Below are 57,671 nucleotides of genomic sequence, written 5' to 3' on the forward strand. Positions count from 1 at the left end.
GTGTGGGGTTTCCCCATGTGAGAGTAGGTCATCGTCAAGATTAAATTCCGAAACCCCTATCTGCGTATGCAGGTAGGGGTTTTGTTTTGCCCGCAGGAAAGTTCGTACAGCATTATCGGACCGCTCCCGGCTGTCACAGTCTGATGACAGTGCTAAGGTTCGGCCCTAGCTTTTGTATTTTCCCAAGGAAGCCTTTATGCCGGACGCTACGTCCCTCAGTGCTGGTTTTATGGTGGTTCACGGCAACCGTCTGGACGAGTTGCGCAGCCTGGTGGTCAGCTGGATGCGGCGCTACCCGCTGGCTCCCTTGGAAAATGAAATCGCCCTGGTACAGAGCAACGGCATCGCCCAATGGCTGAAGCTGGCATTGGCCGAAGATCCTGAAGATGACGACACGGGCGGCTGCGGAATTGCGGCAGCCATCGATGTGCAACTACCGGGCAGCTTCATGTGGCAGCTCTATCGCATGGTGCTGGGACGTGACGAAATCCCGGTCAAATCCCTGCTCGATAAAGCCCCGCTGACCTGGCGTCTGATGCGTCTGTTGCCACAGTTGATCAACCAACCGCACTTCGAACCTCTGCAGCGCTTTCTTACCCATGACACCGACTTACGTAAACGCTATCAATTGGCGGAGCGACTGGCGGATCTGTTCGACCAATATCAGGTCTACCGTGCCGATTGGCTCGAAGACTGGGCAGAAGGTCGTCATCAGTTACGAAATGGTAGAGGCGAAGCCAAAGCCCTGACCCCGGCCAACTGTTGGCAGGCGGAGCTGTGGCGTGCGTTGTTGCTGGATGTCGGTGAACAAGGCATGGCGCAAAGCCGCGCAGGCGTCCACCAACGTTTTATCGAGCGCATCAATAGCCTCGACATAGCGCCGAGTGGATTGCCTTCGCGGGTGATCGTTTTCGGGATTTCTTCACTGCCTGCTCAGGCCCTGGAAGCGCTTGCCGGGCTTGCTCGATTCAGCCAGGTCTTACTGTGCGTACACAACCCATGTCGTCACCATTGGGCAGACATCGTCGCTGATAAAGATCTGTTGCGACATCAGTACAAGCGCCAGGCTCGCAAGAGCGGCATGCCGGTCGTGCTCGACGCGCAAACGCTCCATCAGCATGCCCATCCGCTACTGGCCGCGTGGGGCAAGCAGGGGCGGGACTACATTAATCTGCTCGACAGCTACGACGATCCCAATAGCTATCGCTCGGCGTTTCGCGACGGGCGCATCGATCTTTTCAGCGAAAGCCAGCCACAGAGCATGCTCAATCAGTTGCAGGACGATATCCTGGAATTGCGTCCCTTGAACGAGACTCGCGAGCGTTGGGCTGCTGTCGATCTGAAAAAGGACGATTCGATCCGTTTTCACATCGCCCATAGCGCTCAACGCGAAGTGGAAATACTCCACGATCAGTTGCTCGCACGATTCAGTGCTGACACAGACCTCAGGCCTCGCGACGTAATCGTGATGGTCCCGGACATCGACAGTTATGCCCCGCATATCCGTGCTGTTTTTGGTCAGATCGATCGCTTTGATCCGCGCTTCATTCCTTTCACACTTGCGGATCAAGGCCAGCGAGGCCGGGATCCGCTACTGATTGCTGTCGAACACCTGCTCAAACTTCCCGACAGTCGTTTCCCTGTCAGCGAGATCCTGGATCTGCTCGACGTTCCCGCATTACGCGCCCGGTTTGGCGTAGAGGAACGAGATCTGCCGACCTTGCATCGCTGGATCGAAGGCGCAGGCATTCGCTGGGGGATGAACGCCGAGCAGCGCGCGGGCCTGGGTCTGCCTGAGGAACTGGAGCAAAACAGCTGGCGTTTCGGTTTGCGACGGATGTTGCTGGGTTATGCCGTGGGCAGCGCCAGTGCCTGCGAGGGGATCGAACCCTACGACGAAATTGGTGGTCTGGATGCCGCGCTCATAGGCCCTTTGGTGGCGTTGTTGGATACATTGGAAGTTGCTCACCAGGAGCTCACTCAACCTGCAGCGCCCAAACAATGGGGCTCGCGGTTGCAAGCTTTGGTGCAGTTATTCTTTCTGGCCAGCAACGAGCATGACGACTATTTGTTGGCCCAACTCGAAGAGCTGCGTGAGACCTGGCTTGAGACGTGCGAGTCCGTAGGTTTGCACGACGAATTACCGTTGACCGTAGTCCGTGAAGCCTGGCTGGCGGGTCTCGACCAAGGTCGCCTGTCTCAGCGCTTCCTTGCCGGGGCCGTTAACTTCTGTACCTTGATGCCCATGCGAGCGATCCCCTTCAAACTGGTCTGCCTGCTTGGCATGAATGACGGCGATTACCCTCGCGCGCAGCCGCCGCTGGATTTCGACCTGATGGGCAGTGACTACCGCCCCGGTGATCGCTCCCGACGTGAAGATGATCGCTATCTGTTGCTGGAAGCATTGTTGTCGGCACGCGACCAACTCTATATCAGTTGGGTCGGCCGCAGTATTCGGGACAACAGCGAGCGCCCTGCTTCGGTGTTGATAGGGCAGTTGCGTGATCATCTCGGCAGCGGCTGGCGACTGCACGATGATAATGATGACCTGCTTGAGTCCATGACTCAGGAACACCCGCTGCAACCTTTCAGCGCTCGCTACTTTCATGAAGGCGATGATCTATTCAGCTACGCCAGCGAGTGGCAGGTTCTACATCAAGCCAGTGATCTGGCGACTGATATCGAAGTGCTTGAACCCTACGTCCAGGACGAACCGCTGAGCCTGGGTCAGCTGCAGGATTTTCTGCGCAACCCTGTACGACATTTCTTCAGCCACCGGCTCAAAGTGTTCTTCGAGGCTGCAGAAGTGCCTTTGGCTGATGAAGAGCCATTTGTACTCGACGCGCTGCAACGCTATAGCCTCAGCGACAGCTTGCTTGAAGCGGCACTGGGGCAACTGGACCAAACCGATCAGGTACTGGAGGCGCAGGCAAAACGCCTGCAAAACAGCGGGCTCTTGCCCATGGCCGGTTTTGGTGAATGTCTTCAGCGAGAGTTGATCGAGCCGCTGCCGGATCTGCTGCTGCGCTATCAGCAGCTTCTGGCGTTATGGCCGACCCCGCTCACCAGCGCGTTGCCGGTGAGTCTGGAACTACAAGGATTGCGTCTGGAAGGCTGGCTCAGTGGCCTGCATCAACGCGCAGATGGCGGGTTGTTGTCGGTGACTACGATTCCCAACAGCATCGGTTCGATCAAGGCCCGCAAATGGCATCGCCTGACGCGACCTTGGGTCAATCACCTGGTTGCCTGTGCCAGCGGCATGCCGATGACCACTGCGTTGGTGGCCAGCGACGACAGCTTGTTGCTCGGTCCGATGGAGGAGGCCGCAGCATCCAGGGTGCTGGGCGACCTGTTGTTGGCTTGGCAAACGGGCATGCGCCAGCCGCTGCCGATTGCAGTAAAAACAGCGTTCGCCTGGCTCGCTCAAACCGACCCGGCCAAAGCTGACGCCGCTGCCCGCAAGACTTATGAAGGCGACGGCCAGACCACTGACGGTGAGCGCCGCGAAAGCCCGGCGCTCACTCGGCAATACGCAGATTACGATGCACTGATTGCCGACGAGACCTTCCCCGATTGGTGCAACGCTTTGTATCGGCCGCTGTTTGAGGCCTCCTGGCGTTCATCGACCAGCGAGGAGGCGCGCTCATGACCACGAAAACACCGCTGGCCCTGGCATTCCCCCTGCGTGGCAGCCAACTGATCGAAGCCAGCGCAGGGACCGGCAAGACCTTCACCATTTCTGCGCTGTACTTGCGTCTGGTCCTTGGCCACGGCGGCGAATCAAGTGGTTTTGGCCGTGAGTTGCTGCCGCCGCAAATCCTCGTGGTGACCTTCACCGATGCCGCGACCAAAGAGTTGCGCGAACGTATTCGCACACGGCTGGCCGAAGCCGCACGGTTTTTCCGCGATGAGACACCGGCTCCGGATGGCCTCATTGCCGAGTTGCGCGAGCAGTACCTCCCCGAACAGTGGTCCGGCTGTGCAAACCGCCTGGACATCGCCGCCCAGTGGATGGATGAAGCGGCGGTATCGACCATCCACAGTTGGTGCCAGCGCATGTTGCGCGAACATGCGTTCGACAGTGGAAGCCTGTTCACCCAGACCCTGGAAACCGATCATAGTGATTTGCTCGGCGAAGTCCTGCGCGACTACTGGCGACTGTTCTGTTATCCAATGCAAGGCGATGCACTGAACTGGGTTCGCGGCAATTGGGGTGGTCCGGCGGCGTTGCTGCCGCGAGTGCGTGGCTTGTTCGCCAGCGAACGTGACAGTGTTGAAGGTAAAGAGCCTGCCGAGTTGATTGCCGAGTGCCTGCAGGAGCGACGGGCCGCTTTGCTTGAACTCAAGATGCCTTGGCGCCAATGGGCGGATGAGTTGCTTGCCATCTGTCATCAGGGCGTCGCAAGCAAGAGCGTCGATGGCCGCAAGATGCAGCCGCGCTACTTCGAACCCTGGTTCGAAAAGCTCCGGGCCTGGGCCGAAGATGAGTCTCTCGAGCAACTGGACATTGGCACCGGCTTCACTCGCCTGACCCCCGATGGCATGGCTGAAGCCTGGAAGGGTGAAGCTCCCCGTCATCCCGGTCTCGATGCAATGCCCGGTCTCAAGACCAGTCTCGATAGTTTGCCGACCCCCGATGCCGCCGTGCTGCAACACGCTGCTCACTGGGTGGGTGCACGGTTCGAGGAGGAAAAGCGTCGCCGCGCGGAAATGGGCTTCGATGACATGCTGCTGCGCCTCGATGCGGCGTTGCAGTCCGACGGCGGTGAGCGCCTGGCCACACTGATCCGCGAGCAGTTCCCGGTCGCGTTGATCGACGAATTCCAGGACACCGACCCGGTGCAGTATCGAATCTTCGAGAGCATTTATCGCATCGAAGATAACAATCCTGAAACCGGTCTGTTTCTGATCGGTGACCCGAAGCAGGCGATCTATGCCTTCCGCGGGGCCGACATCTATACCTACCTGCGCGCTCGCCAGGCCACCACTGGCCGCCTGCATACCCTGGGCACTAACTTCCGTTCCAGTCATGGCATGGTCAGTGCGGTAAACCATGTGTTCGAGCGCGCCGAATCTCGCGGGCAGGGACGCGGAGCATTCCTGTTCCGTGAGAAAAGTGGCGAGAACCCGGTACCGTTCCTGCCCGTCGAATCCCAGGGGCGCAAAGAAGTCCTGCAGATTGATGGTCAGGTTGTACCGGCCCTGAACATCTGGCACCTGTCCGCCGATCAGCCACTGTCTGGCGCGGTGTATCGGCAACAATTGGCCGCCGCCTGCGCCAGTGAAATCACCGCGCTGCTCAATGGCGGTCAGCAAGGCTGTGCTGGCTTCATCCAGGACGGTAAGGACTTCAAAGGTCTACTGCCATCGGATATCGCAATTCTGGTGCGCGACGGCAAAGAGGCCCAGGCCGTGCGTGGCGAACTTTCGGCTCGCGGCGTGCGCAGTGTTTACCTGTCAGACAAGGACTCCGTGTTCGCCGCGCAGGAGGCCCATGACCTGCTGACCTGGCTCAAGGCGTGTGCCGAGCCGGATGTCGAGCGTCCCCTCCGCGCCGCGCTGGCCTGCATCACACTGAACCTTTCGCTGGCTGAACTGGAACGGCTGAATCAGGACGAACTGGCGTGGGAAGCGCGGGTCATGCAGTTCCGCGGTTATCGCGAGCTCTGGCGCAAACAGGGTGTGCTACCAATGCTGCGACGTTTGCTGCACGACTTCCAACTGCCCCAGGCGTTGATCGCGCGCAACGATGGCGAGCGGGTGCTGACCAACTTGCTGCACCTGTCCGAGCTGCTACAGCAGGCCGCCGCCGAGCTTGATGGCGAGCAAGCGCTGATCCGTCACTTGTCCGAGCATCTGGCATTGTCCGGTCAGGCTGGCGAAGAACAGATCCTGCGCCTGGAAAGCGACGAGCAACTGGTCAAGGTCGTGACCATTCACAAATCCAAAGGGCTTGAATATCCGTTGGTGTTTCTGCCATTCATCTGCTCGGCAAAACCGGTGGATGGCAGCCGTTTGCCGTTGTATTACCACGACGCGATGGGCAACGCTCAAGTGAGCTTGAAGCCGACACCGGAGTTGATTGTGCAAGCCGATGATGAGCGCTTGGCCGAGGATCTTCGCCTGCTCTATGTCGCCCTGACCCGGGCACAACATGCCTGCTGGCTCGGTGTAACTGACCTCAAGCGCGGCAATAACAATGGCTCGACGCTGCACCTTTCAGCGTTGGGTTACTTGCTGGGCGGTGGTGCGCCATTGGCCGAGTCGACAGGGTTGCGGCGTTGGCTGGAAGATTTGCAGCAGAACTGCCCGGCGCTGAATTACGGTGAAATGCCTGAAGCGAGCGCCGAGCATTACCATCCGCCGCGCAATGAAGCGACCTTGCTTGCGCCGCTGATACCCAAACGCAAGGCCAGCGAAAACTGGTGGATCGCCTCCTACAGCGCCCTGCGCATTGGTGACAGTCTTAGCGTGGGCAGTGACGAAGCCCCGGAGAGCCCGCAAGCACAAAAGCTTTTTGACGACGAACGTCTCGATCCGCAAGCGCCGCGAGAAGTGATTGCCGGCGGCGCTGATATCCATCGATTCCCTCGCGGGCCAAACCCCGGCACTTTTCTCCATGGATTGCTCGAGTGGGCCGGTGACGAAGGTTTTGCCGCTGCACCACAAACTGTGGAAGACGCCATCGCCCGCCGCTGCAATCGCCGTGGCTGGGAAGGCTGGATCACGACGTTGAGTGACTGGCTACAGCACTTGCTCAAATCCCCACTGCACATTGGCGGCGGGCAGGCACCGGTGGTGTTCGAGCAACTGACCCAGTATCGGGTCGAAATGGAGTTCTGGTTCGCCAGCCACAAAGTCGATGTGCTCAAGCTCGATGAACTGGTGCGCCAATACACCCACAACGGCGTGGCCAGGGTGGCCGCCGAACCGGTGCTGCTCAATGGCATGTTCAAAGGCTTCATCGACCTGACGTTCGAGCACGACGGTCGTTATTACGTCGCCGACTACAAATCCAACTGGCTGGGCGTCGATGACGCGGCCTATACCGAGCAGGCCATGGAGCAGTCGATTCTGGACAACCGTTACGACCTGCAATATGTGTTGTACCTGCTCGCCTTGCATCGCCAGCTCAAGGCGCGGCTGGTCGATTACGATTACGATCGGCATGTCGGTGGGGCGTTGTATCTGTTCCTTCGCGGTACTCGCGCGACCAGCCAGGGCGTGTATTTCGCCCGTCCGCCACGGGAACTGATCGAGCGTCTGGACCGGTTGTTCCAGGGTAAGCCAGAGCCCAAGGCCGAACCCGCCTGGGAACAGGGAGTACTGCTATGAGTCGCACCTTCGCCGATTTGCTGCCCACGCCGTTGGCGGCCGAAAGTCTGGCGGACCTGGCCCCGCTGAGTCGCGCAGATGACGTGTTGCTGCTGCTCACGCGCTGGGTCGAACGCGGTTGGCTACGGGCGCTGGACAAGGCCTTCGTGGCCTTTCTCCACGAGCTCGCCCCCGACGATGATCCGCTGGTGCTGCTGGCCGCCGCGTTGACCAGTCACCAGTTGGGCCACGGCCATGTTTGCCTGGATCTGTTCGAAACGCTGAAAGAGCCGGACTTCGCTCTGTCGCTGCCGCCGGAAGGTGATCTGCAAAGTGGCGCGATGTTGCTGCCGTCGCAATTGCTTGAGGCGCTGGAGGGGGCTCATTGGTGCAAGGTGCTGGCGTCCAGCCGCTTGGTGGCTCTGGCCGTCGACGGGCGCGAGGCCGCGCAGCATCGGCCGTTGGTGCTGTCGGGAAAACGCCTGTACCTGCGCCGCTACTGGGCTTACGAACGGCGCATCGATAACGCCCTGCGTCAGCGGCTGGCTGCACACGAAACAACACCGAGTGATTTGCCCCAACGCCTGACCGGCCTGTTCGGCCCTGCCAGGCCTGATGAAGTGATCGACTGGCAGAAGCTCGCTTGCGCCCTGGCTACCCGTAGCGCATTCAGCATCGTCACCGGCGGCCCGGGGACCGGCAAGACCACTACGGTCGTACGCTTGCTCGCATTGCTACAAGCGCCCGCGGTGGAAGCCGGCAAACCGCTGCGCATTCGTCTCGCGGCACCCACTGGCAAAGCTGCCGCACGATTGACCGAATCCATCAGCCAACAGGTTCAAACCCTGGAAGTTGCTGAAACGGTGCGGGAGAAGATCCCGTCGGATGTGACCACCGTGCACCGTTTGCTCGGCAGTCGTCCCGGCACCCGGCATTTTCGGCACCACGCCGGCAATCGTTTGCCGCTGGATGTATTAGTGGTGGACGAAGCCTCGATGATCGACCTGGAAATGATGGCCAGTTTGCTCGACGCATTGCCGGCCCATGCCCGTCTGGTGCTGCTCGGTGACAAGGATCAACTGGCGTCGGTGGAGGCCGGTGCCGTCCTGGGCGATCTGTGCCGCGATGCCGAAGCCGGTTGGTACAGTCCGCAGACATGCCAGTGGCTGGAGTCAGTCAGCGGGGAAAACCTTGGTGCCAGCGACTTGCACGAAGACATCAACGGAGCGCATCCCCTGGCTCAGCAAGTGGTGATGCTGCGTCACTCACGGCGCTTCGGCGAGGGCAGCGGCATTGGCCAGTTGGCCCGTTGGGTCAACCGGCAGCAACCCGAGGAAGCCCGCAAGTTACTGGCGGCTGGAAGCCATGGCGACGTATTTTCCCTGCCTCTCAAGGGTGAGCAGGACCGGGCGCTGGAGCGTCTACTGCTCGAAGGCCATGGCGAGGGACCGCAAGGTTATCGGCATTACCTGAATCTTTTGCGTAGCCAGCGGCCGCCGCTCGACAGCCCGCTGGACGATCCACGCTGGACCCATTGGGCTCGTGTGGTCCTGCAAGCTTTCGACGCCTTCCAGCTATTGTGCGCGGTACGCAAAGGGCCTTGGGGGGTGGAAGGCTTGAATCAGCGAGTGACCGACGCGTTGCTCAAGGCTCGGCTGATCGACAGCGACCACCAATGGTACGAAGGTCGGCCCGTGCTGATGACCCGCAACGACTATGGCCTGGGTTTGATGAACGGCGACATTGGCATTGCCCTCAAGCTGCCGGAACGTGAAGGCCCCGATGCTGGACGGCAAGTGCTGCGTGTGGCCTTCCCGCGCAACGATGGTCAAGGCGGTGTGCGCTTTGTCCTGCCAAGTCGGCTCAACGATGTCGACACCGTGTACGCCATGACCGTACACAAATCCCAGGGCTCGGAATTTGCCCATACGGCGCTGATTCTGCCGGATGCCCTGAACCCTGTGCTCACCAAGGAACTGATCTATACCGGCATAACCCGGGCCAAACACTGGTTCACCCTGATTGAGCCTCGTGCCGGCGTATTCGAAGAGGCCGTGCGGCGTAAGGTCAAGCGCTTGAGCGGGCTGATGCTGGAGCTGGAAGAGGGGATCGAGCCGGGTCACTGAAAAGGGGGAGCAGACGACGGAATCTGTCCGAGGTGCCGTGGTGCGTGGCCTCGCTGGTGTTTCGGTGCTGTGCTATCGTTGCGGCATCATTTCGTTGCGATCGAAGAGAATCCCTGCATGAAGGTGGCTGTCTGGGCGACAGAGCGCGTTGTTGGCTGCAAGCAAGTGCTGCTTGCCGGCCTTCTCTGTTTGTTGACGGGCGTTGCCTTCGCTCAGCCTGAAACCGTCGAGAGCAAGGCAGACCAGCGTGCCAGATCAGTCACTCAGGTGGTGCTCGGGATCCTCAGTTATGCCCGGTGGCCTGTTGAGCCTCAACAATTGCGTCTGTGCGTAGTCGGCCCTACCGAGTACACCGACGATCTGGTCAAGGGCACTACCCAGGCCACTGGTCGGCCTGTCACCGTGCAACGGCTTTTGGCCGACAACCCGGCCATTGCCGGTGAATGCGACGCGGTGTACATCGGCAAGCTGACCAGCGACGAACGCAGTCGATTATTCGCCTCGCTGACAGGGCGCCCGGTGGTGAGCATCAGCGAAGGCGGCGATCAATGCACCGTCGGCAGTCTGTTCTGCCTGCGGGTCGGCGATGAACAAGTATCCTTCGAGGTCAACCTAGACTCAGTCGCCCGCAGCGGTGTGCGCATCCATCCCAGTGTGCTGCAACTGTCGCGTCGCAAGCCGGCGGCACCATGAGTCTATTCAAATCCCGTATACGTCCGACCCTGGGGTCGGTTATAGGTCGTGGACATTTGATCGTCGCCCTGGTGGGCGTGGCCATGGCCAGTGTTTCGTTGACCCTGCTGGGGGTGCTGGCCTTGCGGGTTTATGCCGATCACAACCTGCATCTGATCGCCCGTTCGATCAATTACACCGTGGAAGCCGCGGTGGTGTTCAACGATAAGGTCGCCGCCACTGAGGCGCTGGCGTTGATCGCGTCCACCGAAGAAGTGGCCGACGCACAGGTCCTGGACGAGCAAGGCGAGTTACTTGCACGTTGGCAACGACCGGAAACGGGGTTGCTCTCCGATCTTGAAATGCAGATCGCCCGGGTGATTCTGGAAAAGCCCATCAGCATGCCGATCGTCCATCAAGGTCAGGAAATTGGCAGTATCCTGCTGGTCGGGCACGGTGGCAGCCTGATGCGCTTTTTGCTCAGCGGTCTGATGGGAATCGTCTTGTGTACCGCCATCAGCGCCTGGGTTGCGCTCTATCTGGCGCGGCGGCAATTGAGTGGGATCACCGGCCCTTTGCGCAGCCTGGCTACTGTGGCTCACGCCGCCCGCAGCGAGCGAGCCTTTGACCTGCGCGTACCGCCCGCCGACATTGCCGAACTCGACAACCTGGGTAATGACTTCAATGCCTTGCTCGATGAGCTCGAGTCCTGGCAGACCCACCTGCAAAGCGAAAACGAAACCCTGGCCCACCAAGCCAGCCATGACAGCCTGACCGGACTGCCGAATCGAGCATTTTTCGAAGGCCGCCTGATGCGTGCCTTGCGCAATGCCGGCAAGCTCGATGAACGAGTGGCCGTGCTGTTCCTGGACAGCGACCGGTTCAAGGAGATCAATGATAACTTCGGACACGCTGCCGGCGATGCGGTGCTGGTCGCCGTGGCAACCCGGGTTCGTGCGCAACTGCGTGAAGAGGACCTGGTTGCGCGTCTGGGTGGCGACGAGTTTGCAATCCTGCTCACACCGCTGCACAAGGCCGAAGACGCCGAACGGATTGCTGACAAAATCATCGCCAGCATGGAAATACCCATCCAGTTGCCGGGCAGTACCCAGGTGTTGACTTCACTCAGTATTGGCATCGCCGTGTACCCCGATCATGGGGTCACACCGGGCGAGTTGCTCGATGCTGCCGACGCCGCGATGTACCAGGCCAAACGCCTTTCCCGAGGCGCGCAGCAAACGGCAGGAGCGGAGCTCCCTGTCGCCCATGTTCAAACCAGGAGCTAATTTCTGTGTTCACCTTCAATCAGCGTTCTCTGCGACTTTTCACGATCTCCCTGTTCCTGGCCTTGCTGGCATTGACCGGTTGCCAGACGGCACCGCAAAAGGGCCTGACCCCGGCGCAGATCGCTGTGCTCAAGCAGCAAGGTTTCGAAATGACGGATGATGGCTGGGCCTATGGCCTGTCAGGCAAAGTTTTGTTCGGCAGCGATGTCGAAAGCCTCAATCCTGCCAGTACCGAGATCGTGGAGCGCATTGGAAAGGCGTTGTTGAGTGTGGAAATCGAACGGGTGAGGATCGACGGCCACACCGATGCGTCAGGCAAAGAATCCTATAACGAACAGCTTTCTCTGCGTCGCGCAAAAAGCGTCGGCAAGGTGTTGGCCACCGTCGGCATAAAAGAAGAAAACATCCAGCTGCGCGGCCTGGGCAGCAGTAAGCCCGTCGCTTCCAACGACACCGCGGTCGGACGCACCGAGAACCGTCGGGTGTCGATCGTAGTGAGCGCGGATTAATCGGCGAATAACATCTCCCGACTTTCCCCCATCAACAGCGCTTGATTCTGCTCGGTAACGGCACGGATGTAATCCCACAACAGGGTGATCCGCTTGAGCTTGCGCAGGTCCTCGCGGCAGTACATCCAGAACTGCCGGGTAATGGTGATCTCTTGCGGCAACACCGGCAGCAATCGCGGATCCTGAGCCGCCAGGAAGCACGGCAGAATCGCCATTGACCGTCCTTGCTGAGCGGCTACGAACTGCGCAATCACGCTGGTGCTGCGCAGATTGGCACTGGCACCAGGCAACACATTTGCCAGATACAGCAGTTCCGAGCTGAACGCCAGATCGTCCACATAACTGATGAATTGATGCTTGCTCAAGTCTGCCGGACGGCGGATTGGTGGGTGCTTGTTCAGATAATCCTGAGTCGCATACAGCTGCAATTTGTAATCGCAGAGTTTGCAGCAGACATACGGGCCATGCTCCGGTCGCTCCAGTGCGATGACGATGTCTGCTTCGCGCTTGGACAGGCTGATGAAGTGCGGCAGCGGCAGGATGTCCACCGAGATCGCCGGGTAGGCGTCGACGAAATGGCTAAGCTGCGGAGTGATGAAAAAGCTGCCGAACCCTTCGGTGCAACCCATGCGCACATGCCCGGACAACGCCACGCCGGAGCCCGAAACCTGCTCGCAGGCCATGTGCAGAGTGCTTTCGATCGACTCGGCGTAACCCAGCAGCCGCTGGCCTTCGGCAGTCAGGACGAAACCGCTGGTCCGGGACTTTTCGAACAGCAACGTGCCCAGCGAGGTTTCCAGCGAACTGATGCGTCGCGACACGGTGGTGTAGTCCACCGCCAGGCGCTTGGCTGCGGTACTGGCCTTGCGAGTGCGGGCAACCTCGAGGAAAAACTTGAGGTCATCCCAGTTCAACGAGCCTAAAGACGTGATGTTTTTTTGCATGATGGACCGGCTTTTATGTGCGTTCTTATTAGAAGTTTGCACATCTATACTCCAAAAACAGTCCGATAACCAATTCGTGACACACGCCTCATCTCAAGGCGACTTTCTCGCCTTGGCTCCAAAGATCGCTCTCTAAATAAGAACAACGTCCGGAGACCAATATGAACGCATCGCTAGAAACCACCGTGCAAAAGGTCAAGCTGTTGATCGATGGCGAGTGGGTCGAATCCCAGACCACCGAATGGCACGACATCGTCAACCCGGCGACCCAACAAGTGCTGGCCAAAGTCCCCTTCGCCACAGCCGCCGAAGTCGATGCCGCCATCAGCGCCGCCCATCGCGCCTTCCAGACCTGGAGGCTGACGCCGATCGGCGCGCGGATGCGCATCATGCTCAAGCTTCAGGCGTTGATTCGCGAACACTCCAAGCGTATTGCCGTGGTACTCAGCAACGAGCAGGGCAAAACCATTGCCGACGCTGAAGGCGATATTTTCCGCGGCCTGGAAGTGGTGGAGCACGCCTGCTCCATTGGCAGCCTGCAGATGGGCGAGTTCGCCGAGAACGTCGCTGGCGGTGTCGACACCTACACCCTGCGTCAGCCGATCGGCGTGTGTGCCGGCATTACCCCATTCAACTTCCCGGCGATGATTCCGCTGTGGATGTTCCCGATGGCCATCGCCTGCGGCAACACCTTCGTGCTCAAGCCGTCCGAACAGGACCCGATGTCGACCATGCTGTTGGTGGAACTGGCCATCGAGGCCGGCATTCCGCCGGGTGTGCTCAACGTCGTTCATGGCGGCAAGGATGTGGTGGATGCGCTTTGCACCCACAAGGACATCAAGGCTGTTTCGTTCGTCGGTTCGACTGCGGTCGGCACCCATGTCTACGACCTGGCCGGCAAACACGGTAAACGCGTGCAATCGATGATGGGCGCGAAAAACCACGCCGTTGTGCTGCCCGATGCCAATCGCGAGCAGGCCCTCAATGCGCTGGTCGGCGCCGGTTTCGGTGCGGCGGGGCAACGCTGCATGGCCACCTCGGTGGTGGTGTTGGTGGGCGCGGCCAGACAATGGCTGCCAGACCTGAAAGCGCTGGCGCAGAAACTCAAGGTCAATGCCGGCAGCGAGCCGGGCACTGATGTTGGCCCAGTGATTTCCAAGCGGGCCAAGGCGCGGATTCTTGAGCTGATCGAAAGCGGCATCAAGGAAGGCGCCAAGCTCGAACTGGACGGTCGCGACATCAGCGTTCCGGGCTACGAGCAGGGTAACTTTGTCGGCCCGACCCTGTTCTCTGGTGTCACTCCCGAGATGCAGATCTACACCCAGGAAATCTTCGGCCCGGTGCTGGTGGTATTGGAAGTCGATACCCTCGATCAAGCCATCGCACTGGTCAACGCCAACCCGTTCGGCAACGGCACGGGTCTGTTCACCCAGAGCGGTGCGGCGGCGCGTAAATTCCAGACGGAAATCGACGTCGGCCAGGTCGGCATCAACATCCCGATTCCGGTGCCGGTGCCGTTCTTCAGCTTCACCGGTTCTCGTGGTTCGAAGCTCGGTGACCTCGGTCCTTATGGCAAGCAAGTGGTGCAGTTCTACACTCAAACCAAGACCGTCACTGCGCGCTGGTTCGACGACAACAGCGTCAACGACGGTGTGAACACCACCATCCACTTGCGTTAAGGAGCCGGACATGAAAATCGCTTTTATCGGTCTCGGCAACATGGGCGCGCCGATGGCGCGCAACCTGATCAAGGCCGGCCATTCACTGCGCCTGGTCGATCTGAACAAAGCTGTGCTGGCAGAGCTGGAGCAACTGGGCGGCAGCATCAGCGCTTCGGCGCGTGAAGCCGCTCAAGATGCAGAGCTGGTGATCACCATGCTGCCCGCCGCTGTGCATGTGCGCAGCGTCTGGCTGGGCGAAGATGGCGTGCTGGCGGGGATTGCCCAGGGTGTGCCCGCGGTGGATTGCAGCACCATCGATCCGCAGACGGCGCGCGACGTTGCCGCCGCAGCTGCCAAACAAGGCGTGGTCATGGCCGATGCACCGGTCTCCGGCGGTACTGGCGGTGCTGCGGCCGGGACGCTGACCTTCATGGTCGGCGCCACGCCTGAGCTGTTCGCGACCCTGCAACCGGTGCTGGCGCAGATGGGCCGCAACATCGTCCATTGCGGCGAAGTCGGCACCGGGCAAATTGCCAAGATCTGCAACAACTTGCTGCTGGGGATTTCCATGGTTGGCGTCAGCGAAGCCATGGCCTTGGGTGACGCGCTGGGGATCGACACGACGGTGCTCGCGGGGATCATCAACAGTTCCACCGGGCGGTGCTGGAGTTCGGAGATGTACAACCCGTGGCCGGGCATCGTCGAAACGGCGCCGGCCTCGCGCGGTTACACCGGCGGTTTCGGTGCCGAACTGATGCTCAAGGATCTGGGGCTGGCCACTGAGGCGGCACGTCAGGCGCACCAACCGGTGGTGCTCGGCGCGGTGGCGCAGCAGTTGTATCAGGCGATGAGTCAGCGTGGGGAAGGGGGGAAGGACTTCTCGGCGATCATCAATAGCTATCGCAAGCCCCAATAAGGATTTTGCGGGATGGTGATGGGAGGCTTGCCTGTGGGCTTTTGTGGCGAGGGAGCTTGCTCCCGTCCGGCTGCGGAGCAGTCGTAAGTCCTGAGCATGCGGTTTATCTGAAACACCGCATCAGCTTGTTGGGTTCGCTTCGCGAACCAGCGGGAGCAAGCTCCCTCGCCACAGGTTTTGTGCATGCCAATAGTTTTTTTGCCGAGAGACCACGTCGGGTGGTCTCTCGGTTTTTTGCATCAGGCAAACACGAAATACTTGCGCACGGTCTCAACCACTTCCCATGTGCCCTTCATCCCTGGCTCGATGACGAAAATATCACCGGCACGCAGGTGGATCGGCGTCATGCCTTCCGGAGTGATGACGCAGTAGCCTTCCTGGAAATGGCAGTATTCCCACTTCACGTATTCCACGTACCACTTGCCTGGCGTGCAAATCCAGGTGCCCATGATCTTGCTACCGTCTTCGCTGGTGTAGGCGTTGAGGTTGACGGTGTGCGGGTCGCCTTCGAGTTTTTCCCATTTGCAGGCGTCGAGCACGGGCAGTGGATGAGTATCGCGAAGGACGGTAATCGGTGCGGTCATGATGACTCCGGGCAGTGGGTTCAAGAACTGAAGTCGCACCCTATAGCGCCCATACACCGTTCAGTTGTCTGTATTCGACATTGAGCTGTCCAGAAACGCGCAGACTCTCAAAGACTTTCCAGCGGGCAATCGGCTCTGGCCTGTGTGAGGCTGGCTTCAAACTCGACCAATTGCTCGTGTTGATGCCTGAGTGCGGTAATCCTGTCGCTGATTTCGCACTTCTTGGCATCGATGGCTTGCTGCGCCAATGACCAGGGCATCGCCAGGCCTTGATGCCCGGTAAAGATCGCCTGCAACTCCTTGAGCCTGAAACCTAAGTGTTGAGCGCACTTGATGAAGATCAGCAGGTCGACGCTGTGCTGATCATAGACACGGTATTTTCCTTGCCGCCGAGCGGCAGGCAGCAAGCCGATCGACTCGTAATGGCGAATACTCTTGATCGTCGTGCCCGAGCGATGCGCGGCTTGGCCGATGTACATGAAAAGTCCTTTTTTGCCGAGGGTAAGTCAGCCCCATTATCGGCAGACTCATCGGCTGGCGATAGCCTGGGCTTGCAGCAGCCAGGTTTCGCGCTGACCGGCGCTGGACCCTAGAACCGGTCCGAAGGTGAGCGTGCGCTGAGGCTCGATGCCGCAAAACGCCAAGGTGGTTTTGCGCATCTGATGCAGCCCGGGCATGCGGTAGATCCAGCGGTAATACCAGGGTGGCGTGTCCATGGTCACGAGCAGATGCGCGCTGCGGCCATGCAGCAATTTGTCGGGAAAGGCTTTGCCTTCGCGATACTTGAAGGCGAAGCCCGGAAGCAACACCCGATCAAGAAAACCCTTGAGCAAGGCCGGTACGCCGCCCCACCAGATCGGATAGACCAGGGCCAGGTGTTCGGCCCACAGAATGTCCGCCTGAGCACGGCGCAAGTCGGCTTCCAGCGGTTGCACGTGTTGGTAGCCTTCGCGCAGCACCGGGTCGAAGTCCATTTTGCCCAGCCACAGTTGGCGCACCTCATGACCGGCACGCAACGCTGATTGTGCGTAGCGTTCGGCAAGTGCGCCGCAGAAACTGTTGCTCGAAGGATGACCGAGGATCACCAGAATTCGCTTGCTCATCGTAACGGTCCCTGAAGATGAAACCTCAAGGGTAAAGTCTGCCCCTCAGGGGAGAGTCAAGACGTTCAGCAAAGCCTGGGCATAACCGGGCAGCACGGCGAAGTCCCGGGCGCACAGCAACAGTTTGCGTCGTGCCCATGGCTCTTTCAGTTCGATGCTTTTGAACGGTGTTTCAGTCGGCCAGCGTTCGACTGCCGCCAAAGGCACGATCGCCAGCCCGGCACCTCGGGCGACCATGCGCATCACGCCATCGAAGCCATCGGCACGGATGCGGATCTGCATCCGTAAACCACTGTGCAGGGCTTGTTCTTCCAGGTACACGGCCAAGGCGCTGTTGGCGTTCAGGCCGACGTAATCGTGGTGCAGGGTGGCGCTGAAACTTAATGGTTCGCTGTCGGCCAAGGGATGATCGCAGGGCAGGATCAGCACCAGTGGGTCGTCACGGAAATAGCGGGTCTGAAGGCCGTCGGCATCCACGGCGTCGGACACGATGCCCAGGTCCGCCGCACCTTGGCGCAAGGCGTGGGTAATGCGCGCGCTGGGCAGCTCTTGCAGGTCGATGTCGAGGTTCGGATGATCGCGCAGAAAGTTTGCCAGCAACTCCGGCAGGTACTCGGTGATTGCAGTGGTGTTGCACAACAATCGCACCTGGCCTTTGACCCCTTTGGCGTATTCGGCCAGGTCCTGCTGCATGCGCTCGGCCTGTTGCAAAAGAACTCGGGCGTGCTGCGCCAGGGCCTTGCCGGCCGGAGTCGGGCTGACACCGCGGCGACCTCGCTCAAGAAACTCGATGCCGAGTGAAGATTCCATGGCGCGGATTCGCGCACTCGCCGCCGCAAGAGACAGATGACTGCGGGCGGCACCGGCGGTGATGTTGCCGGTGTCGAGGATGTTCAGGTAGAGGCGCAGGTCGGTGAGGTCGAAGTGCATCGTTGCAGCCTCGGGAGGTTGGTTGTCTGGACGGGCCCCTTCGCGGGCAAGCCTCGCTCCTACAAGGATGTGTCGATCACACAGTCCCTGTAGGAGCGAGGCTTGCCCGCGAAGACGTCATCAGCCGTAACAAAAACTTTAGCCTCTACCAAATCAAGAGGCAGCCTCAGTATATGGCAGATTTTCAAGGCAACCTTCAGGGCTCAGGATAGCCCCATGAATACACTCGCCGCGTTCTACCAAAATCTGGGATTTGCCTTGTCCTTGCTGGTCATCGCGACCTTCCTGCTGGCCGGGATGATCAAAGGTGTGATCGGCCTCGGCCTGCCGACCATTGCCATGGGCTTGCTCGGTCTGGCTATGGCACCGTCGCAGGCTGCGGCGTTGCTGATTATTCCCGCTACCCTGACCAATGTCTGGCAACTGGCATTCGGCGGTCATTTGCGCGGGCTGCTGAACCGGATGTGGCCGATGCTGCTGACAATTTTCATCGGCACGGGTGCCGGTACTCTGTGGATCGGCATGGCCGGCGGGCATTGGGTCGTGCGGGGACTGGGGGCGGCGTTGTTGATATACGCCTTGAGCGGGTTGTTCCTGCCGACCTTGCGGGTCGCAGGTCGCACCGAGCGTTGGCTCGGTCCGCTGTGCGGTGTGCTGACGGGCGTCATCACTTCGGCCACCGGGGTTTTCGTGATTCCGGCGGTGCCTTATCTGCAAGCACTGGGCTTGAGCAAGGATGAACTGGTGCAGGCGCTGGGCCTGTCGTTCACCGTCTCGACCCTTGCGTTGGCCGCCGGCCTGTTATGGCGTGGCGCCCTCGGCGGAGGCGAGTTGAGTGCATCGCTGCTGGCGCTGATTCCGGCGGTGCTCGGCATGCTGTTGGGGCAATGGCTGCGCCAGCGGATCAGCGCCGTGTTGTTCAAGCGCGTGTTCTTCATCGGCCTCGGTATGCTCGGCGGCCACTTGCTGATCAGCGGCTAGCGGACGAAGTGCTGAGCATCTCGATCGGCCGGATATCGAAATCCCGTTCCAGATACTCCATGCGCTGGTCGAGGAATTGCTTCATGTGTGGCAGGTTCGAGTGCGTATCCAGATGAGCCTGGGATTGCCAGATCTCGTAGAAGATAAACAGTGTCGGGTCCTGTTTGTCGCGCAGCATGTGGTACTCGATGCAACCGGGTTCGGCGCGACTCGGTTCGACATAAGCACGGAACAACGCTTCGAAGGCCTCGGCTTTTTCCGGGCGGGTCTTGGCGTGCAGAATGAAGCCTTGCAGTTCGCTCATCAGGTTTTCCTTGAAAGTCAGAATCGGCACAAGCTTATGGCAACAATCGCCTGTTGATTCGTGCGTATTGGTCAAATGAATTTTGCTGAATGAGGGCTTATTCCGCGCGAGGTCGATCGCTACTCTGCCGCCATCGAATTTCAACCTTGCGAGACTTCTCATGAAAAAAGTCCTGTTGCTCAATGGCGGCAAAAAATTCGCTCACTCCGATGGTCGCTACAACACGACGCTGCACGAAGCGGCGCTGAGCGTGCTGGATCGCGGCGGTGTGGATGTAAAAGCCACGTTCATTGACGAGGGGTACGACGTCGCGGAGGAAGTCGCCAAATTCCTCTGGGCCGATGTGATCATTTATCAGATGCCCGGTTGGTGGATGGGCGCCCCCTGGACCGTCAAGAAGTACGTCGATGAAGTCTTTACCGAAGGCCACGGTAGCCTCTACGCCAGCGATGGTCGCACGCGTTCCGACGCGTCGCAGAAGTACGGCAGCGGCGGTTTGTTGCACGGTAAAAAATACATGCTGTCGCTGACCTGGAACGCGCCGCAGCAGGCCTTCGACGACCCGACCGACTTCTTCGAAGCCAAAGGCGTGGACGCGGTGTACTTCCCGTTCCACAAGGCCAACACCTTCCTCGGCATGACCGGTTTGCCGACCTTCCTGTGCGTTGATGTAATGAAGCGCCCGAATATCGAAGCCGATGTGGCACGTTATGAGCAGCATTTGGCCGAGGTGTTTGGCCTTAAGGCATAACGCTCAGCTACTATCAGAAAGTCTGAACCTGTGGCGAGTTGGCTTGCCCCAATGCCAGTTAGTCATGCGCAATCCAGGTGGGAGCGGGCTTGCTCGCGAAGGCGATTTATCATTCAACATTAATGTCGACTGACACACCGCTTTCGCGAGCAAGCCCGCTCCCACAGGTTCTGCACTTTGGCTGGCATTAGGGTACGCCCCCTCGCCACAGTAGAGCCGCGCCGGACTATCGATAAGGGACACACGTGAAAGCCAGATCCGATGAGTTGCAGATTTTCGTCTGCGTGATTGAGTGCGGGTCGATCTCAGCAGCTGCCGAACAGGTCGGGCAAACGCCGTCGGCGGTCAGCCGCACGCTGTCGCGACTGGAGGCCAAGCTCGACACCACGCTGATCAACCGCACCACGCGGCGCATGGACCTGACCGAGGAGGGCAAGTACTTCTTCGAGCACGCCAAGCTGATTCTCGATCAGATGGACGAACTCGAAGAGCGCCTGTCCTCACGCCAGCAAACCCCCTCCGGGCGTCTGCGAATCAATGCTGCCTCGCCATTCATGCTGCACGCCATCGTGCCGTACATCGATGAGTTCCGCCGTCTCTACCCGGACATCCAGCTCGAACTCAACAGCAATGACCTGATCATCGACCTGCTCGAACAAAGCACCGACATCGCCATCCGCATCGGCACGCTGGCCGACTCGACCCTGCACGCCCGCTCACTGGGTTGCAGCCCGCTGCACATCGTCGCCAGCCCGGCGTATCTGGAACAACACGGCACACCGAGCGCTGTCGCGGATTTGACCGAGCACAAGTTGCTGGGCTTTACCCACAATGAAGGCCTCAACCAATGGCCGTTGCGCTATGTCCACGGTGATCGCTGGCCGATCCAGGCGTCGATCAATGCGTCCAGCGGCGAGACGATCCGGCACCTGGCGCTGGCAGGGCAGGGCATCGCCTGCCTGTCGCACTTCATGACCATCGACGACATCCGCGCCGGTCGCTTGCAGGTGCTGCTGGCGGAATTCAACAGTGGATATCGCCAACCGATCAACGCGGTGTATTACCGCAACTCGCAACTTGCCCTACGGATTCAGTGCTTCCTGGACTTCATCCAGGGCAAATTGGCGGCTTATGCGATTGCGGATTTCAAGGGCTGATTCGTAGACCGCGTCATCGTTCTTCGCGAGCAAGCCCGCTCCCACAGTGGACTTGCGTCAATTCACGATAATGGGAGCGACACAGGGCCCATGTGGGAGCGGGCTTGCTCGCGAAAGCGTTTTCGGCGGCCCATTCACTGGTCGGCCCGCCCTCAATTCCGTAACATCCGCCCTCTCCTCTCCCGCCTGTATTTTTTAGGTAAGCCATGAAACCCAAACGTCTGCGCGCCGATGTCCTGGCCGGACTCACGACCTCTTTCGCACTGATGCCCGAATGCATCGCCTTCGCGCTGGTGGCCCATCTCAATCCATTGATGGGGCTGTACGGCGCTTTCATCATCTGCACCCTGACTGCGCTGTTTGGCGGGCGGCCGGGGATGGTGTCCGGTGCCGCCGGATCGATGGCTGTGGTGATCGTCGCGCTGGTGGTGCAGCACGGTGTGCAGTACTTGCTGGCGACAGTGCTGCTGGGCGGCTTGATCATGCTGGCGTTCGGTTTGTTGAGGCTGGGCAAACTGGTGCGCATGGTGCCGCACCCGGTAATGCTCGGCTTCGTCAACGGCCTGGCGATTGTCATTGCCCTGGCCCAGTTGGAACACTTCAAGAGCGGTGACGGCTGGTTGAGTGGTGCGCCGCTGTACATGATGGTCGGGCTGGTGGCGCTGACGATGGCCATCGTTTATTTGATGCCGCGCCTGACGCGTGCCGTGCCACCGGCGCTGGTGGCGATTCTGGGTGTCGGGCTGGCGGTTTACCTGCTCGGCCTGCCGACTCGTACATTGGGTGACATGGCGCACATTGCCGGTGGCTTGCCGAGCTTCGCGCTACCAGACCTGCCGTGGAACCTGGAAACCCTGCGCATCATCGCCCCTTACGCGATATTGATGGCGTTGGTCGGTCTGCTGGAAACCCTGCTGACCCTGAACCTGACCGACGAGATCACCGAGAGCCGTGGCTACCCGGATCGCGAGTGCGTGGCATTGGGCGCTGCCAACATGATTTCTGGTGCGTTCGGAGGCATGGGCGGCTGCGCCATGATCGGGCAAACCGTGATCAACCTCAGCTCCGGCGGTCGTGGTCGGCTGTCCGGTGCAGTGGCCGGGGTGATGGTTCTGTTGTTCGTGCTGTTCCTTTCGCCACTGATCGAACGCATCCCGCTGGCCGCACTGGTCGGGGTGATGTTCGTGGTGTCGCAGCAGACCTTCGCCTGGGCGTCGTTGCGGGTGCTGAACAAGGTGCCGCTCAATGATGTCCTGGTGATCATCGCGGTGACGGTGATTACGGTGTTCACCGATCTGGCCATCGCCGTGTTGTGCGGGATCATCATTGCGGCGCTCAACTTTGCCTGGCAACAGGCTCGCGAACTGTATGCCGACAGCTATCAGGAAAGCGACGGCAGCAAACTCTACCGCCTGCATGGCACACTGTTTTTCGCCTCTACCACGCCATTCCTCAATCAGTTCGACCCCGCCAATGACCCAGCGCAGGTGACCCTTGATTGTCGCCACCTGAGCTTCGTCGACTATTCGGCCATCGCTGCGCTGAAGACATTGCGCGAGCGCTACGCCAAGGCTGGCAAGCAGCTACGCGTGCTGCATTTGTCCGAACGCTGCAAGAAACTGCTCAAACGCGCCAGCGAGCATCACGACTGAAATCGATCAGTGATCGTTCCCACGCCGAGCGTGGGACGGTCAGCGTCGGGGGATGAAAGTCCCCTGGCCAATTTTCATAACTCACGACCTGCCATACCTCTGCACGACGTCCCATAGCCCTCCACGAAAATTACTTTCATTGATCCATGCCTTGTGGTGGCACATTGCGATTAAAGAAAGCCGCTCCCAAGCCGAAGCGCTGACATCCAGCCCAGCTACACACTGGGCCTTCTCAATCTGGGAGCAACTCCATGAGCTTGGGCAAAACCACCCCGATCCTGCGGATTTTCGATGAAACCAAGGCATTGGAGTTTTACGTCGACTTCCTGGGGTTCAAGATCGACTGGCAGCATCGCTTCGAAAAAAACTTCCCGCTGTACCTGCAAATCTCCCGTGGCGAATGTGTGCTGCACCTGTCCGAACATCACGGTGACAGCACACCGGGCTCGGCGTTGCGCATTGAGACCGATGAACTGGAGGCGTTCCAGCGGCAATTGCTGGCCAAGGAGTATGCTTTCGCTCGCCCACAGATTCAGGCCATGCCCTGGGGGAGCCAGGACATGACCATCAGTGATCCGTTTGGCAATCGGTTGGTGTTTACCAATGCGATCAGTGTTTGATTGAGCGAGGTTAAGCGAGACCTGCCGATTTTCCGAGAGGCCTCGCCTGGCCAGTTTCAAACAAAAAACTTGCCTTGCGATTTGTTGTGTTCATTATGCCTGAACAGTAACTCCCGTCCTCTTTGTATCGTTGCGCGCGAGATGGCAATCTCACTTTGTATTGAGCTGCGGCTTATGAGGCTTGAGCTTTTTACGCCTATACGATCGGCCATTCGATCGATAACTCGACCCAGCCTGCCTTTCACACCCGCGGCATAAAATTCATCCACACCCAGTTCGTCAAATGCTGCGTTGATGGCGTGAGCATCGTGCTCCAGAAAGTTGTCGAGTTCTATCAGCTCATTGTTCAAACGTTCGATTTTCTGTCCCGGCAGACCGTCGAGGGCTTTGGTCGCTTGGGTCGACGATTCAAAGTTTGGAATCCACGCTCCTTTTACCTCAAGCATCTTTGTCAGAACGAAGCTGGTTGCCATCACTGACAGATTTTTCTGTCCGATTGTGTTCCGCGGATTCAGGTCCTTCTCTTTTGCGTGCTGTAACTTTGCGTTCGCGTCATAGAACGCCGTCCGTGCTGTGTATTCTATATCGTCAGGCTCTAGTCGCCTGGTCTGGGGATACATGGCGACGGGTAGATGCCGTGTTGCATTGAATTTCCCGGCAAGCGAGTCAGTCGTTAAAGAAGTGGCGACAGCCGCCCCCACAATGCCCATCGGTCCGGTTGGTGCGGCCAGCAGTCCCGCCCCCAATGCCATCACATGCCTTACTGCGTTATAGCCGTAACTTTGAAACAGTCTTTTTACGATGTCTCTTTTTCTCATGCTGTTGTAGAGCTGGTGGTTCAGCGTGCCAACTCTTTTGTTCACTTCGCTCAAAATGCCGGAATAGGTCCCTAATTCTTCCTTGATGGCGGCTTCGTCTTTTTGAGTGCCGTGATAATCGATGTAACGCAGCGGATTATTCCCGACCATGCAATACAGGTTCAGCCCGTCAACCGCCCCGGTCGGATCTGGGCTGATCCAGCGTTGCAACCATGGCGCGTAATATCGTGCTCCATAGTAATAGAGGCCGCTGGCATCGCGTTCCTTGCCCGAGTACCGGATGGTGCGGTAATCGGCTTCCACCTTCGAGCGAGACGCTGTCCATGCCGTTCCGCCAAATGGGAAGTAGCTCTCCTGACTGATCAAGTCGGCATTGCCATCAAGTTCCAGTGAACTGGAACCCAAATGGTCATCAAGGCTATAGCGCAGTTGATCTGCGGGAATACCGGAGGGCTGGCCTTCGGTCCAGTGCAGGCAACGAACGCTGCCACGACCGGCCTGCACCGTTATGACTTCCAGCCGCTCTTTCCCTCGAGTACGGATTTCGATGCCCGGTAAATAGCGGACCTCTCGGGTGTGAGTGATCGATGCACCCTGGGTGGTGGTCGTTTTGCGAAGACGCTGACCACTGCCGTCATAGTCGTAACGTTCATGGTCGTCAGGGCCATCCTCACGCTTGACCAGCACCACGCGGGTAAGTTGATTGTGTGCATTCCATTGCAGCGACTGGCCCGATTGCAAGTCTTGCAGATTGCCGTTGTCGTCAAAGGTTGTAGCAGTGCCGGGCAATTCAGAGCCCTGACGCCAGGACACCAGACGATTACTGAGATTTGCCACGTTAAAAGTTCGGGTGTAATTGTTGCGATCCCGCACATGGCGCAGTTCGGTCAGGTTACCGCCAGCGTCGTATGTGTAGTGTTGGGTGAAATTGAACAGTTGCCGGGTATCGATGGGTGTAATGCCGAGCGCAGGAATATGGGGGGCAGTGGTTGTTCCTGCCGCCTCTCTTCCGGTTGCACTGGTCAATTGGTAGAGGCTGTCATAGTTGAATGTGCTGACGGCTTCGACTCTCTGGTTACTGCCAAACTGCACGGGCTGAGCTTTGTCCTCGATTTGCGTCACATTACCCACCGCGTCATAGCTGTAGTGCAGCGACTGCAAGGTGCGGTTCGATACGGAGGCAGTCATCGAGGTCAATCGACCGCTGGCGGGATCGAACACCGCGCGGCTCATGACGTTGTTGCCTGCGGTCTGTGATTCAACCTGGCCGAAGGCGTTGTAAACGAGATCCTTCACCAGGGTATTTTCGATTTCGGTATCTTTGAGTTTCAGGCTCACGGTTTTGAGTCGGCCTGCAACATCAAAGGAAAAACGCTGCTGGTGTTGACCGGCATCCACCAGCCGGATGAGCTCGCCCGTTGCGTCGTAGTGCCATTGCGTTTTGTAGCCATCACCCGTTTCTCGTAAGAGGTTTCGGCTGTGTTCCTCTGCCGGCCAGTCCAAGGCTTCGTCATTCAACAGAAAGTGGCGTGTCTGACGCGAGGGTTTACCACCAAGGGCGTATTCGTCGATGAGCAGGCTGCCTGCTTCGTCGTCGTGGCGAATCAACAAGCCACATCGATTGAGTGCGGCCGAATCTATCGAGTTGTCGCCATAACTGAAGCGTTCGATGATGCGTGCCGACTGCCCCGGCGATTCTTCCTGGATCGTGATTGGCCGTAGTTGATTATCGAAGGTCGTTCGCCAATGATTGCCTCGCTGGTCCCAGTTGCGAAGTGTCTGCCCGGCGTCCCCCGGCAAGTTCAGTCGCCACCCGGCGTCAACGCTGTCTACCCGCAGCGGTCTGCCGGACAGGCTGTAGAGGGTCGTCAGATTGGCCTTCGCAAATTTTCCAAACAGGCGCGGATCCCGCTGCGCTATTACGCGTCCGGCAAGGTCATGGTCCTGGCTGGTAATGCGTGCCTGGGCGCTGTCATCTGCGTTGGCTCGCCAGTAAGTGACTTGCCGTACAGGTAGCCCGCGGCTGTCGAGGGCGTTGATCGTCGGTGTCTTGTTGTGCAGACGTGCGTTCATGCTTCACCTCCGGTAGTGGAGGTGGGTTTCGGCAAGATCTCTTCCAGCGTGTCGTTTTCGTCTTCGTACACGTTGTACCACGGGTGGCGGGTATACCGTCGCATGCAGGAAACACCGTTTTGTTCAGTTTGACGCGTATAAGCAAGGCGGCCTAACGGATCGTAAAACTGTTTGTCGTGGGGGCTGGAATTGCGCAGGAGCGCATCTTCGATATAACGGTGTTTGTCGCAGAACCAGGGGCGGTAAATGCGGATCGGCAATCCCTTGTTGTTGTATTCGACCCGTTCGCTGACACGCCAGCTCTGTTCGGTGACCTTTTGTTTGTGTTGGAGCGTGCGACCGAAACCGTCGAGGTCAGTGACGGTGATGCGAATTTGTTTTTGATCGTCACCTGGAAAACGATCGGCAATCAGGACGGCCATGTGCACTGGTTCACGTATCGAGGCGGTCAGTTCGCTTTTCAGTTTCACGTCATCGACAGAAAGGGGGGCAAGGTCCGACAACCTGGTTCGAGCAGACGCACGGATATGTCCGCTCGGCAGCAAGTCATGATGGGTCACGCAACGTTTCAGCCAGTGTTTGTCCGCCAACGCTACGTCCGATATGCGTCCCATCCAGCTCAATGGCGCGTAAAAGATAGTGCTGGCAGTGTCCTGTAGCGCGTCTTTTTCCCGTTTGATTGCGTCTGTCGGATTATCGAATGCTGGCCGTTTGTATTCGGCGACAGGTTTGAAACCGACGAGTTCGTTGCCGGAGTTGCGGTGGAAGCTGCTGGCCAACATTTGTCCGAACCCGTTGTAGAGGCACTCTTGTACATTGCCGTTGGGATCACTGATGCTCAGGGGCTGGAATGATCGGTAATCATGGGTGGCCTTGGTGATGCAGCCATCGGGTTGTTCGAACTCGGTGATGAGGCAGTAATAGTTGTCGTAGCGGACCTTGGTCACACCAAAACTCTGGCTCGCCTGGAAGTTCAGTGGCCGGTAGAAACCTTCCAGCCTGGCATAAGTCACGAAGCCGTGTTTGACGGACCAGAGTTTTGCGGCAGCGGTAGAAAGCGGGAGAAATTCGGTCATGCGCTGATAGCCGCTGCGTTCGAGCAGTTTTCCTTTTGGCCGAGAGGCTTTTGGTACAACATCGAAGGCCTTTAAGGCCGTTTCGTCCAGTTCGGCGGTTTCCACATGATCGGACAGCGCCTCGAAGTGAGCGACGCCGTCTGGCAGGGTTTGGGCATCTGTAGAGTGCCTGTAGCGTTGCACGCTCAATGCGGTCAGAAGGCTTTGGGTCGCCCACACGGTTCCCTTGACGAACTCGACGAACTTTTCGTAAGTAATATCCTTTATGGTCAAGCCCCCGGCTTCGGGGGCTTTGGGTAGTCTCAAGGCATTGACGCGCTGACGGTAGGGCAGCCCCAATCGCCATTCCTGATCGCGGTCAAGATGGATGAACTCGGCACGGGTTTCGTTCAGGTAGTAGAACTGTTGCGCCGGATCATGAGCGTCGCGCCACCATTGTTGTTGGTCGGTATCACTGAACGGTGCTGCGTCACTGACGGTTTTGCGTCGGGCGTAATGGACGTTCACGCTATGAGTAAGGGTGCCATAGGCATCGTGCTGCAAATTCAGTGTGTGCTGGCATTGAGGATCATCAGTGATGTTTTCGTACTGGTAACTGATGGACTCCAATGGCAGTGGCAACATCCTTGCGTAGCGCTGATTTTTCCCGGGGGGCTGTAATTGCCGAACCAGGAAGCGGTTTTCCTGAATCGAATACAGCATTCTGGTTTTCTGGTGCTTATCGACTCCGAAGAGCTCGGTACGTAGTAGGCGTCCGCAAAGGGCGCGGGCCATTTCACGGCTAGTCAGTTCATCCGGTGGCAGGATGAGCGTGTCATTGCCTGTGTCAGGGGAGTACTGACACAGCAATGTCTTACCCGGTTTTACTGCTTGCTTGTCTGCGCGGTGATAACGGCCACGTGACGCGTCAACGGCTTGCCCGGTATGGAACCAGCGCTTTTGCAGGCATGGCAGGGTGAAACCTTGGGACTCGGTATCGCCTCCGGTGGTTTGCTGGAGCAGACCGAAGCCGCGAAATTCGCGTTCGCTGCCATCGTAATAGCCTCTGCTATAGGAAAAACTCTGGCTCTGCCGGTTGCCGGTAATCTCATCAAGCCGGGTCAGCTTCGAGACCAGATGCAGGACAAATGGCACGTGGCAGATGGGGGCGCGGTCGGCGTTCACCTCGTTCTTTTTTTCATCCAGCCACTCCTGCGCTGAGCTGCGGTAGTTGATGCTGCCGGCAGCCCCCATATTGTTGTTGGTGCCGGTGAGCAAATAGGGTTTTGCACTGACGAAGTCGTAGCGCCAATGCCGGGGTGTCCTGTGCGGCACGGTCAGAATCAGGCTGGAACAGCCGAGCCCCTGTAGATCGGCGATACTGACCTGACATAAACGGTCATAGCTCACACCCTCCGGCCAGGGGAGGGTAACGGGCGCGTCGAAGCTATTGCCGCTACGGTTCATGAAGATCAGTGCATGGTCCGCGTTCAGATAGATCAGATCGGTTGCCCCGGAACCATCCAGATCTGCCAGGCGAACACATGAAGCGTCGAATGCCTCGTAGGCAATATTCGGCGAGCCCAACACGACTCCTTTGCCGAAGCGTCCACGGCCCAGGTTTGGCCAGCACTTCACTTCGTTGTGACGAATGCGCACCAGATGGTGTTGGCCACTGCCCAAAACATCACTGAAAGCTACCAGCTCGGTGGATGACGGCCTGAGCACTGGAAGGGAGTCGTCATGCATGTCACGGGGCACTTCGCGAGCCGCCGTAAAACCTTGTTCTCGTTGATTGGCGTACAGGCGCACGCTGCGAGGGCCTATTAGCGTCAGATCGCTGAGCCCTTGGCCCATCAGATCGGCCAGTTGCCCTTCAGGGTTGAAAAACTCCAGGGGGAATTGGCTGAACGTGGCGAAATCCGACCAGTTGCGATCAGGCTTGAGGGAAAAGAAACCGTACAATCCGGGTCGGGCAATCACCCAGTCCAGACGTCCATTGCCGGTAAGATCGCTCAGTGACTGATGCATCGGTTTTACAGCATTGGCAACGGGGATAGCGGGCAATGCGCTCCACTGGTCATAAGCCACACTATCTTTTTTGCCCTCGGCTCGCATGGGCTCGCGGTAGTACCAGGCATTTTCATTGGAATAAAGCACCCCCGGCAGTCCTTCGCCGTACAGGTCAACGAGCTGGTAATGCTGCCCGTCATTGAGGCCCGGCATGTTTTCAAACCGCTTCCATTGGCTGACGGAAGGTAGATTGAACTCGCTGTAGTCGAATTCGAGCGGGGGACGGTTTTCGGCGGATGCCAAATCGGTAAACGCCTGATCATGAGCAGCGCTCAAGTGGCAGTACCCCAAAGGCGTTTGGCGGTAATCCAGTAAAAGGCGACGAACCAGAATCGGGTCGGCACCCAACTCGTCAGGGAAACGGTGAAACATCAGAACCTGGCGGCACAGGCGTTCGGTACGTAGTTCAAAGCCATAAGCGAAACTGGAAAAGAGGTCGTCGCGGGTTAGCCATTGTTGCCCCGTATAGGACGGTTTCTGAGCGTAGCCGGCACTGCGCTCGCCGTAGTCAAACAGCAATTCGAAGTGCCATTTCACCGTGGCGAGGCGCTCTGCTGTCCATAAGTAAAGATGGGCATCCGCCGCGAAATTGCCGTAGCAGACATGACTCAAATAGCGTTGGGCCGTGATGCCCTGTTCGTTGGTTTCGGCTTTGTACCGGTAGAGAATGTGTTCGCCGTGTGCGTTCATGCTCTCCTCCAGCAACCACTCCCCGACCCGGCTCGCATTGAGTGGATCGACGCGACGCGATAGCTGACTTTTTCCGTACAAATGAAGGCTGCCATCCGCACTGTGCACCAGCCAGAAGCCCGGCTTGTCGCTCTCCGAGGACCAATGTTCAATGCGCTCGAAAGCGCTTTCGACTCTGGGGAAGTGACGAACTACCGCGTAGATCGTATCCAGTTTCAGGTCGTTATATGTGTTGATGCGCGATTGAATGATGGTGCCGTCGGCATCGCGTTCCGGCATCCACACCACCCCGCTTGGACCGATAATCTCATCCTCTTCGGTATAGGCCGGCACCCCCGTGCTGGTGCGTCGTGCCACAACCGGCAATGAGATTTCCCAGCCGATGCCAAATACGCCGTTGCCCGCAGAGCTTGAATAGCTAAGTGAGAGGGACGGGGCGAAGCCGCGTCCCGGTGAAATCGGCAAGGCAATCTCATAGGACGCCGCGCCATGGGCACCGACGGTGCCCAATCCTTTGCCAATGCTCTGAATAGCCCCCCCTCCTTTGGGCAGTGACGGGGCGTTGACAGGTAATACAGTCTGCTCACTCATTGCGCACCCCCGCCTGCCCGGGCCGTATAGCAAACGTGCACGATGATATCGGTGAGCGATTCGAGCATGGCTTTCTGGGCGGCATGATTGGGAAACGACAGCTTCCATTTAGAAATCGCGCCGGTGTATTCAAACGGCAGGTAGCGCTCGTCTTGAAAACTCAGGGTGAAAAGCCCGTTATCGTCGATACCTGTCGACAGGGCGATTTGTTGATTGGCCCGCAGACCTTTCATCACCGTCTTGTCGGTGCCGGGCATGACGACTTCGGTGCTCGTCTGGGTCAGTGTGGCCCGGATATCTTCATAAGGGCCAAGGACAGCCGGCAGGGAAATACTGATGCTTTTGATCCGGCGCAAACGGTGCCCCGGGTAGTCGTTTTCAAACAGGGACTCCATCAATTCGAACTCGCACGAGCCAGTATCGACCAGTGTGGATTTGATGCCTTTGATCGACGTGTTGTCTGCTGCGAGCGTATCGTCCCAGGGGTTGTTGATCGATGGCGCAGACTTGTCTTCGGTCTTTTCCTTCGTATGAAGTTGGCGTAACGACACGGTCTTGCGAATTTCCAGCTCGCGCTCGTTGCCCAGCAGATAAGCGTTCTTCATCTTCACCAAGCCCAGCTTCATACGCTCGCCAGGGCCGAGCCCACGGTAGGTGCTGTTCCATGTCTGGTGCTGGAAGAACGTTTGAGTGGTGTTGTCGGCTGTCTCGTAGCGCCAACTCCGTTCGGTGAATTGGCACAGAGAGAACGTTGAGTCATACACCTGATAGTAGAAGCTGGAGAGTTGGTGGGTGAACCACTGGTAAAGCTGAGAGTTGGTAAAACGCTGACTGAGAAAGTCATAGGAGCTGCGGGCTTGAGCCAAAGAGGTTTGAGTTTGTCGTAACAGCAGTTGTGAGGCGGTCTCTCGTTCGGTTTCCAGCGCCAGCTGTGCATCGATCTGGGCGATTTCGAGCTTTGCCAGGTCGCGGGCGAGCGTCCAATCCTGATGGCGGCGTCGATACTGCGCGGCGCGTTCCAGGGCCTCTCCAGTGCCGTAAGCTGCGGTCGCCACGCCTTGAGCCATGGCCATCATGGCGTGCGGGCCACCCTCCAGGCGGGTCCCGCCGTCTGCCAGGCCAAAGATGTTGGGCAGCACCTTCAGACCCTGGCCGATTGCATTAGCCGCATGAGCACCCGCTTCAGCGATACGCCCCGACAGATGGAATGCCGCAGCCGTTACTTCTTCTTGATTGACGATCTCGTTTACCAGCTGACTGTAGTAATCCTGGCGGCATTCGACGATGGCTTTACTGGCCAGTAATGCTTCCCGGGATTTCTGGTCGATTTTCAGGGCCTGGGTCTGCAGGTCTACCGCATAGTTGGCCATATCCCAGATGTGTTGTTGCTGAAGCTCTTGATAACTGGCCTGTTCGCTGCGTTCGATGAACGACAGTAGTGTTGTGCCGAACTGAATCACCGTGTCTACGGCACTCATGGCTTGGGCGTGCAGGGCATTGAAACGGTAAGGCGGGATCTCTGTGCCAAGACGCGGGGCCATACCGGGCTCCGCAGCGCGTGGTGTATTGGCGCCGAGCCGATTGTCTGAAGCGGCTGGAGCTGCGAAGAGCGCAAGCCTCAATGGGCGACCCACAATGTCGAGATTATGCCGCAGGTTGTGCAGTCGGCTTTCGAGCTTCTCCCAGCGAGGGAACAGCACGGGATTGAAGGGCAAGCGCGAATGCGGGGCGTCAATCGCATGCGCGGAATGTGAATGGACGTACGGGCGAATACACACTTCAGGGACCAACGCCGGGGTGTCGGTGGCCGGTAGGTGCTTGCGGTCTTTACCCAGCTGTTGCTCAAATTCATGCAGCTTTCTATTGGGCTCCTCGCTGAATTCTTTCAACGTGAGCGCTGCCCAAAGATCGGTTTGCCTGATATCCGGTCGTGGGCCCAAAAGGTTCTGTGCGCGCAAATACCAGAGCTTCGCGTCGGTCAAGCTGTCGGGGCTCAATTCGCGGTAAGCAGTGTCGCCGCGGTTGAGCAGAATATCGATATAGAGCATGTACAAGGCTTTGCGAAAGTGCACGGGATGACTCAGTGCAATCTGGTGCGGATCCTGTGGCCCCTGGATGGCGTAGCTGGATTGACCGGGCTTGGGAGTAGGGCCAGTAATCAGTGGCACCGCGTTCCAGTAGTCAGGGTTATTGCCACTGACTGCTTTTCGGGCGGGATTGAACAAGTACTGCAACCAGCGCTCGGCTTCGCCGTATTGACGCTCCTGGTTAAAGCGGTGTGCCACCAGCCAGGGAAGGTAGAGAAACAGCTCGACAAAGTAGCGGCCGTAGGCACCGTAGAAATCCAGTGTCTCAGACGGTTTGCCGCTCTTGAATGGTGGTTCTTGCAGATGCTGAGAGGACCAGCTCAGCAATGTGTCCATGCTTTCTTCTGCGCGCTCGATCAGGTGCCTGGCGAAGGTAATATTCATTCGGATGGGGTTGCGAGGCTGGTCTGTCTGGGCCTCGCTGTTCTGTATTTCAGAGTCTTTGAAGTCGATGAATTCTGTTGTACCTAATGCGCTGTCCAGACGAGATTCGATACTAGGAGCCGTCGACTTAGATTGGAGCTTGAATTGGAGCATTTTTGTCTTGGAGAATGGCCAGCACTCGAGAAGCGAAAGTAGCGTCTTGTCTTGTTGTTGATCCAGTTTACTGCGAGGAACTACTTTTGAAATGATCAAGGCATCCTTGTCGATAATGGCCGACATGATGAAATCAACAAATGGAAGACTCGAATCTTCGCGCTCATATTCACCGAGATGCAAGGCGACGCAGAGTGAGGAAGACGATTGATCACAGGTGACAATGGTTCGTGTGTACTCCTTCAATTTCGTCAGGTTCATGCCTTCAAGTGTTTTGGCCGAACAGTAACCTTGCACGCATGTCTGCGGCGTACTCCAGCTCCCGTCATATTTCTTGAAACACATGTTCAAACGAAACAAAGGCTTGGTGTTGCCCTTTTTTTCTTCGTTTGCCGCCTGATCCTGAAAGATGCATTCAGCCCAGATCACATATAAGCGATTGTTGAACATGACCGGACGGATAGTGTGTTCGAGAGTGCTGTCGGAAACAGGTAGATTGATGCGGTGCCAGTCGGACCATGCCTGGGGTTCCGGAGCATCATATTTGGCCGACCGGGAGACGGGCACAAAGGGGCGACAAGCCATGTCCAGCGAACGCCAGTACCAGGTATTGGCTGCACGGGATTTGGCAATGAAGTAATAAGTGCTGTTGGCGAAATCGCTTCCGTCGATGTAACCGTTGACGATTTCCAGGTTGGCCACTTCTTCCAGCCTGGCCAGATAGGCCAGCACAGCCGTTTGCACTGACTCGGCAGTGAGCTGGTTGCGGTTAAGGTCGTTTTCCAGTTGTTCGAAGCTTTCGGTTCTGGTTTTGCGAAGCGTCGGATCAAGGTATGCCGCAGGGAAATAGTACAGGCGCTGATTGGTCGCCCAGGCCTGGTAGTGATGTATGACGGTGCGCCAGGTATCGACTTGATCGGTTGGAATCTGCGCGGTGTGATACCCCGGTTCCATGTTGGCCAGAATGCTGTTGATGTATTGCTGAAGACTGGCAATGGCACAGGCAACCGGGGTGGTTGGCACGTCTTGACTGACCAGCACATCAAGTAACCAATACTGGTAAAGGTCATTGGCCGTTTTGAGGTGCTCTGCGATTTTCAGGGTTTTCAGGGTTTCGTCTTTCGGGACGATCGCTGACAGATAGAGCCCGAGCTGCGCATCACGCAGGCTTTCATTCAGCCGTTTTTCAATAGCGACAGACATGTTCATTCCTTGAGCATGTAGTGAGATTTAGTGACTGGCCGCCATGACGGCTTCACCGACTGTTTTCCATTGGGCGACTGGACTGTTGTTGTCGAGGGATGCTGCATTTAGCAGGGCGGTCGCGTTAAGCCCGGTAGCTTTGCAAGCGTTGTGGCAACGCATGACCCAATCGATGTCTCTCATTGTTGTGGCCTGCTTGAACATCAGCTTCGAGGCGAGCACGGTGACTTCAGCCGTGGTCCATTTCATTAATTGGGCCAGGCGGAGGTTGACGACACTTGGCTCGCGACCGAAGAAGTTCGCGAACTCCAGGTAACTCAGCAGGCTTTCTTCCGGCTGCTGGTAAGTATTCATGAAGTGGTTGAAGCGATCGAACAGATACAAGGTTTTGAACGACAGCCTCAGCTGTCCATCCGGTGTGTCCAGCCAGCGGGGAGTGTTCAGGAACGCGCGCAAAGCCTTGTTACTCAACTGCAGCCGGACAGCGGCCTCGGTATGGCGCAGAAGGGGATGCAGTGTGCGCGCAAGTTCGTAGGAGTTTTTTGAGTCCAGCGTTGCGGTGAGAATTTGATGGACGGAGGTTTTCGCCCACACCACTACATCACTTGCACAGTTCATGGGCAGCAAAAAGGTTTCCTGCAGAAACGCTTCGATCAGGTGCTGCTGACGATCATGGGCCAGCAGGAGAAGGTTTTTAAGTTTTTGCTTGCAGTCGGTCTTGAGCCTGAGGTCTTTGTCGGGATCCGCATCCAGCGCCAACTCAACAAAGATTTTATCCAGCGCATCTGTCAGCTTCTGCGGTACATCGTCTTTGATCGAAGGGGCGAAATTTTTTACCAGACCTTTATCATCGAGCAGGGTATCCGCCAGCTTCGCTCCCCAATCAAACTTTTCTGGCAGTGCCAATATCGCCAATTCTTGTGCGGTTACCGCGCACTGGCGCGTATCGGCGACAAGTTTGGTGAGGTGATGCTGCAAGTCCACCAAGAGATAGTCGTCATTGGGATGCAGTTCAAGAAGACGTTGCAGCATCGGGATGTCGTAGGCGGACTCCTTGATCCAGCGGGTTATCCAGTCCAACTGCATCAGGATATCGAGAATGTGTGCAGAAGCTTCCTGAGGGGGGGCACTCAGAACGACTCTACCGGTTACCAGACACCTGGAGATACTTTCCCCGCCCAGCAAATTTGCCAGCGTCGACAGTTCGGCAATCGATAGACCGAACATTCGCGCTATCCGGGCCTGGCGATAAATCGATGACAGCGTGGGCAAGTCACACTTGAGCGGACCCAGGTATTTCTGCGTGTTTTTGACCACTAGCAATAGCGAGTCCTCTGTCAGAGGCAGGCCCAGGCTGACGCTCAAGTGCTGGAGAATGGTATGAGAGACTGGGTCCGAATCGTTCGCCTGGAAGTCTCGGCCATCGAGCTTCAGTGGCTTTTCGAACAGCCGGGCTTTATTGAATACCTTATCGAATAGGGAAATATTATCGCCGATAGCGCATGGGGATATCTGGTGTAGGAGCGCTGCAAAGTCTTCAGCTGTGATCGAGTACCGCCGGTTCAAAAAACGATAAACACCGAGAGCTCGAATGACATAGCTGTCGAGTTGCATCTTTGCATTGACTCGCAACTGCGACTCCAACGCACTGCATATCAGAATGTCCAGCTCGTTGAACGGAATTGCGAGCCAGCGCTGGAGGCGGATCATTCGATGCAGGCGTTCGAGTTTGTCCTCGGTCGCATTGGCGATTTCGCCAGGCTTATTTTCGTTGTCCAATGTCATGCTTTTATCATCGGCAACGACAGGGCCATTTACATAACGGGCACCATAGGGCCGGGAAAAAGGTACCCCCAAGGAGTAATGAGGGGATGTGCGAGGCGCGAATTTACCTTGTGCCAGCAATGCTTCCATTTGCTCGGCCTTAAGTTCGGTTAGCTCCAGAAAGGTCGGAATTTTTTTCAGGTCGGAAATCGACGCGCCAAAGATTCTTTCCCAGTAGTTGCCTTTGCGCTCGCTCTGTTCCTCGGGGGGGAGTTGTGTGTGTACCTCATGTGTCAGGTTTTTTTCGGCCCAGGCTGTCAGCAACGCTTGCTGTTTCGGACCAAGCCCGGACATCAGCATCTGAGCTTCATGAGACGCAGTCTTCAGCACCTTGCCGTACGAAGAATTTCTGGAAGGCGTGAGAGGAAGGGAATCACTGATGAGATAGTTCAGCTCTCCGAGCGTCGGTTTGTTCGCGCTCAGTCCCAGCAGGCACTGATGATGGAAAAACTCATAAGGAAGGGCAAAGGGGTAATATCTATGCGCTAAAACCTCATAGGTCGACTTGCCTTTGTCATCGGTGGTCTGCAGCGCGTTCTGAATGTTTTTGTCGAGAATCGCATTGACGATTCCGAGCATCGGTTGCGCAGTGAAGGTGCTTTGCTGATCAATCGACAGACCGGCGAGATCCGGGCGGCGTTTTGCCAACGGGATTCGGTTGGTTTTTTCATCCGATGTTTGCGAGGTGCTGGATTCCAGTTGCAGGGCAAACCGGTACAGCGCTCTAAGGTAGGCGACCGGTGAATCGATGGCGGCGATCGAATCATTCTTACAGGCGTCGTCCCAGTTCTCTTTGAACAGATGGGTATAGGTAGGGCCCTGTTTCTCGACCGCACGAATGCCCAAGGGATGCCATTGATGCTGTGCCGTTCCGTCTGACGTGCGCTGCTCCCGATAGAGGTGGCTGATCTGAGCGGCGTAACATCTTGCGTCGTTATAGAGTGACTTGGCGTCGATGCTGCCAGCGTGGGCATTGTCGTTATTGATCTCGGTAGCTAAACGGCCCTTGAAGTCGGCTTCGGTCATCCCGGTGATATCGAACACCGAGGTAAGCCCGAGCTTTTCTTTAACGAGCTTTTCAAATTCTGCTGCTTTGCCTTCGGGGGCGTAGGCCTCGATCAATGTATCGAGTAAGGATTTAGTGTTGTTCTCGGTTGAGGGGGTGTCGTCCATGCCGATGCGTCTCTGAGGAGGTGGAGAGATCGACATTACGGTGTGGCAGGCGGGAACGCTGTCAGCTCCTTCGTTCAGTGGGAACTGGAAACTTCGCCACTTGGCAGGAGGAATTGGGCGGGAAGGTTGTAGGATTCTGAACGGCGAATAGTCGTGGCCTTTGCCGGTAAGCCCAGACCCACCAATAACGGTACTGGCGGGTCTGGGGCACGGGGTTACACCCGGAAGTGACTCACCATCATCTGCAACTGATTACCCAACCGCGCCAGCTCAACACTGGACGCAGCGGTTTCGTCACTGGCGGCGGCGGTCTGTTCGGACACGTCGCGTACGTTGATGATGCTGCGGCTGATCTCTTCGGCCACGGCGCTTTGTTGCTCCGCAGCGGCAGCGATCTGCTGGTTCATCGACTGGATGTTGGACACCGTTCGGGTGATGTTTTCCAGTGACACGCCGGCCTTGCGGGTCAGCGCCACACTGCTGTCGGTCAGGGCGCGGCTGTTGTTCATCACCACCGACACTTGTTGGGTGCCGTTCTGCAGGCCGGCCACCAGGCCTTCGATTTCCTCGGTGGATTTCTGTGTGCGCTGGGCCAGGCCGCGAACTTCGTCGGCCACCACGGCAAAACCACGACCGGCTTCACCGGCACGAGCTGCTTCGATGGCGGCGTTGAGGGCCAGCAGATTGGTCTGTTCGGCCACGGCCTTGATCACGTCCATGACGCTGCCGATCTTGTCGCTTTCCTGCTGCAGCACGCTCATGGCTTCGGTGGAGCGCGCCACTTCGCTGGCCAGGCGTTCGATCTGGGCGATGGCTTCGTTGACCACTTTATCGCCTTCGCGCGCTTCACCATCAGCGGCGGCTGCGGCCTGGGACGCTTCTTCAGCGTTGCGCGCAACTTCCTGCACCGTGGCAGTCATCTCGTGCATGGCGGTGGCCACTTGATCGGTTTCGATTTTCTGGCTGTTGACCCCGGCGCTGGTTTGCTCGGTCACGGCAGACAATTCTTCGGCAGCGCTGGCGATCTGGGTGACGCCATCGCGGATACCGCTGATCAAATCGCGCAGGGTCACGCCCATGCGTGCGATGCCTTGCTGCAGCACGCCGAGTTCGTCGCGGCGGGTCACTTTGACGTCCTGGGACAGGTCGCCGCTGGCGATGCGCTCGACCACGGCCAGGGTATCGCGCAACGGGCCGGTGATCTGACGGGTGATGATTACGGCGGCGATGACCCCCACCAGCAAGGCCAGCAAGGTGCTGATCAGTTGCAGCGTGCGGGCCTGGGCGCTTTCGGCGTCGCGGCGGTCGAGCTGGATCTGATACAGCTGGTCACTCAGGGTCACGATGGTGGCACCCTGTTCGGTCATTTCCTTGCGCGCCTGCACCGCCTCGGTGTTCGCGGCTTTATACGCTTGCAAGGCACTGCGGTAGTTGCTCAGCGCGGTTTCCAGCTGGCGCAGCGCATCTTGCTGGGTCTCGGCGAAATACACGCTGAGCTGTTTCAGGCTGGCGATGGCCGTGTCCAGTTGGGCGACGGCTTTTTGCTCGGTCTCGGCGTTGGTGTTAGCCGTGTAACCACGCACTTCGTAGCGAGCCAGGATGAACGCTTCCTTGGCCGCGGTAATGGCCTGGAACTGTTCGAAGCGTTGGTCGCTCAGGGGCATTTGCTGCACGCGGGTGCTGATCGCTTCGATCAACGTGTTGGCGGTTTCAGCATTGGCGCCCATGGCGTCGCGGGCGCTGTTACCGGTGCGGTAGGCGCTGCGCATTTTGTTCAGGGATATCTGGTAGGCGCTGATGGTCGCGCTCTGCTCTTTGAGCAACTTGACGTTTTCCGGGCTCTTGAAACTCGACAGCAACGCTTGTTGCTGAGCGACGAAGCCGTCGAGGGTGGTCTGCACATTCTGGGCGGCGGTTTCGTCACCGTTGGTCAGCATGTATTGCAGGCGAACCACACGCAGCTTGGTCAGGCCGGCGTTGAGCTGAGTGATGTCGCTCATCCAGTTGCTGCGGTCAATCAACCCGCCCAGGCTCGTCCAGCCGGTCAGGGCGAGGACGCAGGTCAGTGCCAGGACCAGGCCGAATCCCAGGCCCAGTTTCAGGTTCACGCTGATATTACCGAACCAGCTATTCATCAATATTCCTCCAGGAACGTTGTGCTTCTTGATCGTCGGTTGGCTGGAAGATTGTTGTTTTAAGAGCCAGCAAGGGGGTTAGCAGGTCTGTATCGGCAGCAATCCCGGGAGCTGAAAGGATTTTGTTGGACGGATTCTGTAACAAGATTTTTGGGCAAGTCTTAATCTTTTTTTCACATGGGTTTCACCGGCTGCCGACGCGCGCCTCTTTACCCTCGCGACATCGAATTACAATGGTGTATCCCGGCGAGGCGGCTTGATGTGGAATTGAGACTGAGTCTGTTCGGGATAAAACGCTCGATCGATCTGAGCCGTTTGGCCCGTTATCGAAACGCTGCAGTCGTGCTGGCATCTGCCTTGTTGGTTATTCCGCTGACCGTGTGGCTGTTGCGACCCGCCGCCGTCCCAGACCTGGCCCATGGCAATGTGGCGGGTGCCCGGGCGTTGGCGACCGGGTGGGCCAAAGGCGACATGATCGTGCTGGTGCGCCACGTCGAGCGTTGTGATCACTCCACGGCCGCCTGCCTGATCGGCAACGATGGCATCACCGATCGCTCCCGTAGCGTGGCGGTGAGTGTCGGCGCGCAGTTCGAGCATCTGGGGCTGGATCGGGCTGACATCTACAACAGCCCGGTGATGCGCACGGCGCAAACCGCCGGTTACATGTTCAACAAGGTCGGCGTCGGCGAAGACTGGTTGGTCCACTGCAGAGACAACATGCTGCGCGATGCCTTGGCGCACAAGGTAGCCGGACGCAACCTGATTCTGGTGACCCACAGCGAATGCATGGCGCAACTCGAAAAAGATCTCAAGTTATCGACCGAGACCTTGGGTTATGGCGCTTCTCTGTTTATCTCCGCCAAAAAGTCTCAGCCGCCGCGCATGCTCGGTTTCATCGAAGCCTCCGACTGGCATTCGGTGACCACTGAATGAGCCTCACCATCATCCCTCTGGATCAGGACGTACGATGCTGACTGCTTCCCGTTACCGCTTTTACTGGGTGAACTTCGGTATTCCGCTGGCCTGCGCGGTCGTGGTGTTCCTGTTGTTTGACATTACCAAGATAGACATCGCCTTCAGCGATCTTTTCTATGATCCGGCCACACGGTTGTTTCCGTTACAGCATGTCCATCTGTTCGAAAAAATCACTCATAAATGGGCGCGGATCATCCCGAACTGGACTGGTGAGGTCGCGATGATTGGCGCTTTGCTGTCGTTTCTCTGGCCGCGACTGAAGGCTGAAAAACATTCGAAGATCATCACACTCCTGGAAAAAATCAAAGTCGCGCCGATACTTCGGTTCGCCAGTAAACACCGTCGGGACTTCCTCTATGTGGTGTTCGCGTTTTCCATCAGCACTGGCGTTATCCACTACCTCAAAGGCCACACCAGTGTGTATTGCCCGGTCGAAACGACCCAGTACGCCGGCAAAATCGAACACAAGGAGTGGTATCAGAATTTCGACCTGCTGAAAGTCGCAGGCGACGGTCGCTGCTGGCCAGGCGGGCATGCATCAGGCGGCTTCACGATGCTCGCGCTGTACTTTGTGGCTCGCCGCTACCGCTGGCGATATTCCAAAGCGGTGATGCACGGCTCGCTGCTGCTCGGTTTCGTTTACGGCACGACGCGGGTTCTACAGGGTTGGCACTACATGTCCCACACCTTCTGGGCCGGAATCTTTGTATGGCTGGCATGTTTGCTGACGGCGTTGGCGTTCTATGGGCGGGCGCGGTTGGAGCTACCGGTGCGACAGCAGGCTGAGCGAACTGTCGTTGAACCGTTTACGAGTTCACCCGCCAACGCGGAGATTTAGGCCGGGAGGCCGTTGAACGCCTGAGTAGCAGTGTCCTTCCTGGCACTGCTACTGTTTGACGCTACGGAGTTTGAATTCAAGGAAGATGCAATGGAGCTTTCGCTGACGGTGGGCACTCATACATTGAGATTGAGTGCCCCCGACCCCCAATGGTGTAAAGCGTTGCAGCATGCGCTTAACGCCAGTTTTACCACCCATTCCGAATTTCTGCCCTGGGCCAAACCCTACACCACCGAGGACGAGGCCCGATCGTTCCTCGCGCGGGCAGTCGATGAATTCAAAAGCGAAACAGGTGAGCGGCGGCTGTTTATCGTCGACGATGCGGCGCACACGATCATCGGCTGCATTGGTTTGAAGCCCCGGCACCGCAACCGCTACGTCGTCGGCTACTGGGCCAATACCGAGTATTCGGGCAAAGGTTATATGCGCACAGCGCTCGAAGAATTGATCAAAAGCCTGCCCGGTTTCACGTTTTACCTGACCATAGACGTGGCCAACGTGGCGAGCCAACGGCTGGCTGAAGCGACCGGTTTTGGCTTGATCAGGAAGTGTTATCAGGCGCGGTGTTCGCAGCAGCATGGGGAGCAGGAATATTTGTATCGATTGAAATGCCTGCAGGAACTGCCGAAGGTTTCCCCTGCGCGGGCTATTTGAACTGACCGCCAACAAAACCGCAGACAAAAAAAAGCCCGCGGGAGCGCGGGCAAACCGTAGTTTCTTGAATGAGCGAGGGCAATGTACAGGTTGGGGAGAGGTGATGGGGTGAAGAAAAATTCATGTGGATGGAAGGCCTTTGGCGTGGCCTCTGAGTGAACGAGATACCGGGGGAGTCGCAATAATGTTATGCATACGGTACATTTAAATATAAATGTCACGGTAAATGAACATGGATTATTCTCTGTTGATCTCCCGCTTAGGTAAGCAAATACGCGAAAAGCGTATGAATCGTAGCCTGACGCAAGCAAATCTCGCCGAACTCGCCGGGCTGACTCGGCAGAAAGTCATCGCAGTAGAGAAGGGCACTCTTTCTGTGAGCATGAGTGCTTATGCGCGGGTGTTAGGTGCTCTGGATTGCGAATTTGCTGTCATTCCGGCAGCCATGCCGACCCTGGAAGAACTTGGTGAGCTGTTTTAATGAAAATGACCTCGCTCAAAGTCAGTACCCCCGAAGGGAGCAGCGGCCGAATCCTCACCAGCGCGGAGGATTTCATTTTCCGCTACGACGAAGATGCGTTACCCAACATGGCAATCAGCTTGACGATGCCCGTTCGCCCCGACGAGTTTCGTCGACGAGACCTGCACCCTATCTTCCAGATGAACCTGCCGGAAGGCTATGTGCTGGAGCAGCTACGTAATCGCCTGGCTAAAACTGTAAGCGTGCGCCATTTGCACTGAGTTTTGGGTAGCAACAAAGACTGCCGGCATAGCGCATTCAGGACTTAGGCTTCTAGATGTAGCAACGACGGCATCAGCAAAAATGGGCGACCTCAATGAGGCCGCCCATTTTGCTTTTCTACGCCGAAATCTGCGTTTGTAGTCGTCGCTCGATCACTCAGTGAACAACGGGAGGCTTGCCCGCCGGCACCGAAGCGTTCGGATCGAGGTTATCCCGCGCTCGGTTGACCAGAAGCTCGGTCAGCATCGTCAATTGCTGAAGCGCCAGCGCCACATTGCGCTGAGGCCCATCGAGTTTGTTGGCAAAGTCCAGAGTCATGACGTTGAGGGACGCCAGGGTTTCGCTGGCATGAGAGAGCAGGGTGAGCGTGTCGACGTCGGGGCGGACGCTGAAGATGTTCCTGTTCAGGTTGCGCCGGCGGGCGTTGACGGCGCGCTCGGTGGCTTGGGGGCGTTGGGTTGGGTCGAGGGTTTCAGGCTTTGAAGTGGCCGTATTCTCAACTAAATGCAGGGTGATTTTTTTCATAAGGGCGTTCCATGAGGTTAGGGATCCTTACGCTATTTCGGGCTTGTCAAACCGTCCGCAGGGTTTACAGCGAAGCGTGAAGACTATCTGCCGGAAACGTTGTTCGCCAGTTCATGGAAGTCGCTACAGGTTGCGGGAAATTTCCCAGGATGACGTGGTTCTAATCTGTCAGAGAAATCCTTTTTTTATACAAGGCCGAAAGCGTGGCGACTCTGCGTCCATTGAGTCGACAGTAAGTTACAGATCATGAAACCTACTGTTGAGTCATCTAATGCCGCACAATCCAGAAAAGGCACCTGCGATATGTTCGTCAGGTGCCTTTTTGTGTTGGGGTAACATGCTGGGTTCGTTACAACGCCGAAACCTGCATCTGTAACCTTCGCCCAACCACATCCAGCAAATCGCAGCCATCACGCAGCGAAGTCACCAACACCCGCGCCAGCTCACTGTGAACGCCTTCGTTCACAGCGAAACTCTCCAGCAATTGAGTCGCCGTGCGGATGCGGTAGGCCGCCGTTTCATGCAGCACGTCCAGCGGCGCTTCGGTGTCGATCAGCAGCGACGCGATGGTGCAGTCGATGCCGGTGACCGGCATGTATCTATCCATGACAAAACCTCCATTCGATCAACGAGCGCGATCACTCAGTGGCAGACGGGCGTGACCGCCGGCATAGGTGAATCGAGGTTATCCAGCGCTCGGTTGATCAACATCTCGGCCAGCACGGCCAGTTGCTGAATCGCCAATGCCACATTGCGATGCGAGCCTTCGAGCTGGTCGGCCAGATCGGTGGTCATGACATTCATGGAGGCCAGGGTTTCGCTGGCGTGAGCGAGCAGGGTGGGTGTGTCGACGTCGGGGAGGATGGTGAAAACATGGCTCACCGGATCGGGCTGTTTCGGGTCGCGCAAGCGGGCGCTGACGGCGCGTTGGGTGGCTTTGGAGAGTTGGGTCAGGTCGAGGGTTTCCGACTCTGGAGTGACTGGGTTTCCACGTGGCTTTGGTTTGGTCTTTTTCATGGGGGAACTCCGGAAATTTAGGGATCCCTACGCTTTTCGGCCTGTCAAAACCGTTCGCCGGGTTGCAGCGAAGACGGAAGGTTATCTTTACTGATCGTTACTCGCCAGTTCATGGAGTTCGCCACAGCTTGCGGGAAATTTCCTAGGACGAGGCCAAATAGAATAAAAAAGCCCGGCATTGAGCCGGGCTATTTTAGGACGTGCGATTAGCCTCGTTTGGCTTCAGCTTCCATCATCACGAGGTTCTGCTGTTTGGTAGCCTCATTCAGCACTTCACGGTAGACACGCTTCTTCTGATCGGACTTGGCATTACGAATGAAGTCTGCAAAGGGGCTTTTAGCGCCTTTAGAAAAGCCTAGCTTGATCGAAATCATTGAGGAACTCCTGACTCTCTGGATTCGTCGTGGCGTTCGACGGTGGCGTTCGACGGTGGCGAAGCATGGCTGAAGGTCGATGATAGGAGAGCTTGGCGCATGGCATCTCCGGGCGATCGCGGTGATGGTTGCCTCTTTGACCGCGGGTGATTTGTGCGGGTCTGGTTGGCCTCTTCGCGGGGAAGCCGCGCTCCTACAGGTGGATGCGGGGATCTGACAATTTACCAAACCCCAGATGCAACAAAGCCCGCACTTGGCGGGCTTTGTCGTTTTCGGATTGGTGGGCCGGGGTAATCTGAATCTGACATTTATGCTATTGATTATTATCATTAATTTTTATTTTATATTTTGATTGGAATACCAATTGGAATACCTCATAAAATTGCTTTCCGTTGTCCCCCTTGTAATCGATTTGACAACCTTGCTTCGCATCCTTGATAAGCGGTGATCTTCTTACAGCTGTCGTCACATCAGGCCGCCGTGGATCCGAAGCCGTTGCCGGCTTTCGTTCCATTAAGACCCACGGCCAAACGGCAGACGGAAGCGGTGGCCGTTATTGAGCTGTCGCTTGGCCAGAAAACGCTCACGGTGAAGTGGCCAACTTCCGATTCTGAAGGTTGCGCCCGCTAAACACCGGTGCAGATGCTTGCTCCAGGTTTGAAGAAAAACCACCGCTCTTATGTCTGGGCCTACGCCACCAGCCAATTCTGCCAAACAGCGGCTGTCGTTATGACTTCAGCCCCAGCCGCGCCGGTGAGCACGCGCGCAATTTCCTGCAAGACTGGAAAGGGATTTTGGCGGTTATAAAGCCAGCTTCGAACTCGGCGTGACCGCGTCTGACTACCCGACAACCAGATCCGGCCATGGGCGTTGGGTCGCAAGAACTGGCCGACGCAGCGGGCGAGTGAGATTGCCGAGTTGCTGCCGTGTAGATGGCAACCGGTTTAGTTGCGCAAGACGGGTTCCCCGGACGCATACGTTCAGTCGAACCTCTGGGCATACAACAATTACCCTTCATTGAGACCCAGCTTAAGCCGCCCAGTGAGTTCGAGAGATGCTCAATCCCCAAGCAATGCATAAGTCTCGCTACGAACGGCGTTCACCCAAAAGTTTATTGAGAGTGACAAGCTCAACGAGCTGACCTCGTGGTACCAGCCTTCGGGTAGATACAACATATCGCCAGGTCGTAGTTGAAGGTGAAAGAATTTCACCTGTCTCGCCTTAGGAAATCTGTCGAAGTCCGGAGAGGAAGGGTTGAAGTCACAGCCCTCCAGCCCGCCCTGGGGTGAAGTTGACCAACTGCCTAATGCTTCGCGGTGGTGCGGTGCGGCTAGCAGTATCGCCTTCTCGCCCCAAACCTGAGCAAAAAAATTGTCGGAGTCATCACGATGAAGTGGGGTTAGTGTACCTTTCGGGCCCAACCAGAAGCGCGGGGGAAGATATAGACTCCTTTTGAAGTAATCGGGGAACCTGATCAGTTGGAGCAGCTGTTCCGGAGCTCGGTTGTTGCCCATGTAGGTTGACGGCTCGCAGCTACCTTGGTGTCCTGCGGTATCTAGAGTGGCAATGAAGTCGATTAGGCAGGTGGCCCGGAAGTCACGTTCGGAGGAGAAGGCTTTCTTAGCATAGTCGCCATGGCGAGTAATGCCCTGGACATTACCTAGGTGTTCTATGACGGCAGGGCGTGACATGTTAAACAAGGGCCAGTCAGTAAGGGCTTCGGTGAGCAGCAGCGGGATGCCATTAGCGCGATAATGGGTATTGAATTCCTCTACCGAAACCTGGCACTTCGGGCGCCGTTCAATTTCTCCGTTCATATCAACCCGCATCGAAAGCTGTTCACTGAAGCGTGGGCGAGCAAGGTAGCGACGGTCCATTTCGACATGCACTGCCTTTCCCCCGGAGAATCGAGCAGCGCTGATGAGTGAAGGAAGCAACGTGGCGCGGCCGATGTTCCCGGATATGCTCAGCTGACCTTGAGAGAAGAGTTCTTCAATGTCGGCTGCCCCTCGCATGATCGCAAGGAAGACAGACGCCTCCAGGGAGATTGTTACAACGGCTCCGGGGTGTACACCAGGCCGAGCTATGGTGGAAGTGGGTGCGCAGATCCAAAAACTTTGCTGTTCAGAAAATATGAACTGAAAGATACCGGCTATACCCGCGGCTTTGGCGTGGATGAATAATTCAGATAAGGCAGCTTGGAGAGGCATGTATAGGTCCTAGATACAGGGGGACGTCATTGGGTCTATGGGGTAAGCGCAGGGCGATACTCAGGCCGGGGTTTGACTTCGATGCCCAGGTCCAGCGCGTCATCAAACGAAATGAGTCGGTCGGTAGTCGCTTTCCAGTCGGCAAGGCGGTGGTAGGCATTGATGACCCAGCTCAAATTTTCACACAGGTTGCCAAACGCCGAATTGATCTGCATAACATCACCGAACATGATGCTGCCGGCAAAGAAACGAGGAACGGCGAGCAAGCTACTGAACACCAGAGACAGTTGGCTGTAACTCTCGGTAAACAATGACAGGCGCATCTTGACCTTAATGGTGCGGCGCATGTTGGCCAGGCTGATATCGAGCTTTTCACTGATGCAGGCTTTTTCGGCGTGACGTCCGTTGTTGGTCGAATGCGTCTTGGTGTCGTCGCGAAAGCGGACGAGGAAGTAGCGCAGGTCTGCTTCCGAACGTTGTTGGTTGTTGCTCAAGGACACCAGCTTGAAACCAATTTTCTGACTGATGTACGTACCGACCAGGGCATACAGAATGGCTGCCCAGAACATGTAGGCGGGGACATTAACCCCCCACAACGTGGCGTCACCTGAAATGCCAATCAGTACCACACTGAAGGAGATGACACTGGCAAGTGTATAAATGAGGCCGCAGGCCAGGTCGATGGTTTCGTAGGTAAACTTGTTGATGTCCTCGGCAATGCGTTGATCTGGGTTATCGACACGCTGTTCGATCTGCTCGGGACGGTTTGATTTGAGCATCCAGGCGCTGAGGTAGTGATTGGTCAGCCAACGTCGCCATTTGAGGGCAAAGATGTCCACCAGATACGTCGTCAACACCGAGCGCAGCACGGAAAACGAGATGATTGCGATGAACACTGCTGCCAGGCTGTAAAACGCATGGGCGTCCAAGTCCTGAATGGCATTGTAGAAATGCTTGTACCATTCATTGATAGCCAGAGCGGTGCCCACGGCTAGCAATGAAAGCACTACCAATGCGACCAGTGCACACCAAGCGAACAGTTTTTCCTCGCTTTTCCAGTAAAGCGCAAGCACCGAATATGTGTTCCGAAAAAATGAGCCGGTGTGGCGTGGATTGACGTCTGTGCATGTAGTGTTGCGATCCATCAGTGCCTCTTGGTTATGAGTTCTTGCTGAACTGTTTTTTGTAGTAATGTGCCGCGTTGGTGATGCTTCGAGGTGCGGTTAAAGGCTCCAGAACCCCAAGTGCCCCAGGCTGGCTGCCAGTTTCAGACGAGCCACTTGCCAGCGGTTCAATGCGTTTATGTGTTGTTGTTCTGCCGTTGCGTAAGCAGTCAATGCGTTCAGCAGTTCAATCATGCTGCCTACGCCGGAGCGATAGCGGCCTTGTTCAACTTGCAATGCCTGTTGAGCCTGATCCACCCACTCAGCGGTTTTTTCCAGGGCGCGTAATTCGATATTTAATGCTTGGTAGTGGCTCCAGAGTTCTAGTGATACTTGCTGCTCAACGTTCCAGAGTTCCGCTTCTCTGGCTTCTTGTTGCGCATGAGCGCCTCGCAGTTGATAGTTACGCTCGAAACCTTCGAACAACGGAATGTTCAATTGCAGGCCTAGGCTGTTGTCACGTGCATGGTTGTTGCCATTAAGTTCCATGGATTGGTGGGTCTGCACATCGCCAATATTGGCGACCAGCGACAGCGTCGGTCGGCCAGCGGCGCGGCTTTCGTCGATGAGTGCATTTGCCGCGTCCAGTTTGGCCTTGGCGGCGATGAGCGAGGGGTGATCCCGTCGGGCCAGTTCAAGCATCTCGTCAATGCTCTTGATGAAGTGGGTATCTGGACGCCGCGCCAGATTCCCCGCCAACTGGATAGGTGTTTTCGGCGAGAAACCCATGCGCAGAGCGATAACGCCTTTGCTGTTGTGCAATGCGCCTTTGGCGCGGATTTCAGCAAGGCTCGCTTGTGAGTAGGCTGTTTGCGCTTGCAGGCGGTCAGACTGCGCCGCTGCGCCCGCTTCGAATTTAGCGCTTGCCGCTTTAAGGTTTTCCGCCGCCAATGCGGTCACCTGGCTCGCCGCTACCTCGCTACGTTGGGCGGCGAGGGCGTCATAGTACAACTCGGCGGCCAGCTCGAAGGTTTCCTGCAGTTGTCTGTCCTGGTTGGCGTTTGCCGCGATAAGCAGTTGGCGTGCGTTGCGCAATGCTGTTTCTCGTTGGCCGAAGTCGAACAGCACCCAGCTGAGGCTCAGGCGGTTGTCGAACTGACGCCTGTGACCACTGCTGGCGTAGTCATCCTGCTGTTTATAAGTCGTGGCGCTGCGGCCGCTGCTGATACTTGAACTTCCATTGAGTCTGGGCAGGTATGCCGATTGCTTCACGCCGACCAGAGCCGCTTGGGCTTTGGCGATGGCCCAAGCCTGCCGAGTCTGTGGGTCATGACACAGCACCCGTTCTATCATGTCTTCCAAGGTCAACGACTTGGGAAGGGGCTGCGGGTCACATGGCAAGGCCATCCCGTCGATATTGATCGCAGCAGATGAGACATCTCGTATTGTTGCGAAGGGGTCAGCCTGTGCCGCCACGCTCCATTGTGGCGAGACGCAGAGACACGCTGTCAGGGTGGTGACCAGAGCGTGTCTCATCACGCGTCGACTGCTGTGCTTGCGGGCAGGCTGCCGACGGGGCTCGGCTGATCCAGGGCGACCCTGCCAGCGTCGAGCATTACGACGCGGTCCGCCGAGGCGATTGTCTCTGCTCTGTGGGCAACAATGATGCGTGTTATTTCAAGTGCACGTACCGCCTGGTTCACTAGCTGCTCGCAGGTGACATCCAAGTGGCTGGTGGCCTCGTCGAGAATCAGGATATCCGGCTTTCTGTAGAGCGCCCTGGCCAGCAGCACGCGTTGTTTTTGTCCACTGGAGAGCACCGTACCCATGTCACCTACTAGGGTGTTGTAACCCATGGGCATGGCAAGGATGTCGGTGTGAATCGATGCCTTGCGTGCACATTCCATCACCCATTCCAGATCGTGGCGGGACTCAAAGAAGGCGATGTTCTCTGCCAGCGAACCGGCGAACAGACAGTCCTCCTGCATTACTGTGGCGATCCTGCTGCGAAAGGTCTCCGTACCGAGTTGCTGCAGGTCGCGACCGGCGATGTGAATCTGGCCTTGGGTGGGTGCGACGATGCCCAACAAGAGGCTGACCAGCGTACTCTTTCCGCTGCCTGATGCGCCGACGATCGCCACCGACTCGCCATGCGCAATGCGCAGGTCGATGCCATCCAGAACGAAGGGGTCCTGGTCGGAATAACGATACTTCAGCCCCTTGATGTCGATGTCCATCGGGCTCGCGGGCCAGTTCACGGTACTCGGTCTGACCGCGATGTCTTCGGGGGGGTGCAGGACAATGTCGGCGAGGCGTTCGCCGTGCAAGCGCAGCATCTGCAGTTCGAACAGATGATCGATCAGGCTGGCGACGCGACTGACAAACTGGCTTTTATAAGCAATGAACGCCATCAGCACACCGATGCTGAACTGGTTGTTCATTACCCGGTTTGCCCCCAATCCGAGCGCTAGTAGATTTTCCAGTCCGAAAATTAGGCTGTTAAGTTGTGTGTAGATCAATTGCAGCTTCTGGATTCGCAAGCCGGCGTTGATCTGGCCCACGAGCAGCCCCAGCCAGGCAGAGCGTCGCTCGCCCTGACGCTGGAAAAGTTTCAGGGGGCGTATGCCTCGTATCGTTTCCAGGAAGTGGCTTTCCTGTCGTGCCGCATGGATGATCGCCTCCTCGCTTGCCAGGCGCAAAGGGCGGTACCACACCCAGCGAAGCAGGGTATACAGACCCATGGCGGTCACAGCGATGGCTGCGAGCATAGGGCTATAAGCGAACATCAGGGCCAGCGTCGCGAAGCTCGCGAGACCATCGAGTACTGTGGAAAAAAAGGTGGCTGTGAGTGTCTTCTGAATTTTGCCGATAGCGCCGAATCGTGAGACGACGTCACCCAGGTGGCGTTTTTCGAAAAAATGAATGGGCAAGCGCAGCAGGTGCGCGAACACGTTGGCCTGCCACTGCACGCTCAGCATTGTGCTCATGTGCATCATTACCCACGCCCGCGTGGCACTTACCACCTGCTGCATCAGCAATAGCAGGCCGAAGCCAGTCAGCAGCGTTACCAAAAGGTCATGATCCTGTGTGACCAGAACGTTATCCAAGACCCACTGCAGCAAGTACGGGCTGACCAGGGCGAACACTTCCAAAGCCAGGGCAAGCGCCAGCACCTGAACCAAGCTGCGGTTAAGGCCACTTACCTTTCCCAGCATGCTCATCAATTTGAATTGGGGTTTGGCGTCCTGTTTTTCAAAGTCACTACCTGACCATACTTCAAGTGCGACCCCGGTAAACGATTTGCTGGCCTCGCCCAGACTCAGCCGGCGAATACCGTGGGCCGGGTCGTGCACGGTAAGCCACTGTCCTTCGACGGACTTGAGAACAACGAAATGGTTCAGGTTCCAATGCAATATGCAAGGCAGCGTGAGCTTGTTGAGCTCATCCAGTTCGAGCCGGATCGGTCGAGTACCGAAGTTCAACTGATCAGCAGTCATGATCAGTTGCTTGAGGGTAATGCCTTTGAGAGAGACGCTGAACCTGCGGCGTAATTCAATGAGTGTCGCATGGTGGCCGTGGTAGCCCGCGATCATTGCCAGGCAGGCCAGACCGCATTCCGTCGCTTCGGTCTGCAGAATCAGCGGCAAGTTTCGACCCAGGCGCAATCTGATAGAGTCAAGATAGTTCATGGCTTTGTTCCTAGAGCTTGCCTGTCAGGCTGTACAGAGGTTCTAGAACCCACTCATAAAGATTGCGGGTCTCCAGCAGGATGTCTGCATCGACCAGCATTCCCGTTTGCAGCGGTCTTTGCTTTCCGTAGGCCAGCACTGATTGCGCCTCGAGATTAACGCGGATGCGATAGATCTGCTCCCCGTCCAGGCCAAGCCCCGGTACGCTTCCGGTCCTGCTCGCCATTTCGCCAGCTGACAGGGTTGCCTGAGAAACTGATATGACGGTACCTGGGTGTTGGCCGAACTTCTGGTAGGGGTACGCCTGATAACGGATCCTTACTGAATCGCCCGTACGAATGAAACCTATGGCTTTGCTCGGTGCATACAACTCTGCTTGCAGGCGCGAACCGGCAGGTACGATGCTCATCATCGCGCGAGAACTATCGACGGTTTGGCCTGGCTCAACCAGGATTGCGGTTGCCACGCCGTCTTGAGGGGCGGTTATGATCAGCGTGCGCTTGGCTTCGCTTTCGATGAGCTCTTGCTGAACAATTGACAATGACCGCTGAATACTCGCCAGTTGGTTTGCGTGAAGGGCGGAAAGTCCAGACAGCTCGTGGTGGCGCTCGACCAGTTGTTGTTGAAGGATAGTGGTTTCACGAGCCAACCCTTGCAGGGTCAGACGCTGACCCAGCAGTTCGGCCTGGCGTTGCTGAAGCTGGTCCATGGATATGTAGCCTTTGTCCATCAATCCCTGATAGCGATTGGCGGCATTACTTGCCAGCTGTACGAGCTCATCCTGGCTGGCAGTTTGTCGAGCCAGCATCTTCAGCTCCTGCTGCAGACTTTTCAGCTTGCTCTGCAAGCTTTCTCGTTCCTGGGTCTGAAGCTGTTTTTGTTTCTCCAGTTCTTCCTTCAGTGACCGGTGTCGTTGCACCAGTTGCTCACTTACTTCTGCCTGCACAGGCCCTGAATTACCTGTAAAACGTTCACTGGAAATACGAAACAGGCGAGCCCCTTGCTTGACCTGTTGCCCCTCCTCAACGAACCGCTCAAGCACCAGGCCGTATTGTGGCGAGTGGATTCTCAATTGGCCTGCGGCTGGTACCAGTTGGCCAATAACAGTGCTGCGCTTGGTATAGCTGCCAAACACCAGAAATGTCACCACAGTGGTGGCTAGCAAAAACGCAAGCAGTGTCAGAATCGTGAAGGAAACGGGCCTTGCCAATACGATTTCGCCGAGCCAGTCAACCTGCCGCGAGGTAACCGACTCAGGTCGAAACAGCGTAGATTTCGGTGTCACACATCTTCCTTAGAGTGTTGTTCGCGTGCTGATCCGTGCGGAGATTCCTGTGGGCTCTGCCAGGCCTTCGAGGCTCGCTCTGGGGCGGACGGGTAAATTTCTTGCCTGGCTATTCGTATCATCCCCGTTATCTCGCATTACATGGCTGCAGGAGCATCATGGCCGGTGACCGGGAATTGGTTGTGCAAACGTTGCCTGAATGACGAATGGAGCAGTACTTGAGAATTACCAGAAGAGAGCGTGAAGTTGTACTGTTGTTAGTAAATGGATTGACCAATAAACAAATCGCCCAGCAACTGGGTATCAGTAACTATACAGTCAGGGATCACCTTTCATCCATGTTCGAAAAAATGGATGTCAAAAGTCGTATCGAACTAGCCGTTTTGGTTGTTGGAATGAAAGAAAATCCCTAGTGTGCTATTTCGAAATAAACGTCATCGCGAGGTAGTCATAGTTTTCTAATTTTTTTATCAAGAAGCGCTTGTATTAAAGATGGCTCTGTTCTGATATTGCGCACTAGCGACAATAAGCAGCTGGGCGTTGTTTATTGTTGCGTGAAGTTGTGCTGAGCGCCACCCTACAGGTGTAGGGTGGTGTTTTGCTGCTATTTCCTCTAGGGTTGTGGATAGCAATTACCACCTTACCGCTGGAGTGGTTTTTATTGGGCGAGGTACCGGCCCTTGGTTCGAAATGGAAGTCATCGGGTGTGATGGAAGTGAAGCGATTGGCTGATTTGCATGAGGTGTTTGTAAGCTTTGACACTGAATGGATCGAAGGGTGCAGCATTGTTTACTTGAACGATTCGATAGCAGGCAAGCAGCGTTCAGGCGACATACTCCGAGATTATAGTTATATGGTGAAGTCCGCATCGGAGCGCCACCGCGACTTGCCGTTGAAAACCTTTAAGGCCGAGCGTTATGGAGGAGATGGAATACTCGGTAATGGCGGCGGCGGGCGTTGTGGTTTTGATGGTGTTTGGCAACTGAAGGGGCTTGGTCCAAATCAACTGGTGGGCAAGGACTCGGATGCGGCACACGGCGATGGAAACTTGTGCCTGACTACAGCCATTTACGAGACGCTCTGGTCCGAGATCATTGCTTGTGTACTGCCTTTCGGGGCCATTCGAACGGTTGCCATCCTTGACACGGGCCGTGAGTACGAAACGAGAGGAGAGGCAGCTACACGTGGACTTCTGGTTCGCGAGCCAGTTGTGCGTCCGGCGCATTTTATTAGGGCCGTTTACTTCAAGCAGAAAGTGCTCAATAAATTGGGTGAGGATGCTGAGCGGGTAAAGCTGGCAATTGCCAGGCTGGCAGATTTTCTACCATCTCCGGCAACACCGCCGGCCATCATGAATCAACGTGATCGACTGGAATCTGGCCTCATCGAACTGGCAGGGCGTTATGCAGAGCAATTTGCCGCTGCCAGAGCCAAACATATTGCGCATTATAATGTGAGCGCGTCGAATCTATCGCTGGACGGCGCATGGCTAGACTTGAGCGGGGCCTGTCTGTTCACCGGATTGAGCGGTCACGACCGTATGAGTATCGACCGTTACAACAACGAGTACGCACCTGCGCTCGAGAGTCTGCAGAACCTGAGTTACTATCTGAGCAAATATTCCGTGATTACCATCGAGCAGGCAAAACGCTTGTATGATGCGATCACCCGGCACTTTGTACACACATATGAAGAGCACCTGAGGCTCTACCAAGTAGCTCAAGTGGGTTTCCCTCTATGGGCGTTACGCCCTCTGGCAGGCAGCGCGGAGCTCCAGGCCTTTTCCCAGAGCCTGCGCCAGAGCCTGGACGTTGATGACTTCACGGACAATGCACTTGTAGAGGGTGGCTGGAGCGGCTATGAGCGGTGGACCGCGCCTTTCTATCGCGCACTGGTTGCTAGCAAGTGCGAAGGCGCGATAGCTATCGACTTGTCAGGCTTGAAGGCTGATACGCAGGTAACCCGTCAACTTCTATCGCGTTTCAGCCAATTGTTCGATCTGGCAGCTCAAGTTGCCCACGGAAGGGCGGTCGGGTTGCGCAGTTTCCGCCGCTGCATGGCAATCAATGTCATCAGGCTCAATCGTATTCCCGATCTTCTTCATGATCTTCAGGCACGCATCGAGCAGATCAGGGAGCGTCCCATTTTTGATAGAAAAGCCGCCTATCAAGCGCTCACGAAAGAGATAGTGCATGGCGCACGCTTGCACCTTGAAAGTGAGCAAGGACATACGGTTCCGATGTGGTTGAGCGACACTGTGTCAATTGAGTTCGAACCGATGTCTGGTGTGTTTACATTAAAAACAGCGCATTGCCAGCCCCGATCAAGCCATGCCCTTTTGAAACTCGTCGAAGATGAAACGGCCGCAAAAGGTGTGCTGAGTTTTTACCATGGAGTTTGGAATATCCTGAATGAGTAAACCCTATATCCTGCATACTCAGTGCCTTAGCCCTGCGGTCGAAAAGAAGGCCGCTGCACTGGGCTACGCCAGCATGATCATGTTCATGTGCAAACGCTCCTCCTGCTTTCAAGTAGGTGCCTTGTACTTCTGGATCGCTCCAGCGATTGACCATCAGCAGATAGCTTTCTTTTTTAATAGGACAGCCACCCCTATAGGTTATGTCACCTGGGCACATCTGGCGGATGATGTCGAACACCGTTTGATAACGGACCCGGACTTTCTGCTTCATCCGGCCGAGTGGAATGAGGGTGGGCGTACTTGGATCATTGATTACTGCTTTCCTTATGGTGGGAGTAAGGAGTCTTTCCATCAGCTAAAGGATATTTTTCGAGCGCAGGGTATTGAACAGGTCTCTTGGGTGCGCAGGAACGCAGATTATTCAGTCAGAAAAAAAGTGCGGTGCAGGCTGCAAGAGTCAGTGGCACCGTATCGGGAAGGATTATATGACTGATGTAACGAGTCAGTTGGTCTGGCCAGAATTAGCGTCACCGCTATGTGCGAAACGATGCCAGTAAAAACAGTTGTGCGAACGCATGCCGTTAAATGAGAAGGATGAATATATTGAAAGGTTTTGTCGTGTTTTTAATTACAATTTTAATTGGGGTTGCAGTTGGTACAATTGCCGAGTATTGGGAGGTGAATAAATACATCAAGTATGTGTTGATGGCTGCGATTATAACTATTTTTCTTCGGTTGTTGGGCTATAAAAATGGGGGTGGTCGACAAGTTTGAATTGTGCAGCATGAAATTCAATTGAATTGGTACTAACTAAGGAAGCAAGATGAGAAATTTAACGGACAAAGAATTGCTGATGGTTTCCGGCGCAGGATCGGGGATGACTGTCTCGCCAGAGACCGTGGGTGGCGCAGTCGGAGGGACGATCGGGGGTATGGCAGGCGGGCTAATCGGAGGAGGAGTTGGCGTTATCGTAGGCGGCGCGATAGGTAACTCTCTGGCAAACGGAACGCGTGACCCAGGCTCAGTAAGCACCAGTGGTATTCCTTGGGGAGCTTCGATGGGTGGCCCTTACCAGCCCGTGCAGAAGGAGAGCTGACCAAGCGCGCCCATTTGCGTGCCCGCCAGCAAGGTAGCGACGGATTTAACCTGAAGTCGGTCGCGGCGAGTGCGGCCCATTGGGGCTGTCCGTCTGCCGAGGTGTCGGACAAGCCGTTCCTGTAGGGGGCATTCAGCCCCGCAGGGCCGGGTTGTTGGCGTTATTGCCGGACTGTATTCATTTAACTAGAATCTCTGTCATGGTAGATACACCAGGTGCATCGGCAGTAGGGATAGAATCAATTACCATCTCGGGTGCCCCTCCCGGTAGATGATTTCTGGGCCTTCAAATTTGTCATTACCTGCTAGCGGGCTTCTAGGCATGCGCTCTTGGATTCCATCAACTCTTCTGATCTTGAAACCATTTTGAATGGCTTCCTTGCTCTACTCCAAACGCAGCTTCTACGGCGACCGTCCGACCGGGTAATCTGAACCTGGCTTTTATCATATTGATTTTTATAATTAATATTTGTCTTGTTTCTTTGTTGGAATACAAATTGGAATACCTTGCGAAATGGCACTCAACTTGGCCGCCCGTTCGTATTCGGTCTGACAACCGTTCATATCCGCGTTAGCTGGAGTGCTCCGCACACTAGGTGACTGCCCGAGACGCACCTCAGGGGCGAGGTGATGGACGAGCGGACTGATTGTTTCTCAGCGTCGTCTTACATACTCGCATCATGCGTGACACGGCTAGTCGAGCCTTCCACCATGTTCCCTTGCGTGCTTGATGTCTCTCGAGGGTGAGGCTCCGAAACGCCGAGCATATTCGCGGCTGAATTGAGCGACGCTTTCATAGCCGACTCGCAACGCGGCGGTGTTCACGTCTACCCGCTCGGTCAACATCAGGCTACGCGCGGCTTGCAGCCGTAACGATTTTTGATATTGAACGGGGCTGGTGCCAGTCAGCTTGCGAAAGTTGTGATGCAGAGTAGAGCTGGCCATGCCCGATCGTTCGGCGAGCTCGGCCACGTGC

Annotated in this window: 42 protein-coding genes and 2 pseudogenes (1 of these 44 running past the window's edge); 23 read left to right on the forward strand and 21 right to left on the reverse strand. The window is 56.8% G+C overall.

Going from position 1 to position 57,671, the window contains the following annotated elements; translation table 11 throughout:
* Positions 1-196 precede the first annotated feature (196 nt).
* From recC to KW837_RS21800, 6 genes are all read left to right on the forward strand, one after another.
* Positions 197-3,649: an exodeoxyribonuclease V subunit gamma gene (recC, locus tag KW837_RS21775; protein WP_218398587.1), complete on the forward strand. Its 3,453-nt coding sequence runs from the start codon at positions 197-199 to the stop codon at positions 3,647-3,649.
* Entirely contained in the window at positions 3,646-7,335 is a 3,690-nt protein-coding gene (gene recB, locus KW837_RS21780) for an exodeoxyribonuclease V subunit beta (RefSeq protein WP_218398588.1), read from the forward strand. Before recC ends, recB begins: the two co-directional genes overlap by 4 nt.
* Positions 7,332-9,440, forward strand: a complete 2,109-nt coding sequence (recD, locus tag KW837_RS21785) for an exodeoxyribonuclease V subunit alpha (RefSeq protein ID WP_218398589.1) — start codon at positions 7,332-7,334, stop codon at positions 9,438-9,440. The genes recB and recD overlap by 4 nt, the downstream gene beginning before the upstream one ends.
* A 117-nt stretch (positions 9,441-9,557) precedes the next feature.
* Complete coding sequence (locus tag KW837_RS21790) at positions 9,558-10,133, forward strand: YfiR family protein (RefSeq protein ID WP_218398590.1); 576 nt, start codon at positions 9,558-9,560, stop codon at positions 10,131-10,133.
* Positions 10,130-11,398, forward strand: a complete 1,269-nt coding sequence (locus KW837_RS21795) for a diguanylate cyclase domain-containing protein (protein WP_218398591.1) — start codon at positions 10,130-10,132, stop codon at positions 11,396-11,398. Before KW837_RS21790 ends, KW837_RS21795 begins: the two co-directional genes overlap by 4 nt.
* A gap of 5 nt (positions 11,399-11,403) precedes the next feature.
* Entirely contained in the window at positions 11,404-11,907 is a 504-nt protein-coding gene (locus KW837_RS21800) for an OmpA family protein (RefSeq protein ID WP_192346930.1), read from the forward strand.
* On the opposite strand, the gene KW837_RS21805 is transcribed toward KW837_RS21800, so the two are convergent.
* The gene (locus KW837_RS21805; RefSeq protein WP_218398592.1) at positions 11,904-12,851 is read right to left on the reverse strand and encodes a LysR family transcriptional regulator; all 948 of its coding nucleotides are present in this window, start codon (positions 12,849-12,851) and stop codon (positions 11,904-11,906) included. The two genes, KW837_RS21800 and KW837_RS21805, sit on opposite strands and share 4 nt — an antisense overlap.
* A gap of 161 nt (positions 12,852-13,012) precedes the next feature.
* On the opposite strand from KW837_RS21805, the gene KW837_RS21810 reads away from it, so the two are divergent.
* Together KW837_RS21810 and mmsB are read left to right on the forward strand one after the other, a co-directional pair.
* Complete coding sequence (locus KW837_RS21810) at positions 13,013-14,530, forward strand: CoA-acylating methylmalonate-semialdehyde dehydrogenase (RefSeq protein ID WP_218398593.1); 1,518 nt, start codon at positions 13,013-13,015, stop codon at positions 14,528-14,530.
* Between the two features lie 10 nt (positions 14,531-14,540).
* Positions 14,541-15,428, forward strand: a complete 888-nt coding sequence (gene mmsB / locus KW837_RS21815; RefSeq protein WP_123498817.1) for a 3-hydroxyisobutyrate dehydrogenase — start codon at positions 14,541-14,543, stop codon at positions 15,426-15,428.
* Positions 15,429-15,667: 239 nt separating this feature from the next.
* On the opposite strand, the gene KW837_RS21820 is transcribed toward mmsB, so the two are convergent.
* The 4 genes from KW837_RS21820 to KW837_RS21835 form a co-directional block, all read right to left on the reverse strand.
* Complete coding sequence (locus KW837_RS21820; RefSeq protein ID WP_218398594.1) at positions 15,668-16,012, reverse strand: cupin domain-containing protein; 345 nt, start codon at positions 16,010-16,012, stop codon at positions 15,668-15,670.
* Between the two features lie 107 nt (positions 16,013-16,119).
* Entirely contained in the window at positions 16,120-16,491 is a 372-nt protein-coding gene (locus KW837_RS21825; protein WP_123498819.1) for a MerR family transcriptional regulator, read from the reverse strand.
* A 48-nt stretch (positions 16,492-16,539) separates the two neighbouring features.
* Positions 16,540-17,115: an NAD(P)H-dependent oxidoreductase gene (locus tag KW837_RS21830; RefSeq protein ID WP_123498821.1), complete on the reverse strand. Its 576-nt coding sequence runs from the start codon at positions 17,113-17,115 to the stop codon at positions 16,540-16,542.
* A 45-nt stretch (positions 17,116-17,160) separates the two neighbouring features.
* Positions 17,161-18,045 carry a LysR substrate-binding domain-containing protein gene (locus KW837_RS21835; RefSeq protein ID WP_218398595.1) on the reverse strand — a complete coding sequence of 295 codons (885 nt, stop codon included), beginning with the start codon at positions 18,043-18,045 and terminating at the stop codon, positions 17,161-17,163.
* Between the two features lie 216 nt (positions 18,046-18,261).
* Between KW837_RS21835 and KW837_RS21840 the strand changes: the two genes are divergently transcribed.
* Positions 18,262-19,026: a sulfite exporter TauE/SafE family protein gene (locus KW837_RS21840; protein ID WP_218398596.1), complete on the forward strand. Its 765-nt coding sequence runs from the start codon at positions 18,262-18,264 to the stop codon at positions 19,024-19,026.
* Here the strand turns inward: KW837_RS21840 and KW837_RS21845 are convergent.
* Positions 19,016-19,330, reverse strand: a complete 315-nt coding sequence (locus KW837_RS21845; protein ID WP_218398597.1) for a putative quinol monooxygenase — start codon at positions 19,328-19,330, stop codon at positions 19,016-19,018. The genes KW837_RS21840 and KW837_RS21845 overlap by 11 nt on opposite strands.
* A 160-nt stretch (positions 19,331-19,490) precedes the next feature.
* Here KW837_RS21845 and KW837_RS21850 point away from each other — a divergent pair, with 160 nt between their 5' ends.
* The 4 genes from KW837_RS21850 (at position 19,491) to KW837_RS21865 (ending at position 23,510) form a co-directional block, all read left to right on the forward strand.
* Entirely contained in the window at positions 19,491-20,081 is a 591-nt protein-coding gene (locus KW837_RS21850) for an NAD(P)H-dependent oxidoreductase (protein WP_218398598.1), read from the forward strand.
* A gap of 245 nt (positions 20,082-20,326) precedes the next feature.
* Complete coding sequence (locus KW837_RS21855) at positions 20,327-21,238, forward strand: LysR family transcriptional regulator (protein ID WP_123498831.1); 912 nt, start codon at positions 20,327-20,329, stop codon at positions 21,236-21,238.
* 206 nt (positions 21,239-21,444) lie between these two features.
* The gene (locus tag KW837_RS21860) at positions 21,445-22,890 is read left to right on the forward strand and encodes a SulP family inorganic anion transporter (protein ID WP_218398599.1); all 1,446 of its coding nucleotides are present in this window, start codon (positions 21,445-21,447) and stop codon (positions 22,888-22,890) included.
* A 251-nt stretch (positions 22,891-23,141) separates the two neighbouring features.
* Positions 23,142-23,510, forward strand: coding sequence for a glyoxalase superfamily protein (locus tag KW837_RS21865; RefSeq protein WP_218398600.1), 369 nt, complete (start codon positions 23,142-23,144; stop codon positions 23,508-23,510).
* Between the two features lie 56 nt (positions 23,511-23,566).
* Here the strand turns inward: KW837_RS21865 and KW837_RS21870 are convergent, their stop codons facing one another.
* The 5 genes from KW837_RS21870 to KW837_RS21890 all read right to left on the reverse strand — a co-directional run bounded on the left by KW837_RS21870 (position 23,567) and on the right by KW837_RS21890 (position 39,769).
* A complete protein-coding gene (locus KW837_RS21870; protein ID WP_218398601.1) occupies positions 23,567-26,401 on the reverse strand; it encodes an RHS repeat domain-containing protein in 2,835 nt (944 codons plus the stop codon).
* Positions 26,398-30,810 carry a SpvB/TcaC N-terminal domain-containing protein gene (locus tag KW837_RS21875; RefSeq protein WP_218398602.1) on the reverse strand — a complete coding sequence of 1,471 codons (4,413 nt, stop codon included), beginning with the start codon at positions 30,808-30,810 and terminating at the stop codon, positions 26,398-26,400. Before KW837_RS21875 ends, KW837_RS21870 begins: the two co-directional genes overlap by 4 nt.
* Positions 30,807-34,637 carry a neuraminidase-like domain-containing protein gene (locus tag KW837_RS21880; protein WP_218398603.1) on the reverse strand — a complete coding sequence of 1,277 codons (3,831 nt, stop codon included), beginning with the start codon at positions 34,635-34,637 and terminating at the stop codon, positions 30,807-30,809. Before KW837_RS21880 ends, KW837_RS21875 begins: the two co-directional genes overlap by 4 nt.
* A gap of 27 nt (positions 34,638-34,664) precedes the next feature.
* Positions 34,665-37,634 carry a Tc toxin subunit A gene (locus tag KW837_RS21885; RefSeq protein ID WP_218398604.1) on the reverse strand — a complete coding sequence of 990 codons (2,970 nt, stop codon included), beginning with the start codon at positions 37,632-37,634 and terminating at the stop codon, positions 34,665-34,667.
* 215 nt (positions 37,635-37,849) lie between these two features.
* A complete protein-coding gene (locus tag KW837_RS21890; protein ID WP_218398605.1) occupies positions 37,850-39,769 on the reverse strand; it encodes a methyl-accepting chemotaxis protein in 1,920 nt (639 codons plus the stop codon).
* Positions 39,770-40,030: 261 nt separating this feature from the next.
* Between KW837_RS21890 and KW837_RS21895 the strand changes: the two genes are divergently transcribed.
* The 5 genes and pseudogenes from KW837_RS21895 to KW837_RS21915 form a co-directional block, all read left to right on the forward strand.
* Positions 40,031-40,702 (forward strand): histidine phosphatase family protein, encoded by a 672-nt coding sequence (locus KW837_RS21895; RefSeq protein ID WP_192346889.1) that lies wholly within the window; start codon positions 40,031-40,033, stop codon positions 40,700-40,702.
* Positions 40,703-40,736: 34 nt separating this feature from the next.
* On the forward strand, positions 40,737-41,582 hold the full coding sequence (locus KW837_RS21900; protein WP_218398606.1) for a phosphatase PAP2 family protein: 846 nt from the start codon (positions 40,737-40,739) through the stop codon (positions 41,580-41,582).
* A gap of 90 nt (positions 41,583-41,672) precedes the next feature.
* Positions 41,673-42,236 (forward strand): GNAT family N-acetyltransferase, encoded by a 564-nt coding sequence (locus KW837_RS21905; RefSeq protein WP_218398755.1) that lies wholly within the window; start codon positions 41,673-41,675, stop codon positions 42,234-42,236.
* Positions 42,237-42,468: 232 nt separating this feature from the next.
* A complete protein-coding gene (locus tag KW837_RS21910; RefSeq protein WP_218398607.1) occupies positions 42,469-42,717 on the forward strand; it encodes a helix-turn-helix transcriptional regulator in 249 nt (82 codons plus the stop codon).
* A pseudogene (locus KW837_RS21915) lies at positions 42,717-42,962 on the forward strand (HipA N-terminal domain-containing protein); the annotation flags it as partial. The gene KW837_RS21910 and the pseudogene KW837_RS21915, both read left to right, overlap by 1 nt.
* A gap of 172 nt (positions 42,963-43,134) precedes the next feature.
* Here KW837_RS21915 and KW837_RS21920 read toward each other — a convergent pair.
* The 4 genes from KW837_RS21920 to KW837_RS21935 form a co-directional block, all read right to left on the reverse strand.
* The gene (locus KW837_RS21920; protein ID WP_218398608.1) at positions 43,135-43,503 is read right to left on the reverse strand and encodes a DUF6124 family protein; all 369 of its coding nucleotides are present in this window, start codon (positions 43,501-43,503) and stop codon (positions 43,135-43,137) included.
* Between the two features lie 349 nt (positions 43,504-43,852).
* A complete protein-coding gene (locus KW837_RS21925) occupies positions 43,853-44,110 on the reverse strand; it encodes a hypothetical protein (RefSeq protein ID WP_007900566.1) in 258 nt (85 codons plus the stop codon).
* A 35-nt stretch (positions 44,111-44,145) separates the two neighbouring features.
* A complete protein-coding gene (locus KW837_RS21930; protein WP_218398609.1) occupies positions 44,146-44,520 on the reverse strand; it encodes a DUF6124 family protein in 375 nt (124 codons plus the stop codon).
* Between the two features lie 206 nt (positions 44,521-44,726).
* The gene (locus tag KW837_RS21935) at positions 44,727-44,894 is read right to left on the reverse strand and encodes a hypothetical protein (protein ID WP_218398610.1); all 168 of its coding nucleotides are present in this window, start codon (positions 44,892-44,894) and stop codon (positions 44,727-44,729) included.
* Positions 44,895-45,524: 630 nt separating this feature from the next.
* Here KW837_RS21935 and KW837_RS29145 point away from each other — a divergent pair.
* Positions 45,525-45,726 (forward strand): annotated as a pseudogene (locus KW837_RS29145) (transposase); the annotation flags it as partial.
* Positions 45,727-45,952: 226 nt separating this feature from the next.
* Here KW837_RS29145 and KW837_RS21945 read toward each other — a convergent pair.
* The 5 genes from KW837_RS21945 to KW837_RS21965 form a co-directional block, all read right to left on the reverse strand.
* A complete protein-coding gene (locus tag KW837_RS21945; RefSeq protein ID WP_218398611.1) occupies positions 45,953-47,104 on the reverse strand; it encodes a cupin-like domain-containing protein in 1,152 nt (383 codons plus the stop codon).
* A gap of 35 nt (positions 47,105-47,139) precedes the next feature.
* Entirely contained in the window at positions 47,140-48,249 is a 1,110-nt protein-coding gene (locus KW837_RS21950; RefSeq protein ID WP_218398612.1) for an SbmA/BacA-like family transporter, read from the reverse strand.
* Positions 48,250-48,327: 78 nt separating this feature from the next.
* Positions 48,328-49,743, reverse strand: a complete 1,416-nt coding sequence (locus tag KW837_RS21955) for a TolC family protein (RefSeq protein ID WP_218398756.1) — start codon at positions 49,741-49,743, stop codon at positions 48,328-48,330.
* Positions 49,743-51,896, reverse strand: a complete 2,154-nt coding sequence (locus KW837_RS21960) for a peptidase domain-containing ABC transporter (protein WP_218398613.1) — start codon at positions 51,894-51,896, stop codon at positions 49,743-49,745. Before KW837_RS21960 ends, KW837_RS21955 begins: the two co-directional genes overlap by 1 nt.
* Before the next feature lie 10 nt (positions 51,897-51,906).
* Positions 51,907-53,163: an HlyD family secretion protein gene (locus tag KW837_RS21965; protein ID WP_218398757.1), complete on the reverse strand. Its 1,257-nt coding sequence runs from the start codon at positions 53,161-53,163 to the stop codon at positions 51,907-51,909.
* Positions 53,164-53,399: 236 nt separating this feature from the next.
* On the opposite strand from KW837_RS21965, the gene KW837_RS21970 reads away from it, so the two are divergent.
* The 4 genes from KW837_RS21970 to KW837_RS21985 all read left to right on the forward strand — a co-directional run bounded on the left by KW837_RS21970 (position 53,400) and on the right by KW837_RS21985 (position 56,374).
* On the forward strand, positions 53,400-53,594 hold the full coding sequence (locus KW837_RS21970; protein WP_256348917.1) for a response regulator transcription factor: 195 nt from the start codon (positions 53,400-53,402) through the stop codon (positions 53,592-53,594).
* 185 nt (positions 53,595-53,779) lie between these two features.
* Positions 53,780-55,600: a hypothetical protein gene (locus KW837_RS21975; RefSeq protein WP_218398615.1), complete on the forward strand. Its 1,821-nt coding sequence runs from the start codon at positions 53,780-53,782 to the stop codon at positions 55,598-55,600.
* The gene (locus KW837_RS21980; RefSeq protein WP_218398616.1) at positions 55,593-56,093 is read left to right on the forward strand and encodes a toxin-activating lysine-acyltransferase; all 501 of its coding nucleotides are present in this window, start codon (positions 55,593-55,595) and stop codon (positions 56,091-56,093) included. The genes KW837_RS21975 and KW837_RS21980 overlap by 8 nt, the downstream gene beginning before the upstream one ends.
* A gap of 110 nt (positions 56,094-56,203) precedes the next feature.
* The gene (locus KW837_RS21985) at positions 56,204-56,374 is read left to right on the forward strand and encodes a hypothetical protein (RefSeq protein WP_218398617.1); all 171 of its coding nucleotides are present in this window, start codon (positions 56,204-56,206) and stop codon (positions 56,372-56,374) included.
* A gap of 1,014 nt (positions 56,375-57,388) precedes the next feature.
* On the opposite strand, the gene KW837_RS21990 is transcribed toward KW837_RS21985, so the two are convergent.
* Positions 57,389-57,671: the final stretch of an AraC family transcriptional regulator gene (locus KW837_RS21990; RefSeq protein WP_218398618.1), read on the reverse strand. Its footprint extends 698 nt past the window's final position; the window shows 283 of its 981 coding nt (coding positions 699-981); its start codon lies off the right edge, out of view; its stop codon occupies positions 57,389-57,391.

This window comes from Pseudomonas sp. PDM24 (assembly GCF_019218905.1).
Taxonomy (GTDB): domain Bacteria; phylum Pseudomonadota; class Gammaproteobacteria; order Pseudomonadales; family Pseudomonadaceae; genus Aquipseudomonas.

Excerpts from the sequence above, each read along its gene's own strand:
- recC (WP_218398587.1), top strand. The coding sequence starts at position 197 with ATGCCGGACGCTACGTCCCTCAGTGCTGGTTTTATGGTGGTTCACGGC.
- recB (WP_218398588.1), top strand. The coding sequence starts at position 3,646 with ATGACCACGAAAACACCGCTGGCCCTGGCATTCCCCCTGCGTGGCAGC.
- recD (WP_218398589.1), top strand. The coding sequence starts at position 7,332 with ATGAGTCGCACCTTCGCCGATTTGCTGCCCACGCCGTTGGCGGCCGAA.
- KW837_RS21790 (WP_218398590.1), top strand. The coding sequence starts at position 9,558 with ATGAAGGTGGCTGTCTGGGCGACAGAGCGCGTTGTTGGCTGCAAGCAA.
- KW837_RS21795 (WP_218398591.1), top strand. The coding sequence starts at position 10,130 with ATGAGTCTATTCAAATCCCGTATACGTCCGACCCTGGGGTCGGTTATA.
- KW837_RS21805 (WP_218398592.1), bottom strand. The coding sequence starts at position 12,851 with ATGCAAAAAAACATCACGTCTTTAGGCTCGTTGAACTGGGATGACCTC.
- KW837_RS21810 (WP_218398593.1), top strand. The coding sequence starts at position 13,013 with ATGAACGCATCGCTAGAAACCACCGTGCAAAAGGTCAAGCTGTTGATC.
- mmsB (WP_123498817.1), top strand. The coding sequence starts at position 14,541 with ATGAAAATCGCTTTTATCGGTCTCGGCAACATGGGCGCGCCGATGGCG.
- KW837_RS21820 (WP_218398594.1), bottom strand. The coding sequence starts at position 16,012 with ATGACCGCACCGATTACCGTCCTTCGCGATACTCATCCACTGCCCGTG.
- KW837_RS21825 (WP_123498819.1), bottom strand. The coding sequence starts at position 16,491 with ATGTACATCGGCCAAGCCGCGCATCGCTCGGGCACGACGATCAAGAGT.
- KW837_RS21830 (WP_123498821.1), bottom strand. The coding sequence starts at position 17,115 with ATGAGCAAGCGAATTCTGGTGATCCTCGGTCATCCTTCGAGCAACAGT.
- KW837_RS21835 (WP_218398595.1), bottom strand. The coding sequence starts at position 18,045 with ATGCACTTCGACCTCACCGACCTGCGCCTCTACCTGAACATCCTCGAC.
- KW837_RS21840 (WP_218398596.1), top strand. The coding sequence starts at position 18,262 with ATGAATACACTCGCCGCGTTCTACCAAAATCTGGGATTTGCCTTGTCC.
- KW837_RS21845 (WP_218398597.1), bottom strand. The coding sequence starts at position 19,330 with ATGAGCGAACTGCAAGGCTTCATTCTGCACGCCAAGACCCGCCCGGAA.
- KW837_RS21850 (WP_218398598.1), top strand. The coding sequence starts at position 19,491 with ATGAAAAAAGTCCTGTTGCTCAATGGCGGCAAAAAATTCGCTCACTCC.
- KW837_RS21860 (WP_218398599.1), top strand. The coding sequence starts at position 21,445 with ATGAAACCCAAACGTCTGCGCGCCGATGTCCTGGCCGGACTCACGACC.
- KW837_RS21865 (WP_218398600.1), top strand. The coding sequence starts at position 23,142 with ATGAGCTTGGGCAAAACCACCCCGATCCTGCGGATTTTCGATGAAACC.
- KW837_RS21870 (WP_218398601.1), bottom strand. The coding sequence starts at position 26,401 with ATGAACGCACGTCTGCACAACAAGACACCGACGATCAACGCCCTCGAC.
- KW837_RS21875 (WP_218398602.1), bottom strand. The coding sequence starts at position 30,810 with ATGAGTGAGCAGACTGTATTACCTGTCAACGCCCCGTCACTGCCCAAA.
- KW837_RS21880 (WP_218398603.1), bottom strand. The coding sequence starts at position 34,637 with ATGTCTGTCGCTATTGAAAAACGGCTGAATGAAAGCCTGCGTGATGCG.
- KW837_RS21885 (WP_218398604.1), bottom strand. The coding sequence starts at position 37,634 with ATGGACGACACCCCCTCAACCGAGAACAACACTAAATCCTTACTCGAT.
- KW837_RS21890 (WP_218398605.1), bottom strand. The coding sequence starts at position 39,769 with ATGAATAGCTGGTTCGGTAATATCAGCGTGAACCTGAAACTGGGCCTG.
- KW837_RS21900 (WP_218398606.1), top strand. The coding sequence starts at position 40,737 with ATGCTGACTGCTTCCCGTTACCGCTTTTACTGGGTGAACTTCGGTATT.
- KW837_RS21905 (WP_218398755.1), top strand. The coding sequence starts at position 41,673 with ATGGAGCTTTCGCTGACGGTGGGCACTCATACATTGAGATTGAGTGCC.
- KW837_RS21910 (WP_218398607.1), top strand. The coding sequence starts at position 42,469 with ATGGATTATTCTCTGTTGATCTCCCGCTTAGGTAAGCAAATACGCGAA.
- KW837_RS21920 (WP_218398608.1), bottom strand. The coding sequence starts at position 43,503 with ATGAAAAAAATCACCCTGCATTTAGTTGAGAATACGGCCACTTCAAAG.
- KW837_RS21925 (WP_007900566.1), bottom strand. The coding sequence starts at position 44,110 with ATGGATAGATACATGCCGGTCACCGGCATCGACTGCACCATCGCGTCG.
- KW837_RS21930 (WP_218398609.1), bottom strand. The coding sequence starts at position 44,520 with ATGAAAAAGACCAAACCAAAGCCACGTGGAAACCCAGTCACTCCAGAG.
- KW837_RS21935 (WP_218398610.1), bottom strand. The coding sequence starts at position 44,894 with ATGATTTCGATCAAGCTAGGCTTTTCTAAAGGCGCTAAAAGCCCCTTT.
- KW837_RS21945 (WP_218398611.1), bottom strand. The coding sequence starts at position 47,104 with ATGCCTCTCCAAGCTGCCTTATCTGAATTATTCATCCACGCCAAAGCC.
- KW837_RS21950 (WP_218398612.1), bottom strand. The coding sequence starts at position 48,249 with ATGGATCGCAACACTACATGCACAGACGTCAATCCACGCCACACCGGC.
- KW837_RS21955 (WP_218398756.1), bottom strand. The coding sequence starts at position 49,743 with ATGAGACACGCTCTGGTCACCACCCTGACAGCGTGTCTCTGCGTCTCG.
- KW837_RS21960 (WP_218398613.1), bottom strand. The coding sequence starts at position 51,896 with ATGAACTATCTTGACTCTATCAGATTGCGCCTGGGTCGAAACTTGCCG.
- KW837_RS21980 (WP_218398616.1), top strand. The coding sequence starts at position 55,593 with ATGAGTAAACCCTATATCCTGCATACTCAGTGCCTTAGCCCTGCGGTC.